Origin of the sequence: Thalassovita mediterranea (assembly GCF_001458435.1) — a bacterium.
GTDB lineage: Bacteria > Pseudomonadota > Alphaproteobacteria > Rhodobacterales > Rhodobacteraceae > Thalassobius > Thalassobius mediterraneus.
Map to the genome: position 1 here is coordinate 115,344 of NZ_CYSF01000003.1, position 45,038 is coordinate 160,381.

General features: G+C 58.5%; 41 protein-coding genes and 1 tRNA gene (1 of these 42 only partly in view). 14 read left to right on the top strand and 28 right to left on the bottom strand.

The features are described 5' to 3' along the window. Both TM5383_RS02715 and TM5383_RS02720 read left to right on the top strand, forming a co-directional pair. A protein-coding gene (locus tag TM5383_RS02715; protein WP_058317520.1) for a cobalamin B12-binding domain-containing protein crosses the window boundary here: on the top strand, positions 1-494 show its 3' portion. 205 nt of this gene lie to the left of the window's left edge; only the last 494 of its 699 coding nucleotides appear in the window; its start codon lies beyond the left edge, outside the window; its stop codon occupies positions 492-494. Positions 495-510: 16 nt separating this feature from the next. Continuing rightward, the gene (locus TM5383_RS02720; RefSeq protein ID WP_058317521.1) at positions 511-1,149 is read left to right on the top strand and encodes a DUF1638 domain-containing protein; all 639 of its coding nucleotides are present in this window, start codon (positions 511-513) and stop codon (positions 1,147-1,149) included. A gap of 38 nt (positions 1,150-1,187) precedes the next feature. Here TM5383_RS02720 and TM5383_RS02725 read toward each other — a convergent pair whose 3' ends face one another. Continuing rightward, positions 1,188-1,817 (bottom strand): glutathione S-transferase family protein, encoded by a 630-nt coding sequence (locus TM5383_RS02725; protein ID WP_058317522.1) that lies wholly within the window; start codon positions 1,815-1,817, stop codon positions 1,188-1,190. A gap of 92 nt (positions 1,818-1,909) precedes the next feature. Here TM5383_RS02725 and TM5383_RS02730 point away from each other — a divergent pair, with 92 nt between their 5' ends. Next, on the top strand, positions 1,910-2,647 hold the full coding sequence (locus TM5383_RS02730) for a helix-turn-helix transcriptional regulator (RefSeq protein WP_058317562.1): 738 nt from the start codon (positions 1,910-1,912) through the stop codon (positions 2,645-2,647). On the opposite strand, the gene TM5383_RS02735 is transcribed toward TM5383_RS02730, so the two are convergent. Next, positions 2,644-3,051, bottom strand: coding sequence for a SufE family protein (locus tag TM5383_RS02735; protein ID WP_058317523.1), 408 nt, complete (start codon positions 3,049-3,051; stop codon positions 2,644-2,646). The genes TM5383_RS02730 and TM5383_RS02735 overlap by 4 nt on opposite strands. A gap of 195 nt (positions 3,052-3,246) precedes the next feature. Between TM5383_RS02735 and TM5383_RS02740 the strand changes: the two genes are divergently transcribed. Further along, a complete protein-coding gene (locus TM5383_RS02740; protein WP_058317524.1) occupies positions 3,247-3,759 on the top strand; it encodes a hypothetical protein in 513 nt (170 codons plus the stop codon). Between the two features lie 72 nt (positions 3,760-3,831). Here TM5383_RS02740 and rnd read toward each other — a convergent pair whose 3' ends face one another. From rnd to purM, 3 genes are all read right to left on the bottom strand, one after another. After that, on the bottom strand, positions 3,832-4,989 hold the full coding sequence (gene rnd, locus TM5383_RS02745; RefSeq protein ID WP_058317525.1) for a ribonuclease D: 1,158 nt from the start codon (positions 4,987-4,989) through the stop codon (positions 3,832-3,834). Between the two features lie 124 nt (positions 4,990-5,113). Further along, positions 5,114-5,707, bottom strand: a complete 594-nt coding sequence (gene purN / locus TM5383_RS02750; RefSeq protein WP_076400232.1) for a phosphoribosylglycinamide formyltransferase — start codon at positions 5,705-5,707, stop codon at positions 5,114-5,116. After that, entirely contained in the window at positions 5,704-6,753 is a 1,050-nt protein-coding gene (gene purM, locus TM5383_RS02755) for a phosphoribosylformylglycinamidine cyclo-ligase (RefSeq protein ID WP_058317526.1), read from the bottom strand. Before purM ends, purN begins: the two co-directional genes overlap by 4 nt. 307 nt (positions 6,754-7,060) lie before the next feature. Between purM and TM5383_RS02760 the strand changes: the two genes are divergently transcribed. After that, positions 7,061-8,782 (top strand): methyl-accepting chemotaxis protein, encoded by a 1,722-nt coding sequence (locus TM5383_RS02760; protein WP_082645369.1) that lies wholly within the window; start codon positions 7,061-7,063, stop codon positions 8,780-8,782. 86 nt (positions 8,783-8,868) lie between these two features. Here the strand turns inward: TM5383_RS02760 and TM5383_RS02765 are convergent, their stop codons facing one another. The 7 genes from TM5383_RS02765 to speA form a co-directional block, all read right to left on the bottom strand. Further along, on the bottom strand, positions 8,869-9,702 hold the full coding sequence (locus TM5383_RS02765; protein WP_058317528.1) for a glycosyltransferase: 834 nt from the start codon (positions 9,700-9,702) through the stop codon (positions 8,869-8,871). A 200-nt stretch (positions 9,703-9,902) separates the two neighbouring features. After that, positions 9,903-12,680 (bottom strand): formate dehydrogenase subunit alpha, encoded by a 2,778-nt coding sequence (gene fdhF / locus TM5383_RS02770; protein WP_058317529.1) that lies wholly within the window; start codon positions 12,678-12,680, stop codon positions 9,903-9,905. Between the two features lie 3 nt (positions 12,681-12,683). After that, positions 12,684-14,366, bottom strand: a complete 1,683-nt coding sequence (locus tag TM5383_RS02775) for an NAD(P)H-dependent oxidoreductase subunit E (protein WP_058317530.1) — start codon at positions 14,364-14,366, stop codon at positions 12,684-12,686. 313 nt (positions 14,367-14,679) lie between these two features. Next, entirely contained in the window at positions 14,680-15,534 is an 855-nt protein-coding gene (speB, locus tag TM5383_RS02780; protein WP_058317531.1) for an agmatinase, read from the bottom strand. A 3-nt stretch (positions 15,535-15,537) separates the two neighbouring features. Further along, entirely contained in the window at positions 15,538-16,707 is a 1,170-nt protein-coding gene (gene nspC, locus TM5383_RS02785; protein WP_058317532.1) for a carboxynorspermidine decarboxylase, read from the bottom strand. A gap of 156 nt (positions 16,708-16,863) precedes the next feature. Next, positions 16,864-18,075 (bottom strand): saccharopine dehydrogenase family protein, encoded by a 1,212-nt coding sequence (locus TM5383_RS02790; protein WP_058317533.1) that lies wholly within the window; start codon positions 18,073-18,075, stop codon positions 16,864-16,866. A 34-nt stretch (positions 18,076-18,109) separates the two neighbouring features. After that, positions 18,110-19,999, bottom strand: a complete 1,890-nt coding sequence (gene speA, locus TM5383_RS02795; protein WP_058317534.1) for a biosynthetic arginine decarboxylase — start codon at positions 19,997-19,999, stop codon at positions 18,110-18,112. Between the two features lie 312 nt (positions 20,000-20,311). Here speA and TM5383_RS02800 point away from each other — a divergent pair, with 312 nt between their 5' ends. Then, positions 20,312-21,688, top strand: coding sequence for an MATE family efflux transporter (locus TM5383_RS02800; RefSeq protein WP_082645373.1), 1,377 nt, complete (start codon positions 20,312-20,314; stop codon positions 21,686-21,688). Positions 21,689-21,716: 28 nt separating this feature from the next. Here TM5383_RS02800 and TM5383_RS02805 read toward each other — a convergent pair whose 3' ends face one another. Next, entirely contained in the window at positions 21,717-22,274 is a 558-nt protein-coding gene (locus TM5383_RS02805) for a TetR/AcrR family transcriptional regulator (protein WP_058317536.1), read from the bottom strand. 274 nt (positions 22,275-22,548) lie between these two features. On the opposite strand from TM5383_RS02805, the gene TM5383_RS16945 reads away from it, so the two are divergent. Together TM5383_RS16945 and TM5383_RS02815 are read left to right on the top strand one after the other, a co-directional pair. Next, complete coding sequence (locus TM5383_RS16945; RefSeq protein ID WP_082645370.1) at positions 22,549-24,150, top strand: alpha/beta fold hydrolase; 1,602 nt, start codon at positions 22,549-22,551, stop codon at positions 24,148-24,150. Between the two features lie 61 nt (positions 24,151-24,211). Beyond that, positions 24,212-25,054, top strand: coding sequence for a PhzF family phenazine biosynthesis protein (locus TM5383_RS02815; RefSeq protein ID WP_058317537.1), 843 nt, complete (start codon positions 24,212-24,214; stop codon positions 25,052-25,054). Between the two features lie 117 nt (positions 25,055-25,171). Here the strand turns inward: TM5383_RS02815 and TM5383_RS02820 are convergent, their stop codons facing one another. Continuing rightward, complete coding sequence (locus TM5383_RS02820) at positions 25,172-25,912, bottom strand: SDR family oxidoreductase (protein WP_058317538.1); 741 nt, start codon at positions 25,910-25,912, stop codon at positions 25,172-25,174. A gap of 42 nt (positions 25,913-25,954) precedes the next feature. After that, positions 25,955-26,950 (bottom strand): quinone oxidoreductase family protein, encoded by a 996-nt coding sequence (locus TM5383_RS02825; protein ID WP_058317539.1) that lies wholly within the window; start codon positions 26,948-26,950, stop codon positions 25,955-25,957. A gap of 90 nt (positions 26,951-27,040) precedes the next feature. On the opposite strand from TM5383_RS02825, the gene TM5383_RS02830 reads away from it, so the two are divergent. Beyond that, positions 27,041-27,877: a LysR family transcriptional regulator gene (locus tag TM5383_RS02830; protein ID WP_058317540.1), complete on the top strand. Its 837-nt coding sequence runs from the start codon at positions 27,041-27,043 to the stop codon at positions 27,875-27,877. A gap of 2 nt (positions 27,878-27,879) precedes the next feature. Here the strand turns inward: TM5383_RS02830 and TM5383_RS02835 are convergent, their stop codons facing one another. The 6 genes from TM5383_RS02835 to TM5383_RS02860 form a co-directional block, all read right to left on the bottom strand. Then, positions 27,880-28,572, bottom strand: coding sequence for an SDR family NAD(P)-dependent oxidoreductase (locus TM5383_RS02835; protein WP_058317541.1), 693 nt, complete (start codon positions 28,570-28,572; stop codon positions 27,880-27,882). Further along, positions 28,569-28,787: a hypothetical protein gene (locus TM5383_RS02840; protein ID WP_058317542.1), complete on the bottom strand. Its 219-nt coding sequence runs from the start codon at positions 28,785-28,787 to the stop codon at positions 28,569-28,571. The genes TM5383_RS02835 and TM5383_RS02840 overlap by 4 nt, the downstream gene beginning before the upstream one ends. A 29-nt stretch (positions 28,788-28,816) precedes the next feature. After that, positions 28,817-29,266 carry a nuclear transport factor 2 family protein gene (locus tag TM5383_RS02845; RefSeq protein WP_076400234.1) on the bottom strand — a complete coding sequence of 150 codons (450 nt, stop codon included), beginning with the start codon at positions 29,264-29,266 and terminating at the stop codon, positions 28,817-28,819. A gap of 114 nt (positions 29,267-29,380) precedes the next feature. Then, entirely contained in the window at positions 29,381-29,818 is a 438-nt protein-coding gene (locus TM5383_RS02850) for a nuclear transport factor 2 family protein (RefSeq protein WP_231725003.1), read from the bottom strand. A gap of 129 nt (positions 29,819-29,947) precedes the next feature. Further along, positions 29,948-30,901, bottom strand: coding sequence for an alpha/beta hydrolase (locus tag TM5383_RS02855; protein ID WP_058317545.1), 954 nt, complete (start codon positions 30,899-30,901; stop codon positions 29,948-29,950). Between the two features lie 112 nt (positions 30,902-31,013). Beyond that, complete coding sequence (locus tag TM5383_RS02860) at positions 31,014-31,718, bottom strand: AraC family transcriptional regulator (protein WP_231725005.1); 705 nt, start codon at positions 31,716-31,718, stop codon at positions 31,014-31,016. A 5-nt stretch (positions 31,719-31,723) separates the two neighbouring features. Between TM5383_RS02860 and TM5383_RS16950 the strand changes: the two genes are divergently transcribed. Next, positions 31,724-32,131 carry a hypothetical protein gene (locus tag TM5383_RS16950; RefSeq protein WP_231725006.1) on the top strand — a complete coding sequence of 136 codons (408 nt, stop codon included), beginning with the start codon at positions 31,724-31,726 and terminating at the stop codon, positions 32,129-32,131. On the opposite strand, the gene TM5383_RS02865 is transcribed toward TM5383_RS16950, so the two are convergent. Beyond that, positions 32,117-32,191 (bottom strand) — tRNA-Asn (locus TM5383_RS02865). The genes TM5383_RS16950 and TM5383_RS02865 overlap by 15 nt on opposite strands. A gap of 120 nt (positions 32,192-32,311) precedes the next feature. Further along, positions 32,312-33,223 (bottom strand): MBL fold metallo-hydrolase, encoded by a 912-nt coding sequence (locus TM5383_RS02870; RefSeq protein ID WP_058317547.1) that lies wholly within the window; start codon positions 33,221-33,223, stop codon positions 32,312-32,314. A gap of 53 nt (positions 33,224-33,276) precedes the next feature. Between TM5383_RS02870 and TM5383_RS02875 the strand changes: the two genes are divergently transcribed. Then, positions 33,277-34,575, top strand: coding sequence for an ATP-binding protein (locus tag TM5383_RS02875; protein WP_058317548.1), 1,299 nt, complete (start codon positions 33,277-33,279; stop codon positions 34,573-34,575). Between the two features lie 246 nt (positions 34,576-34,821). On the opposite strand, the gene TM5383_RS02880 is transcribed toward TM5383_RS02875, so the two are convergent. Further along, positions 34,822-37,581 carry a hybrid sensor histidine kinase/response regulator gene (locus tag TM5383_RS02880; protein ID WP_058317549.1) on the bottom strand — a complete coding sequence of 920 codons (2,760 nt, stop codon included), beginning with the start codon at positions 37,579-37,581 and terminating at the stop codon, positions 34,822-34,824. Between the two features lie 520 nt (positions 37,582-38,101). On the opposite strand from TM5383_RS02880, the gene TM5383_RS02885 reads away from it, so the two are divergent. Continuing rightward, on the top strand, positions 38,102-38,734 hold the full coding sequence (locus tag TM5383_RS02885; protein WP_058317550.1) for a response regulator transcription factor: 633 nt from the start codon (positions 38,102-38,104) through the stop codon (positions 38,732-38,734). Between the two features lie 153 nt (positions 38,735-38,887). On the opposite strand, the gene TM5383_RS02890 is transcribed toward TM5383_RS02885, so the two are convergent. Genes TM5383_RS02890 through flhA form a run of 3 tightly spaced genes read right to left on the bottom strand, consistent with a single transcriptional unit; the run spans position 38,888 to position 43,280 of the window. Further along, on the bottom strand, positions 38,888-39,601 hold the full coding sequence (locus TM5383_RS02890; protein WP_058317551.1) for a sigma-70 family RNA polymerase sigma factor: 714 nt from the start codon (positions 39,599-39,601) through the stop codon (positions 38,888-38,890). A 20-nt stretch (positions 39,602-39,621) separates the two neighbouring features. After that, on the bottom strand, positions 39,622-41,133 hold the full coding sequence (locus TM5383_RS02895) for a hypothetical protein (RefSeq protein WP_058317552.1): 1,512 nt from the start codon (positions 41,131-41,133) through the stop codon (positions 39,622-39,624). An 11-nt stretch (positions 41,134-41,144) separates the two neighbouring features. Continuing rightward, positions 41,145-43,280: a flagellar biosynthesis protein FlhA gene (gene flhA / locus TM5383_RS02900; RefSeq protein ID WP_058317553.1), complete on the bottom strand. Its 2,136-nt coding sequence runs from the start codon at positions 43,278-43,280 to the stop codon at positions 41,145-41,147. A 250-nt stretch (positions 43,281-43,530) separates the two neighbouring features. Here flhA and TM5383_RS02905 point away from each other — a divergent pair, with 250 nt between their 5' ends. Both TM5383_RS02905 and TM5383_RS02910 read left to right on the top strand, forming a co-directional pair. Beyond that, entirely contained in the window at positions 43,531-44,115 is a 585-nt protein-coding gene (locus TM5383_RS02905; RefSeq protein ID WP_058317554.1) for an LPP20 family lipoprotein, read from the top strand. Between the two features lie 41 nt (positions 44,116-44,156). After that, positions 44,157-44,630: a flagellar assembly protein T N-terminal domain-containing protein gene (locus TM5383_RS02910; RefSeq protein ID WP_058317555.1), complete on the top strand. Its 474-nt coding sequence runs from the start codon at positions 44,157-44,159 to the stop codon at positions 44,628-44,630. Between the two features lie 121 nt (positions 44,631-44,751). On the opposite strand, the gene TM5383_RS02915 is transcribed toward TM5383_RS02910, so the two are convergent. After that, on the bottom strand, positions 44,752-45,038 hold a 287-nt coding region (locus TM5383_RS02915), incomplete at its 5' end, for an ATP-binding protein (protein ID WP_197407353.1).

A 45,038-nucleotide genomic window follows, 5' to 3' on the forward strand; every position in this document is an offset into this window, starting at 1 on the left:
GCATCCTGTTCGTGCCTGAGGTACTGCTGGCGGCAAACGCGATGAAGGGCGGCATGGCCATCCTGAAGCCGCTGCTGGCTGAAACCGGTGCACCGCGCATGGGTTCGATGGTCATCGGCACCGTGAAAGGTGACATCCACGACATCGGCAAAAACCTGGTTTCCATGATGATGGAAGGCGCAGGTTTCGAAGTGGTCGACATCGGCATCAACAACCCTGTCGAAAACTACCTGGAAGCTCTGGAAGAGCACAAGCCCGACATCCTGGGCATGTCCGCTCTGCTGACCACCACCATGCCGTACATGAAGGTTGTGATCGACACCATGGTCGAGAACGGCATCCGTGACGACTACACCGTACTGGTTGGTGGCGCACCGCTGAACGAAGAGTTCGGCAAAGCGATCGGCGCAGACGGTTACTGCCGTGACGCGGCTGTTGCCGTGGAAATGGCCAAGGAATTCGTTGCGCGCAAGCACAACCAAGCAAACGCCTAAGAACTGCGTCTAACCTATGACGCAGTTTGATGACAGCACCCTGACCTCTCAAACCCTTCCACCCCTTCAGGGCGAGGGACGGGTGCTGATCATCGCATGTGGCGCTTTGGCGCGGGAAATCCTCGCGCTGAAGGAAATGAACGGCTGGGATCATCTGGATCTGACCTGTCTGCCCGCCATTCTACACAATCACCCAGAAAAAATTGCCGACGCTGCACGGGATGCGATTGCCAAGCATCGCGACGCCTATGGCCAGATCTTCATGGCCTATGCCGACTGCGGCACTGGTGGCGCGTTGGAGGCTGTGTGCCGCGCTGAAGGCGTAGAGATGATTGCAGGCCCACATTGCTACAGCTTCTTTGCCGGGAACGAGGCGTTTGAGGCTGCGGGCGAGGTGACCAGTTTCTTCCTCACCGATTTTCTGGCGCGGCAGTTCGAAACCTTTGTGGTGAAACCGCTGGGGCTGGACCGCCACCCTGATCTGGCGTCGATGTATTTCGGCAATTATGAAAAGCTGATCTATCTGGCCCAGACCGACGATCCTGCCCTGACCGCCAAGGCCGAAGAGGCGGCGGAAACCCTAGGGCTGGCGTTTGAACGCCGGATGACCGGTTACGGCGATCTGGCCACCGCACTCGCCGCGTTGAAGGCGTAAGCGCGGCCCGTTACGGGCCACGCATCTAGATCAACGCCTTACGCAACTTCCTCCGCCGCGATGTGCAGCATCGCCTCTGTCTCAAACGCGGCCAATGCGTCACCGTCCAGTTCTGCGCCCACACGGGCAACCCAGTCTTTGATCACAGCGCTATCGGGCATCAAATGCGGCGCCCATTGGAAGGGCGACGCCAGCAGAATATCCGCCACGCTCAACCCCTGCCCCAAAAGATACGGTGCCGTATGGAGCGCGCGTTCCAATTCCGCCGCCACCTCTGCCATGCCACGGAACGTTTCTGCCAGCGCGGGGTGGTCAAGACCGGAAAAGGCCGCAACCAGCACTGGTTCCAGAACGCCACCGGAATAGGCCATCCAGCTAAGGTAGGCGCCACGGGTCGCCTCGCCCATTTTGGGGCTGAAGGGCTGGCCGAACAGCTCATCCAGATAGATCATGATCGCCGCACTTTCGCGGATACCGACGCCCTCATCGGTGACCAGATAGGGAACCTTACCCTCAGGATGGGGGTTGCGCGGATCGCGACGCCCAGCACCATCATGGCGGGGCACATCGACGATCACCACCTCTACCGCGTCCAGTTTGCCCATCAGCATCAGCTGGGCAATCACACGCGACGAACGGCTGTTGGGGGAATGATAAAGGGTTGGCATGTTTGTACTTTCTGTCTGGGATTGAAGATACCCCCTCTATCGCGCTACCCTCTTGCCAAATTCTGTCAGTAGCGTTGCCGCACCCTACCCCCATGTCCAAAAGCGATCGCCTGTTTCGTCTGTTGCACCTGATCCGCGGCCTCCGTCCGCCGGTGACCGCCGCCCGTCTGGCCAGCGCGATGGAGGTGTCAGAGCGCACGATCTACCGCGACATCGACAGCCTGCGCGCGGCTGGCGCACGGATCGAGGGCGAGGCAGGCGTTGGTTTCACGATGGTCGAGGATCCGGCGCTACCACCACAAACCTTTACCCAGATCGAGATTGAGGCGCTGACATTGGGTCTGTCTGACGTAACCCAACGGGGTGATAGCGATCTGGCGCAGGCGGCTCAGGACGCGCTGGTCAAGATCCTGGCCACCCTGCCCGAACGGCAACAACGACAGGCGGCCCATGCGGCCAATCTGGTGCATCGGTTTAACACGCCGCCAACACCAACCATCGACATGACACTGCTGAGAGAGGCCATGTGGGCCGAAGAGGCGCTGGATATCGGCTACCGCGATCTGAAAAACGCCCGCACCACGCGGCGGATATACCCACTGGCGCTATCCTATCATGATCGCAACGTGATGCTGCTGGCGTGGTGCTGTAAACGTCAGGATTTCCGCAGCTTTCACGTCACCCGCGTCACCGACTACAAAAAAACCGGCGAAAGCTTTCGCCCACGCCGGGTGACGCTGTTGCGCGAATTTGTAGCGCAGCTACAGGAACGTGACCGCGCCTGTGCCGGTGCCGGTGCGGCGGCGAACCAGAACGCGCCAACCTCTTAGGCAGCGGCGGCCACGCTGCGGATGCGTTCGATCATCGCCCGTACACCGTTCGAACGCTGCGCCGACAGGTGTTCGTTCAGACCCAAACGGCCCAGTTCAGCGTGGGCATCCACCTGCCCCACCTCTGCCAAAGTCAGATCGTTGTAAAGCGCGCGCAGCACCGCGATCAGGCCGCGCACGATCATCGCGTCGCTGTCCCCGTCAAAGCGGAACACGCCACCATCGATACTGGGATGCAGCCAAACCTGCGACGCACAGCCGTCCACCTTGGTCGCGGGCACCTGCAGGGCTTCGTCCAGCCCCTCCATCGCCTTGCCCAGTTCGATCACATGGCGGTAGCGATCTTCCCAATCGTCCAGAAATTCAAAGTCTTCGACAATTTCCTCAAATGCGGCGGCTGCCATCGCACTCTCCTGCTTCGGGCTTTCGTGTTACCCGACTGAGTTAGGCTGCACACCGCCAAAGGTCCAGCGGAAACCAGCGCAAATACCAGTGCAAATCAATGGCTGTGACGCCAAAGCGTGCAAGCCACTTTTCAAGTGCGCCGCAATAGGATAACCCAGAAAGAAAGCGATCACAGGCAGCCACTGGTAGACCACATGTATAAATCTCTTTCGGTTCTTCTGATTTCTTCTGTGGTGCTGGCAGGATGTGGGCAGTCGCGTCTGAACCCGCTGAACTGGTTCGGCAGCGCCACCACAGTCGAAGCGCCTGACCCCGCCCGCCCAGAGGTCAACCCGCTGATCCCCGAACGTAGCCGTATCACGGCCCGTGACACCACCTACAAGGGCCTGTTGGTCGCGGACATCAAATCGATGAAGGTAGAGCGTATCCCTGGTGGGGCTGTTGTGCGTGTGACCGGCGTTGCCGCGGCGCAGGGTAGCCATGATGTTCGCCTGGAAGCGCTGAACGATGGTGCGCCCATTGATGGCGTTCTGGTCTATGAACTGCGCGCCGTCACCGAAGAGCAGCGCACCCGCACACCGGGCAAGGTTGGCAATGAACGCACCCGCCTGATCACCGCCGCCAGTTTTGTCAGCGATCAGGCACTGGCGCGTGTGCGCAGCATCGAGGTGCGCGGTCAGAACAACGCATTGGCCAGCCGCCGCTGACCTGCCACCGACAATCCGCGCAATAAAAAAGGGGCCGCATGGCCCCTTTCGTGTTTCTGATTTGTGGCTCAATCAGAGGTTAATCAACTTGATCGATTTGCCCTTGGCGGCCAGTGCCACTTCACCGTTGCATAGGCGCAGGGCGTCGCTGCCGAACACCTCTTTGCGCCACCCCTGCAGGGCAGGCACGTCACGCACGCCAGCGGCGATAGCGTCGAGATCCGATGCGGGTGCAATCAGGCGCGATGCAACGCCCGCGTCTTCGGTCTTGGCCTTCAACAGGACGCGCAGCAGGTCGGCCAGCGCAGGGTTCACCTGCAGCTTGTCACGGCTGGTGTCGGGTTTCGGCAATTGATCGGCGGGGCAGTTCACGCCCGCCTTAACGGCGGCCAGAATACCTTCGGCAATGTCACCTTTGCGGGCCTCACGCAGCAACAGGCGCGAACGCCCCAGATCCTGCATGTTCCCAGGTTTAGTCGAAGCCAGTTCGACCAGCGCGTCATCCTTGAACACGCGCGAACGTGGGATGTTGCGCTGCTGCGCGTAGCCTTCGCGGAACTTGGCCAATTCACGCACAACGGCCAGAAACTTGCCGCTGGTGGTGCGGGTTTTGACCCGTTTCCACGCATCTTCAGGCTGGATGATATAGGTGTCGGGGTTGGTCAGAATGCGCAGCTCTTCACGCACCCAAGCGTCACGGCCAGTCTTTTCCAACTCAGCCGACAGGTATTCGTAGATCATCCGCAGGTGCGTCACATCTGCCAGCGCATACTTCTTTTGCGCATCGGTCAGCGGGCGACGCGACCAGTCGGTGAAACGTGATGTCTTATCAAGGCTTTGCTTGGCGATTTTGCGCACCAGCGTTTCATAGCCCACCTGTTCGCCAAAGCCGCAGACCATCGCCGCAACCTGCGTGTCAAACAGCGGTTCAGGAAACACGCCCGCCTCAACAAAGAAGATCTCAAGATCCTGACGCGCAGCGTGGAACACTTTGACCACATTGGTGTCTTTGAACAGCTCCAAGAGCGGCGCAACCGAAATGCCATCGGCCAGCGGATCCACCAGCACAGCGTTGTCATCAGTTGTGCCGGGCATGGCCAGCTGCACGAGGCACAGTTTGGAATAATAGGTGCGTTCGCGCAGGAATTCGGTGTCGACCGTCACATACGGGTGTTTGCGGGCCTCTTCGCAATATGTGGCCAGCTCTGCGGTCGTGGTAATCGTTTTCATAGAGTGCTTTCGCCTCATTCTGGTGGGTGCGGGCTCATCCCGCAGGAAATGCTTGGGCCTGTTGGCCAAGCTGCGGCAGCCTTACGCCATTCGGTCGCGAATGGAAAGGCGTGCGGTGTAAGGGTCAATCAAGGGTCAGCAGCGTCTGATCTCCGCTGACAAAGCGGCGCAATACGGCAGGGTATAGTTTGTGTTCCTGCACAAGCACCCGTGCGGCCAGCGTATCGGCAGTATCGCCTGCCTGCACCGGAACCCGCGCCTGTCCCAGGATCGGGCCATCGTCCAATTCCGGCGTCACCAGATGCACGGTGCAGCCAGCGACGTCGTCGCCCGCATCCAGCGCGCGTTGGTGGGTGTGCAGCCCCTTGTATTTGGGCAGCAGCGACGGGTGGATGTTCAGCATCCGTCCTTCCCAATTGCGCACAAACCCTTCGGTCAGCACCCGCATGAAGCCCGCCAGACAGATGATATCTGGCTGCGCCTCTTCCAACTGGCGCTGCAGCTCTGCCTCAAACGCGGCACGGTCACCTTTGTAGGGGCGGTGATCAACGGCGAAGGTGGGCACGCCCATCGCAGCCGCCTTTTTCAAACCGCCTGCCTCGGGATCGTTGGACCCAACAAGGACGGCGCGTGCAGGGTGATCGCCCTGCATGCTTTCGACCAGTTTCACCATATTCGAGCCGCCGCCCGAAATCAGCAGCGCGACCCGTTTGCTCACAGCAGCGACCCCTCATAGGCAACGCCCGGCGTGGTGGTGATCGCGCCCAGTTTGGTGACGGTTTCGCCAGCGGCTTCCAGCACTTTGGTCAGCGCCTCTGCCTCTGCCTCATCCACAACAAGGATCATGCCGATGCCGCAGTTGAAGGTTTTGAGGATTTCTGCCTCTTCCATGCCGCCGGTTGCGGCCAGCCATTTGAACACAGGCGGCAGATCCCACGCGCCCAGATCAATGGTCGCACCCAGATCATCAGGCAGAACGCGCGGCAGGTTTTCAGTCAGACCACCGCCAGTGATGTGGGCCAGCGCATGCACGCCGCCTGCGCGGATCGCGTCCAGCACCTGTTTCACATACAGACGGGTCGGCGCCAGCAGCGCGGCGCCCAGCGTTTGGCTGTCATCCCACGGGCAGGTCGCGTCCCAGCCAAGGCCAGACACTTCGACCAGTTTGCGCACCAGCGAATAGCCGTTGGAGTGGACGCCATTGGACCCCAGGCCCAGCAGAACATCGCCCGCTTTCACATCAACAGGCAGATCCGCACCGCGTTCCATTGCACCAACAGCAAAACCGGCAAGGTCAAAGTCACCTTCGCTATACATGCCGGGCATTTCGGCGGTTTCCCCACCAATCAGCGCACAGCCGGATTGTTCGCAGCCAGCAGCGATGCCATTGATGATGCGGGTCGCGCTGTCCAGTTCCAGTTTGCCCGTGGCAAAGTAGTCGAGGAACAACAAGGGCTCTGCGCCCTGACAGACCAGATCATTGACGCACATGGCCACCAGATCGATGCCAATGGTGTCGACGTTGCCAGTGTCAATCGCGATACGCAGCTTGGTGCCCACACCGTCGGTGGCGGCAACCAGAATGGGGTCTTTGTAGCCTGCGTCCTTCAGGTCAAACAGCGCACCGAAGCCCCCCAGACCTGCCATCACACCGGAGCGCGCGGTGCGTTTGGCAGCCGGTTTGATCCGATCGACCAGTGCGTTGCCTGCATCAATATCCACACCTGCGTCTGCGTAGGTCAGACCGTTCTTGCCCTGGCTCATCGTGAGATCCCCTGTGTACCACCGGTAATTTGGCGCCTGCGATAGACCAACGGGCGGCCCATGTCTACGCTTTAAGGCTAATGTACCTTGGCAGAAGGGCGGAAAAACAAATTCCAGCCCCGCAGGCGGCGGTTTTCCTACCCTGCTATCGCCAACATCCCCCTAACGGATGCCTAGGCCATATCTCAAAGGAATAGGTGCCGCGAAAAACCAAACGGCATACCGCCTGAGCGCTAATATCTTCGATAAGCATGCCGTTATCACTTACAGCGCGTCTTTCGCCAAAGTAACCAGTTCAGAAAGATAAATGATGTCCACAGTAGACCCCACCGTGACCGACACCAGCGAACTGTCCAAACAGACAGCTTATGCTGCTTATGAACACCTCAGCAGCCCGATTATGGTCTGCGACAACCAACTGGTCATCCGTTATGCGAATTCCGTCGCGTTCGAAATGTTCAAGCGGTTGGAACTCGATATTCAGAGCGACCTTCCCGATTTTGTAGCCGATGACATCGTCGGCAAAAAAGTCGATGTGTTCCACAAGAACCCTGCTTATCAGCACAAAATCATCGCTGCGATGAGCGATACCCATCTGGGCAAGTTCAAAATCGGCAGCACCCATCTGGCGTTCCATGCCTCCCCCAACCTCAAAGAGGACGGGACGCTGGATGCCGTTGTTGTGGAATGGCAGGACCGCACCGCCGAACGTCAGGTGCGCGAAGATCTGAACAACTTCCTGGCCGAAGTGAAGGCCATGGGCGATGCCCATGAACAGGGAAACACACGCGTCTTTATTGATGCCGCCAGCTACCCCGACAGCCTGAGCGAAGTGTCCGAAGCAGTGAACAAAATGGTCAAGGGCCACATGTACATCCAGCAATGTATGGCAGGCGCCGCCGAAGCCTTTGCTGCGGGTGATTTTGACTTCCAGATCGAACAGTTCCCGGGCGACAAAGCAGCGGTGAACGAAGGCATCGACCACGTGCGTGACAGTTTCCGCACTATCACCAACGAAATCCGCAAAGCATCCGAAGCAATTGTAGCTGGCGATCTGGCTGTCGAAATTCATACCGACGGCCTGCGCGGTGAATTCCTGTCGGTTATGGAAACCTTCGATCACGCCTTTGGCGCGCTAAGCAACATCCTGGGCGAATTGAACACCCAAATTCAGGAGGTGTCGAAATCATCGGAAATGGTATCGACCTCTTCGGGCACCCTATCGACCAGCGCAGAACGGGCCAGCCAAGCGATTGACGAAATTTCGTCGTCCTTTGACGAAACCGAAAGCATGGTGCGCGCCACCTCTGACGCGGCGACCCGCGCCCATGAGGTTGCAAACTCCGCAAGCCAGACAGCGACCGAAGGCAGTGAAACGATGGCCAGCCTTCTCAGCGCGATGGATGGCATCGATTCCAAGGCGCGTTCGATTGCTTCGATCAACAAAGTGATCGACGAAATTGCGTTCCAAACCAACCTCTTGGCTCTCAATGCTGCAGTAGAAGCAGCGCGCGCGGGTCAATATGGTCGTGGCTTTGCCGTGGTCGCCCAAGAGGTGCGCAACCTTGCCGGTCGCTCTGCCAAGGCAGCTCAGGAAACGACGTCGCTGATCGAAGATTCGAGCCAAGCCATCCAAGAAGGCGTCAAAATCGCCAACGAGATGGACACCTCGTTCCAGTCGCTGTCGGATGCGTTTGATGACGTAAAGTCGCTGGTCGGTGAAATCAACGTCGCCACCCGCGAACAGCAATCTGCGGTCAGCCATATTTCCAACTCTGTTGCAGAAATCGCTGGCACGGCTGCGACGACTGACTCGGAATCGTCGTCGCTGGCATCTGGGGCGGAACAACTGTCCTCTTCGACTAACCTGATGCGGGCGCAACTGGGCCGGTTCAAGTTGCGCAGCAACAATGCAGCGATGGCCGAAGCGATGGCAGATTTCGATCTGTCACAGCTGAGCCCCGAAATGGCTGCACAGGTGCAAAAGATGCTCGAAGATGAAAATCTGACGAAATACGCTGCTGAATAAGCAGTGTCTCAAAAAATAGAAAACGCGGTCCTCATTTGGGGCCGCGTTTTTCGTTGGTAATGGGGCCTACCCCCGATGGTCGCGCCCTACTCTGCCGCGATTGGTTGCGCGACCGTCTGGTCGCTGAACGGCAGGCGCCAGTCGTCTCCCAAGTCTTTCAACAGTGGGAAAGTCTTATAAAGGCGCGGCATGTCCTCTTCGCTGACAGAGGTCTTGGGCCGACGGCCCAGACTGTCATTGCTGTTATGAACAGCGCGCAGATAATGCGGCTCCAGCGTGTGGATCACCCGAACAGGACGGCGTTCCAGAACCTTGTGATGGGCCACACGGAACGGGCTACGACGGCTGTCTGTCGGTGCCACCACGGTTAGCCCCTGATTGTTCGCAGGCACATTGCGCGGGATCAGTTTCAGATCGCCGTTCTGAAATTCAGCGGTTACACCACGAGGCCATGATAAGAACACATAGTTCGGTTGGTCCGCCTTACGCAGGGTCAACGCAGCCTGTGCTTCGCCGCGCAAATCCGCGGTAAAATCAACCCCGACAGCATCATCATCATCCAACACGACTTGCGCACTGTAGGTATATCGGTTGAAGGTTTTCTTGCGATAGGCCTCAAACGCGCCGGCAGCGCTTTCGGGATCGCGGAAAATCACATGCGCCCGTGCGCCCAACATATCGTCGCAGATGTCCTTCAGCCGGTCCTGATACTGCTGCGGCATAAGCGTCGATGACAGGATGATGACGTTGAAATCAGGGTCCGTTTGATCCCGCAACGATGCCAAAGAAACCTTGCGCAGAAAATACTCGCGTTCATCCAAACGCTTTGGGTCAAACAATTTTCCTGGATCGCGGCTGGCATCACTTTGCCAACCAGATTGCCCAAAAAACGAATACCGCATCATATAAAGCAAATGCATTGACGATCTTCCCTCATAAAAATGCGACCCCAAAATTGGATCGCAGTAGTAGCGCCACATACTTTCGTCGGCAATTAACTTACTTTTGATACTAAATTGAGGCAAGAAAAAGGAAGCCGCAGCGTCTGAGCGGCCAGCGGACAAAGAAAAGGCCGGGGAAATCCCCGGCCTTTTTGTCATTCACCAAAACTGCGGCTGCGTTATTCAGCGGCGATCTTTTGCACCGCTTCGACCCGCACAGCGGAGAATTTGAACTCCGGGATCTTGCCGTAGGGGTCCAGCGCGGGGTTGGTCAGGATGTTTGCCGCTGCCTCAACATAGGCGAAGGGCACGAACACCATATCCTCTGCCACCGCGCGGTCGGCACGGGCCATGATCTCGATCGAGCCACGGCGCGTGCTGAGGCGCACCATATCCCCCGGCTGCACGCCAAGGCGGCGCAGGGTTTTGGGGTGCAGCGAACAGTTCGCTTCGGGTTCGACCGCGTCCAGAACCTTGGACCGGCGGGTCATCGACCCGGTGTGCCAGTGTTCCAGCTGACGACCGGTGGTCATGATCATCGGGTAATCCGCATCCGGCGCCTCATCCGGTGCGATGACAGCCGCGGGGGTAAAGCGCGCGCGCCCACCTGCACGGGGGAAGCCATCACCGAATACCACAGCCTGACCCGGATCTTCGGGGCTGAGCGACGGGTAGGTCACGGTTTCGGTTTTCAGACGCTCCCAGGTGATGTTGTTCAGCGACTTCATCACCTTCTTCATCTCGCCAAACACCTGCGACACGTCGGTGTAGCCCCAATCGAGGCCCAGACGCTGCGCCAGTTCAACGGTGATCGCCCAATCCTCGCGCGCTTCACCCGGCGGGGTGACGGCAGGACGAACGCGCTGAACCTGACGGTTGGTGTTCGACACCGTGCCGTTCTTCTCATAGAGCGCCGAGGCAGGCAGGATCACATCGGCAAAACACGCGGTTTCGGTCAGGAAGATGTCCTGCACCACCAGATGTTCCAGCTTGGCAAAGGCTTCGCGCGCGTGTTCGGCATCAGGGTCCGACATCGCCGGGTTTTCACCCAGGATATACATCCCCTTCACGTTGCCCGCGTAGGCCTGATCGACAATCTCGGTCACGGTCAGACCGCGTTTGTTCGACCAATCTTCATCCCGGCCCCAGACACCAAAGATGTCTTCGCGGACCGCGTCATCTTCGACCGAACGGTAATCCGGCACAAACATCGGGATCAGGCCCGCGTCAGACGCGCCCTGTACGTTGTTCTGACCACGCAGCGGGTGCAGACCGGTGCCCGGACGACCCACCTGACCAGTCATCAGTGCCAGCGAAATCAGGCAGCGCGAGTTGTCGGTGCCGTGAATGTGCTGGCTGACGCCCATACCCCAGAAGATCATCGCCGATTTTGCACCAGCAAAGGTGCGGGCAACGTCGCGGATGACATCGGGCTTGATGCCGCAGATCTCTTCCATCGCTTCGGGGGTGAAGTCTTTCAGGTGCTCTTTTTCAGCGTCCCAGTTTTCAGTGTAAGCGTCGATGTACTGCTGATCATACAGCCCCTCTTCGACGATCACGTTACAGATCGCGTTCAGCATGCTGACGTCCGCCCCGGGGCGGAATTGCAGCGTCTGATAGGCAAAGCGCTTGAGGCCCTGCGCGCGCGGATCCATCACGATCAACTTGCCGCCGCGTTTGGTGAACTGCTTGAAGTAGGTCGCCGCAACCGGGTGGTTTTCCAGCGGGTTACAGCCAATAACGATCGCCACATCGGCGTTTTCAATCTCGTTAAAGGTCGCGGTTACCGCGCCGGAACCCACGTTTTCGATCAGCGCCGCAACCGAAGATGCGTGGCACAGACGGGTGCAGTGGTCGACGTTGTTGTGCTTGAAGCCCTGACGGATCAGCTTCTGGAACAGATACGCCTCTTCGTTGGTGCACTTGGCCGAGCCAAAGCCCGCAACCGAGGCACCACCGTGCGCCTGACGCAGTTTGGACAGACCGCCCGCAGCCTTTTCCATCGCCTCTTCCCACGTTGCTTCGCGGAAGTGGGTCATCAGGTTGCCGGGATCGACGTTCAGACCCTTGGCCGGTGCGTCGTCGCGACGGATCAGCGGTTTGGTCAGGCGGTGTTCATGGTGGATGTAGTCAAAGCCAAAGCGACCTTTCACACATAGACGGCCTTCGTTTGCGGGGCCGTTGATGCCCTCAACATACTTGACCTTGCCGTCTTTCACCTTAAGCGAGACCTTACAGCCCACACCACAGAAGGGGCAGACACTTTCGGTTTCGCTGTCGAAATCGGCGCTGTCGCCCTGCTGGTTTTCGTCCACAACCGACGACGGCATCAACGCGCCGGTGGGGCAGGCCTGAACACATTCGCCACAGGCCACACAGGAACTGTCGCCCATCGGGTCAGCGAAGTCGAAGGTGGGATAGGCGTCATGGCCACGGCCAGACATGCCGATCACGTCGTTCACCTGAACCTCACGGCATGCGCGGACACACAGACCACACTGGATGCAGGCATCAAGGTTGACGCTCATCGCAACGTGGCTGTCATCCAGCAGCGGAATGCGGCCGTCTTCCAGTTTGGGGAAGCGGCTGGTGTCGATGCCGGTGGCATCCGCCATGTCCCACAGGTGCGAGGATTTATCGTGCGCTTCTTCACGCGTGGGCTGGTCGGTGACCAGCATCTCTACCACCATTTTACGGGCGGTTTCGGCGCGATTTGAATTGGTGGTGACAACCATGCCTTCGGCAGGTTCACGGATACAAGAGGCCGCCAGCGTGCGCTCGCCCTCAATCTCGACCATACAGGCGCGGCAGTTGCCGTCGGGGCGATAGCCCGGCTGCGGCTTGTGGCACAGGTGCGGGATTTTCAGCCCACGGCCATTAGCCACTTCCCAAATGGTCATACCGCGATCTGCGGTGACTTCTTCCCCGTCGAGGGTGAATGTGATTTGGTCGCTCATCCCTCAGACCTCATCTGCAAAGTGTTTCATGGTCAAACGGATCGGGTTCGGCGCGGCCTGACCCAGACCACAGATCGACGCGTCGCCCATGGTGGTGCACAGCTCTTCCAGCAGGGATTGATCCCAGCGGTCGGCCTGCATCAGCTTCACTGCTTTTTCACAGCCAACGCGGCAGGGCGTGCACTGACCGCAGCTTTCATCCTCGAAGAAGCGCAGCATGTTCAACGCCGCTTCACGGGCGCTGTCTGCCTCAGAGAGGACAACAACAGCAGCGGAACCGATAAAGGTGCCATGCGGTTGCAGCGTGTCAAAGTCCAGCGGAATATCATTCATGCTGGCTGGCAACAGACCGGAGGACGGGCCACCCGGCTGATAGGCCTTGAACACATGACCGTCTGCCATGCCACCGCAGGCCGCGATCAAGTCGTCGATGGTGGAGCCCGCAGGCAGCAGATGCACGCCGGGGTTCTTCACGCGGCCAGAGACGGAGTAAGAGCGCAGGCCCTTACGACCGTTTTTCTCCACGCTGTTCATCACCTCTGGGCCTTCGCGGCAGATTTTGGCCACCCAGTAGAGGGTTTCAACGTTATGCACCAAGGTCGGCGCGCCAAAGATACCCACCTGCGCCACAAACGGCGGGCGGTGACGCGGGATGCCGCGCTTGCCCTCGATGCTTTCAATCATCGCGCTTTCTTCGCCGCAGATGTAGGCCCCTGCCCCGCGACGCAGGTCGATGTAGCCCGGTTCCACGATGCCAGCGGTTTCCAGTTCTGCAATTTCACGACGCAGGATTTCCAGCACGGCAGGATATTCATCACGCATGTAGATGAAGGCTTTCTCTGCCTCAACCGCCCAAGCGGCGATCAGCATGCCCTCAAGGAACAGATGCGGCGTGCGCTCAAGGTAGTAGCGATCCTTGAAGGTGCCCGGTTCGCCTTCGTCCCCGTTGACGGCCAGATAACGCGGACCTTCGTTGGCACGCACAAAGCCCCATTTGCGACCCGACGGGAAGCCAGCGCCGCCCAGACCACGCAGGCCGGACGACAATACAGTTTCCTGCACCTCTTCCCAATTGCCGGTTTCGCGCAGCTGCTTCAGCGTGGCGTAGCCGCCATCCGCCTGATAGGCCGCCATGTCCTGATAATCGGGAATATCCGCATGGGTATGGTTCGCCGCAATCGCCGCCTGCACCTTTTCAGGGGTGGCGTTGTCGATGTGGTGGTGACCCAGCTCCAGAACCGGCGCGGTGTCGCAACGGCCCATGCAGGGCGCGCGCAGAACGCGGACTTCGGACGGGTCCAGACCGTCTTCCAGTGCTTGTTTCAGTTGCTGGGCACCGGCCATTTCACACGACAGGCTGTCGCACACACGGATGGTCAGCGCGGGCGGCGGAGTTTCGCCCTCTTTCACCACGTCGAAATGCGCGTAGAAGGTTGCAACCTCATAGATCTCGGACATGGCGAGGCGCATTTCCTCTGCCAGCGCACGCATATGCGCCGCGCTCAGATGGCCGTATTCGTCCTGGATGAGGTGCAGAAACTCGATCAGCAGATCGCGATTGCGGGGGCGGTCCCCCAAAAGGGCGAGAACCTCGCCATGGGCTTTATCATCCAACTGGCGGCCTTTGGTCGTGTGACGACCTTTGCCTTTGCCGGATTTCCAGATGCCCGCGTCATCCAACGACATGTTGTGACCTCCCGTCCGCACTTGCGTGTGTGTATTTTGCTGGTTGCAACGTAGATATTTGCATTAGCCTACCATACCCGACGCAGGGTCAGATTACGGTTTACGCCATTCTGCTGCCTAAATGCGCCACCCACGCGCCCTTGCACCGCTCAGTCACGACCCAAAGACGCCGGATTACGGCGCGTAGCCAAATTGGCAAAATCCTCCCAATTTATCCGACAAAAACAGATGGTTATCTATTTTCGGCACAGCATTATGCGCAAACAAAAAGGCGACCCAAAGGGCCGCCTTCGAAATGCTGCTATAGGATGATTTAGGCGCCGCAGGCCGCCATCAAACGGTAGGTGATCTGTGCCGCGGTAAAGTCCCAGGCTGCATCGCCATTGGGCGCCAGTTCCACCACATCCAGACCAACACAACGGCGCCCTTTCAGAGCATTTTCAACAAGATGCAGCGCCTGATAGAACTGCAAGCCACCGGGCACAGGCGTGCCGGTCGCGGGCATCTGGCTAGGGTCCAGGCCATCTACGTCAAAGCTAACGTAAACGAGTTCGGGGAAATCCTCTGGCAGATCGACAGCGTGGATGTTGCCTGTCACCAGTTCCTCAGCATCGACGAAGAAAACATTGTTTTGAACACGGCTCTCTGCCTCTTGCGGGCACAGGGCACGCACGCCGAACTGCGCCAGACGCACGCCCTCTTCGGCCAACAGATGCATCACAGAGGCATGCGAATGCTTTTCGCCCTGATAGGCAATGCGCAGATCTGCGTGGGCGTCGATTTGCACAATCCCAATCGGCTGGCCCAGCGCACGGGCCACGCCCATCACCGCCCCGTAGCTGAGCGAATGTTCCCCACCCAGCGTGACCGGCAGCTTGCCTGCCTTCACCACGCCCTCGGTGGTGGCAGCGATACGCTCCATCACCTCTGGCAGTGGGCCGTCGCAATCCACAGACGGCAGCGTATGGATGCCCTGCGCACAGGGTTCCCAGCCCGCACACAGGCGTTCCAATTCGTCAGATGCCTCAAGGATCGCGGCGGGCCCACCCACGGTGCCAGAACCATACGATACCGTACGTTCCAGTGGCACCGGGATCACATGAAACCGCGCATCCGCGCCGCGTTCATCGCCACTCAACTCACTGTCGAGGAAGGTAGAGGTGCTCATCGCTTAGGACAGCCTTTCCTTAAAGTCGTCATAGGTAAATTCACGGATCATTTTCAGATCATCGGTGTCGCTGTTCCACAAGGCTATGGCAGGTAACGGTACACCGTTGAAGGTGTTGGTTTTCACCATCGAGTAATGCGCCTGATCAAGAAAGGCGAAGCGTTGCCCGACCTGCGGGGCGTCGGCCCAAACGTAGTCACCGATCACATCCCCCGCCAGACAGGACTGCCCGCCAAAACGATAGCGCGCGCCCTCTGCCGCCTCATTCAGCATGGCGGGACGATAGGGTGCCTCGATCACATCGGGCATGTGGCAGGTGGCCGAAATGTCAGTGATCGCCAGGTTCATGCTGTTGTGGTGCAGGTCCAGAACCTCACCCACCAGAATGCCCGCATCCAGCGCCACTGCTTCACCGGGTTCCAAATAGACATCAACACCATAGGTCGCGCGAATATCCTGAATGAAATGTACCAGCCCGTCACGATCATAGTCACCACGGGTGATATGGTGTCCACCGCCGAAGTTGATCCATTTGATCTGTCCCAGATAGGGGCGCAGCTGTTCTTCAACTGCAGACCACGTGCGTTCCAGCGGCTCAAACCCCTGTTCGCACAGGGTGTGCATGTGAATGCCATGCACACCTTCCAGCGCTTCTGGCGTCAGCTGCGACACGGGCGTGCCCAGACGCGATCCCGGCGCGCAGGGATCATATTTGGCAATCTCGCCCTCGGAATGTTCAGGATTGACCCGCAAACCGATTTGCACACCTGCCGCCTGTGCGTCCGCCAGAAAGCGATCTTTCTGTGCGGGCGTGTTGAAGATCACATGGTCGGACAGATCAAGGATGTCCGCCATATCCTGCGCTTTGTAGGCGGCGCAGTAGCTGGTGACCTCTCCGCCGTATTCTTCGCGGCCAAGGCGTGCTTCGAACAGGCCACTGGCACAGGTGCCCGACAGATAGCGCGACACCAAAGGCGCCAGAGAGAACATGGAAAACGCCTTCAATGCCAACAGGATACGCGCACCCGAGCGGTGGGAAACATCCTGAAGGACACGCAAATTGCGTTCAATCGCCGCTTCATCCACGACAAAACACGGGGTTGGCACCCGGTTTAGGTCAAATCGTTGAAACGCACCGGCATCGCCGGCTTGGGTGGTCATGATTTCGGTCATTGTCAAAGGTCCGAAAAGGCGCCGGCGCACCGGCAGCAGGTGAGTGTTAGGGGAAGACGCGCCGACATCACCAGATTGGCGATGCAGGGGGGACGGCGGTCTGTTCCGCCCACAAAAACACGTGGGCGAAACGATGGTTAATTGGGGCGACCCAAGTCAGAAGTCAACAGGCCCATCCAGTTCATGCACCTGCCACGGCAGGCCATGTTCGTTGAGCATATCCATGAAGTTGTCGGGATCGAGCTGCTCCATGTTCCACACGCCCGGCTGGACCCAATTGCCCTTCAACACCTGCGCCGCACCGATCATTGCGGGCACGCCGGTGGTGTAGGACACGGCCTGCGATCCAACCTCGGCATAGCACTCTTCGTGGTCGCAGATGTTGTAGATGTAATAGGTCTTTTCACCCGAACCATCTTTGGCCTGACCTGTAGCGATATCGCCGATGCAGGCCTTGCCCTTAGTTTCCGCACCCAGATCACCGGGATCGGGCAGCAGGGTTTTCAGGAACTGGATCGGGATGATTTCCTGACCATCATGCACCACCGGATCAATGCGGGTCATGCCGACGTTTTCCAGCACTTTGGCGTGCATGATGTAGGCATCACCAAAGGTCATCCAGAAACGGGCGCGCTCAATCTCGGGGAAGTGGGTCGACAGGCTCTCCAGTTCCTCGTGATACATCAGGTACATGTTCTTGTTGCCGATGGCGGGGAAGTCGAACTCGACCTTGGTGGTCATCGCCGGGCTGGTTTTCCATTCGCCGCCTTCCCAATGACGCACCTCTGCCAGCACTTCGCGCAGGTTGATCTCTGGGTTGAAGTTGGTGGCAAATTCCTGATCATTCGACCCGCCGTTGGCGTCCAGAATGTCGATCTGGCGAATGGTGTCCAGCTTGTGCTTTTTCAGCCAAGTCGCAAACACCGAGGTCACACCCGGATCAAAGCCAGAGCCGAGGATCGCGGTCAGGCCGGCCTCTTTGAACTTGTCCTGATAGGCCCACTGCCAGTGGTATTCAAACTTGGCCACATCCTCGGGCTCATAGTTTGCGGTGTCGAGGTAGTGGCACCCCGCCTCAAGGCAGGCATCCATCAGCACGAGGTCTTGATAGGGCAGCGCCAGGTTCACCAGAATTTCGGCGCCGGTTTCCTTGATCAGCGCAACAGTGTCGGCAACCTTATAGGCGTCGAGCGCGGCGGTCTTGATCTCTACGCCGGTGCGTTCCTTGACGCTGGCGGCGATGGCATCGCATTTGGATTTGGTGCGGCTGGCCAGCGTGATATCGGTAAAAATATCCGCATTCATTGCCATTTTGTGCACGGCTGCATGGCTTACGCCGCCGGCCCCTACAACAAGTGTTTTGCCCATCAGTCTCTCCTCGAGCGTTTGCCCTCACAGGGGGTCATTCAAAATAGGTATAGCCATTCATCGAGTCGCGATAGGCCCCGATCAATGTCTTGCGGTCGCTGGCCTTCAGGCCACCGGCGGAAATCGCCTCATCCACCATCTTGCGGAAGGCAGCGAGGCAGTCGGCGGGATCGTATTCCACGTAGGAAAGCACCTCGGCGATGGTGTCGCCCTCTTGTTCGTGCAAGAGGTCAAAACCGCCATCCGGGCGCAGGTCGATGGTCACCACGTTGGTGTCTCCAAAGAGGTTGTGCAAATCGCCCAGCGTTTCCTGATAGGCGCCAACGAAGAAGACACCAAGGTAATAGGGCCGATCCTCTGGCAAGGAATGCACCGGCAGCGACGGCGCGATTTCACCGTCCAGAATGAACTGATCCAGTTTGCCATCACTGTCGCAGGTGATGTCCGACAGAACCGCGCGACGGTCCGGTTCCTGACCCAGCATTTGCAGCGGCACAATCGGGTGCAGTTGGTCAATCGCCCAAACATCCGGCAGTGACTGAAAGACGGAGAAGTTGCAGTGATACACATCTGCGATCTTCTGCAGTTCTTTGTCCAGCTCGCTGTTCGCTTCGGCGGTGCGGGCAATATCCTTGATACGCGCCATTAGGTTCAGATAGATGCGCTCCGCCCGCGCCATCTGGCGCAGGTCCACATAGCCACGGCGGAACAGCGCGCGCAGCTCATCGCGGTAAAACCGCGCGTCGTTCCAACATTCCTGCACACGGTCCGCGACCAGATAGCCCGACACCGCTGCCAGATCGGCCAGCAGGTGGTGATCATCGGGCTGCACATCCGGCGCATCGGGCGCATCGTAGAGCGTGCTTTCCAGAACGTCGAAAATCAGCATCGACGAGGTGGCCGATACAGCACGCCCGCTTTCGGTGACCAACACAGGGTGGTCTACCTCTGCCTCATCCATCGCGTAGGCGACGGTTTCGACCACGGCGGTGGCATATTCGGCCATCGAATAGTTGATGGAGTTTTCGCTAGCGCGTTTTTCGCCGGTGTAATCCACCCCCAGACCGCCGCCCAGATCCAGATGGGTCAGCGGCACGCCCTCGCCCGTCAGTTCGGTAAAGTACCGACACGCCTCTGTCGCGGCGCGGCGCACGTCGTTCACGTCCGGCACCTGCGACCCAAGGTGAGAGTGTTGCAGTTTCAGGCAATGCAGCAGACCCTCGTCCCGCAAACGGTCCACCACCCGCATCAGCTGGTCGGTGTTCATCCCAAAGGCAGAGCGGTCGCCGGAACTGCTCTCCCACTTGCCGCTGATCTGGTTGGTCAGTTTAACCCGCACACCCAGCAGCGGGTCCATGCCCAATTCGCGCGCGACCTCAATGACGATCTCGGCCTCTTTGGGGCTTTCCAGTACGATAACCGTATTGAACCCCAGACGGCGCGACAGGATCGCCAGACGGATGAACTCAGCATCCTTGACCCCATTACAAACGATCAGCGCATCGCGGGACAGACGGTGCGCCAGCGCGATCACAAGTTCCGGTTTCGATCCTGCTTCCAGCCCGTAATCGTATTGGCGGCCAAATTCGACAATGCGGTCCACCACCTGCGCCTGCTGGTTCACCTTGATCGGGAACACACCGCGATAGGGCGCGCGGTAGCCGGTGCGCTGGATCGCCTCGGCAAAGCCCTCGTTCAGGGTGCGGATCTCAGCCTCGAGGAAACTTTTGACGCGCAGAACCAGCGGGCTGGCGATGCCGCGTTGCTGCAGATCCTGCATAATCTCTGGCAGGCTGATCGGCGGCGCGTCAGGGTGCGCCGGATCACACAGGGCCACGTCACCATTTGGCAACGCGGACAAGAGGCCTTTGCCCCAACGGTCAAGACCGTAAAGATTGGCGGAAAGGGGCTGTTCATGGGTCATGAGAACACACCTTTACAGATTATATGGAAGTTTAGGAGAGAGAGCGCACGGCCGCAAAGCCGCGTTAGACTACGCGGGTTCGATCTGTCCGGCGTTGTGAAGATGAAGCCATTTCATCTGTCGGTCTCTCCAAATGCGCGCACCATATGCACGGCGTTTCGCGGCGCATAATTTCGCCGCTGCGCCAAGTCAACAAAATTCTGCACCGAACGGCTGCGACACCTTGGGCAATGTGCCCAGCGCAGCGCACCTGCGCCCTTCCCTACCTGATCAAACGCTGGACATTACCATGGGGCAGTGTACATGCAGACCATGCGCGATATTGATCTGACCACAGGGCCGATTTCAGGCCACTTCCGTACCCTTGCCGTTCCTGCGGCCATGGGGATGTTGTTTTCTACGCTCTATAACGTGGTGGACGTCTACTTTGCCGGTCAGATCTCGACCGATGCACAGGCCGGGATGGCCATCGGGTTTCAGGCGTTTTTCATTCTGATGTCGGTCGGGTTCGGTATCGGATCCGCCATGGGCGCGCTGGTGGGCAATGCGCGTGGTCAAAAAGACGATGCAGAGGCGCGTCGTTTCATCATGCAGGGGCTGTCCTTTGCCGTCACCACCACCGTTTTGCTGATTATCATAGGTGCATTGATCGGCCCTGCGTTGATCACGTTGGTATCAGAACCCGGGGCCTACCGCGATGCTGGCACGGGCTATTTCTACTGGCTGTTGGCCGCCCTGCCCGGGTTCCTGCTGGCCTTTGCAGGCAATGGCATTCTACAGGCCCACGGCGACAGCGTGACGATGCAGCGCGCGATGATTGGTGCCTTTGTCGCCAATATCGGCCTGAACCCGTTGTTCATCTATGGCCTGCCCGGTCTGATCCCCGCCATGGGGTTTAACGGCATCGCGCTGGCAACGATCCTGTCGCAAACCGGCGTCATGCTGTTTGTGCTGCGCGCAGTCCTGAAGGTGCGTGTGGCGCAAAACGTCGTTCTGGCTGAATTGCGAATGAACCTAGCGACATACCGCAACATTCTCAGCCAGATGGCCCCCACATCGCTGTCATTTACGGTTCTGTTCATTTCGGGTTTCGTGGTGCAATTCGCGCTCAGCCAGTTTGGTGGCCACGCTATTGCCGCCTATGGGATTGCGCTGCGGATCGAACAAATCCTGCTGCTGCCTGTTCTGGGTATGACCGGCGCGCTGCTACCAATTGCAGCGCAAAACTTCGGCGCGGGAGACGCGGATCGCGTGCGCGAAGCGGTTTGGTATTGTTGGAAGCTGGGCATCATCATGACCGTCGGCGCCGCCCCCATCCTGTGGTTCGGTGGCGGCCTGGCAATGTCGCTGTTCACCAACGACCCGCAGGTCATCGCGGTCGGCCACAGCTACCTGAAGGTCGATAGCTTCCTGTTCACCGTCTACATGATGCTTTTTTCCATCAACTCGTTCCTGCAGGCGATGAAACGCCCGATCTGGACCCTATGGATTTCGATCTATCGGCAGGGGTTCGGGGTCGCCTTCTTTGTTTGGCTGCTGATCAGCGTCTTTGACATGGAGGTCTGGGGCGTCTGGCTGGGCATCGGGATCGCGGTCAGCACCGGCTGGATGATCGCAATGGCGATCACTGTCCGCGTGGCCAAACAGGAAATCGGCGGTTTATCGACAAAGGGATCGGCGCAGGGCTAAGCCCCTCACGAACGCAATGATCGCAAGGTCAATCGACCCGCAACAACAGCTGCGCCATCGCTTTGGCTTGCTGCGCGGCGGCCTTGTCATGGGACATGGCCGATAGCACAATAGCGCCCTCCTTCAGGATCAGCAGTTGGCGGGCAATGGCACGCGGGGTGGCATACCCTGCGGCATCGGCCAGTTGGGTCAGGTGATCTTCAATCAACAGCTTGTGCGCATAGGACTGACGGTTGATCGCGTTATCAGCATCCTGAAACTCAGCACTGGCTTTGACAAACATACAGCCCTGATAGCCGTCCTCGGCAAACCACTCCTCCAGCGCATCAAACAGCGCCAGTAGCTGCCCAGCAGGTGCCGCTGACAGCTCTTCCATTCGGCGGAACAGCCAATCGCGGAAGTTTTCATCCCGAAGGCGCAGGACCGCCAGGATCAGCTCATCCTTGGTGCGGAAATGGTTGTAGATCGAGGTTTTTGAAACCCCCGACTCCTTGGCCACCAGATCCATCCCAGTGGCATTAAACCCGTTCCGATAGAAGATTTTCAGCGCGTTTCGAATCAACTCTTCGCGTTTGTTCCGACTCATTTCAGGCCTCACATTGACTGATCGGTACATATTTTTCGCGCCGCAAAACGTCAAGAAACGCCTTCGTGATCTTTGTTTTTCAAGGCCTTTTTAGATGCAACTCAGCGATGTGATGAGGGTCATCACAAAATTGAAATGGCCAACATTAACCGATCAGTTCACCCTACATGCACCGATCAGTTAACCTTGGAGTTTCCCATGACCACCCCCCACAGCCAGCGGCAGGCCATGCCGCGCACCGGCGTCAATCGCCGCCCAGTGAAGGAGATGCGCTATGGCCCTCGCCTTTGCTGATATCGCCTTCACCCCTGCAGTGCGGGCCCGTCAGGATCGCCTCGGATCTGGCAGATACGCATCCTTTTTGGCGCCAGAACGCAGCGGCGGTGATCGTCTCGGCGCCGAAGAACGGACCTTTATCGAGGCGCGCGATGGCTTCTATCAGGCGACCGTGTCCGAAACCGGTTGGCCTTATGTCCAGTTTCGCGGTGGCCGTCCCGGATTTCTGAAGGTGCTAGACGAACGCACCATCGCCTACGCCGATCTGCGCGGGAACCGGCAATATCTGTCGGTGGGCAATCTGGATGGCAACGACCGGATTTCACTGATCCTGATGGATTACCCCAACGCCCGTCGGCTGAAGATCTGGGGCCGCGCCACCACGCAAGAGGCCGAAGGCGGCCCCACCGCCGAGCTGCTGCTAGACGGCACCCCCGCAGAACGGGCGGTGGTGATCCACATTGAGGCGATCGACTGGAACTGCCCCCGCCACATCCCGCGCCGCTACACGGTCGATGAAGCCCATGAAGAAATGACCGCCCTCACCCAAGAGAACACGGCGCTACGCACCGAAATCCGCGCCCTGCGCCACGCGTTGAATACCAAAAATCCAAAATTAACCCAAAGGACCAAAACCATGAAAAACCTTATTCTTTCCGCTTCGACCATGGCTGTTATGGCTGGCACCCTGTTGCTGCCTGTGACCCTGCCGCAATCTGCCACGGCCGCGCCGAACACCTTTGCCGTTGAAATGAACACGATGGAAATCGACGGGCTGGACATCGCCTACCGCGAGGCGGGCAACCCTGAAAACCCGACCGTTCTGCTGCTGCACGGTTTCCCAACCTCATCACATATGTTCCGTGAGTTGATCCCAGCACTGGCCGAAGACTACCACGTCATTGCACCGGATTATCCGGGCTACGGCGCATCCTCCATGCCGTCGGCGGCAGAGTATGACTATAGTTTCGCCAATGCGGCGGATGTGGTGACGCAGCTGATCGACGCCAAAGGGGTTGAGGACTATTCCGTCTACCTGATGGATTACGGCGCGCCCATCGGTTACCGGATGTTTGCAGACCACCCCGAACGCGTTACCGGCTTCATCATCCAGAACGGCAACGCCTATGATGAGGGGCTGCGCGAATTTTGGGATCCGATTAAGGCTTATTGGGCAGATCCCAGTGTGGCCAATGGCGATGCCCTGCGTGCCTTTCTGACGTTGGATGCGACCAAGTGGCAGTTCACCCATGGCGTGGGAGATGTCAGCACCGTCAGCCCAGATAACTACTGGCATGTGCAATATCTGCTGGACCGCCCCGGCAACCAAGAGGTGCAGCTGGAGATGTTCCTGGATTACGGCACCAATGTTGTAGAATACCCCAAATGGCAGGCGCTGTTTCGTGAACATCAGCCGCCAGCGCTGATCGTTTGGGGCAAGAATGACTATATCTTCCCAGCCGAGGGTGCCCATCCCTACCGCAACGATCTGACCGATGTGGAGTTTCACCTACTGGATACCGGCCACTTCGCCCTTGAGGAATATGGTGCAGAAATCGCGGGCGAGATGCAGGATTTTCTGTCCCGCATCAACAAGTAACCACGCCAAACGCGCGCAGGGCCACCTATCCCCCCTGCGCGCCCTATACGGAGAATGATCTATGACCAATCAAGACATCCACCGGATCGCCGCCTTTGCTGATGGATCCAAGGGGGGCAACCCCGCAGGCGTGATGATCACCGACACCCTGCCCAGCGCACCCGAAATGCAAGAAATCGCCGCCAAGGTCGGCTATTCCGAAACCGTGTTCGCCGCGCCCTTTGAGGATGGCTGGCGGGTGCGCTATTTTTCGCCCGAGGTCGAGGTCGCCTTTTGTGGCCATGCTACCGTCGCCCTTGGTGCGGTGCTGGCGGAACGCGAAGGTGCAGGCCGTTTCCCACTACAGCTGAACGATGGCCCGATCACGGTAGAGGCATCAGGTCAGGGCGATGAACTGCGCTCCACCGTGACCTCACCGCCAACACATAGCGCCGCTGCCGATCCGGCACTGGTGCAAGAGGCGCTAACGCTCTTCGGCCTGACGACAGACGATCTGGACCCCGCCCTGCCCGCTGGACTGGCCCATGCAGGCAATGACCACCTGATCCTATTACTCCGCTCGCGCGAGGTGTTGGCGCAAATGACCTATGACCTCGATGCAGGTGCAGCGTTGATGACCCGCTACGGCTTGGCGACGATCAACCTGCTGTGGGCCGAAACCCCGCGCCTGTTTCACAGCCGCAACGCCTTTGCCATTGGTGGCGTTCTGGAAGATCCCGCCACCGGCGCCGCCGCCGCCGCCCTATCGGGCTACCTGCGCGATTTGAACTGGCCACATGACGGGATGATCGACATCATTCAGGGCCAAGACATGGGCGCGCGATCGCTGCTGCGGGCAGAGATTGTCGCCACCTTCGGCGAAGGGATACGCGTATCTGGACGCACACGGGTGATCGCAACCTGATCCTACACAGGGCCTCGGACGGTACAGCCCCAAAACCAGAAGCCCGCATCACAGGTAGCGGCCGCCCCCGATAGGGCGGCCGCTTGCCCCTGGCGGATAGCCGCAGGTGGTGCGCGGCTACGCCCGCACCAGATGCCCACCATCCACATCCAGAACCGCGCCTGTCAGATAGCCATTGGTCATCGCCATCACCACCGCCTGAGCGATTTCCGCGCTATGACCGATGCGCCCGACAGGCAAACTGGCACCAACCTGTTCATACATCGCGGCGCGCGCCTCGCTTGTCATGGATGCATAGGCTTCGGTGTCGACCATACCCGGGCTGATGCAGTTGACCCGTACGCGGCCAGCAAGTTCCAGTGCCAACCCTTTGGACAATGCCTCAACCGCGGCATTCACCGCAGCGAGTCCCGTTGCCCCCACCGCAGGGCGGCGACTCAGCACACCAGAGAAAAACGTGATCGACCCGCCCGCCTGAAGATACGGCAAGACCTCGCGCGCAGTGACATAAGGGCCGGTGAATTTAGCTTCGAACATAGAACGCAAATCATCCGTCGGCAGGTCAGCGAACGCCCCATGTGCCGCGCTAGATGCCGAAATCACCAGATGATCTACTGGACCAAGGGCCGCAGCCCATGCCTTTACGGTCTGTTCGTTTGTGGTGTCGAGCGGCGACACACGCACCCCGTCGCCGATTTCACTCGCAGCCGATGCGAGCTTTTCAAGATTACGGCTGGCGATGGTGACCGTCGCCCCCAGCGATTGCGCCATTTTAGCAGTTGCTTTGCCCATGCCGCTGCTACCGCCAACGATGACGACATGTTTGCCCGCAAGGACCGCTTCGTGACCAATATTCATATCATTCACTCCATTATTCATTTTTGTGGGGGGGGGGGGGATTTACCCGATGTTCAGCACGAGCTTGCCCGTGGTTTTGCCCGCCTCTAGCAGGCGGTGTGCTTTGGCAGCGTCGGCAATGGGCAGCGTCGTGATCTGCGGACGCAGAACCCCCTGCTTCAGCAGATCAAACACCGTCGCCATATCCCCGCCGAAGGCGTCTGGCTGATGGGCGAAATACGTGTAAATATCGCTGACCCGCACCGCGACCGATTTCTGGAAATGCTGAACCAGGTCTACCGCGAAATCCCCCGCAGGCGGACCAGCAAGAAAGCCGAACAAAACCGCCGTTCCCAAAGGTGCCAAAACGGCAAGATCAGATTTCAACGTCTGACCGGAAATTGGATTCAACGTCAGATCTACGCCGCGCCCTTCGGTCAGCGCATGGACCTGTGATGTGACGTCCTGTTGACGATAGTCGATCACGTGATCGGCGCCCTGAGTGGTTGCATAAGCGATTTTGTCGCTGCTCACCGATGCGATCACCGTCAGGCCTAGATGTTTGGCGATCTGCACCGCCATTGTGCCCACGCCGCCAGCGGCAGCATGGATCAGCACAGTTTGCCCCGCCTGAGCCGCGCCGAGATTGACCAGCATGTGATAGGCCGTCATCGCGTTCACAGGGAGAGCGGCAGCTAAATCAAAACTGATATCACCCGCGATCGGCGTCACATATGGGGCTGCGACACGCGAATGCGCAGCATAGCCGCCCGCACCAATAGGCCCCATCCATGCCACCCGATCACCTGCACGGATTGACGACACTCCTGCGCCAACGGCTTCGACCACCCCCGCCCCTTCAACGCCGGGGATATGAGGAAGATCAGGCATCATGCCCGCAGGCATTTCACCGCGACGGATGATCGTATCAATAAAATTGACCGCAGCTGCGCGATTGCGGACCAAGACCTCACCCTCTGCGGGTTTGGGAACCGGCATATCTGATCTACGCAGAACCTCTGGGCCGCCGGTCTGGGTAATATTGATTGCAAAAGACATCTCATTCTCCTTCTGTCGAGGAGAAAATAGGCGCCGCATCTATTGAAGATAATATTTGATAATGAAACACATTATTCCAATAATAGAATAATGATCTACAACGACCTTGCCCTGTTCACCGCTGTCGCGACACAGCTCAGTTTCTCTGCTGCTGCAGAGCAGTTGAACATCCCGTTAAGCCGCGTCAGCCGTAGGATTTCCGACCTTGAGGACAGGCTCGGGGTCAAATTGTTTGAGCGCACAACCCGACGCGTCCGCCTCACTGAGGAGGGGCGCCGTCTGCTGGACCGCTGTCAGGATCCGATCGAAGCATTACAACAGGTTGCGGGGTTTTCCGACGATGGCCGCCGCCACATCATCCGTCTGACAGCGCCGCCATTGGCCGCACGCAAGACCGTTGGGCCAAAGCTACTGGATTTTGCCGAACAGCACCCAGATGTAGAATTTGACCTGACAACGACGAACCTGTTTCTGGACTTCTTTCGCGACAACATCGATCTGGCTTTCCGGGTGGGGCCATTGTCGGATTCAAACTTAATCGCCAAACGTTTATGGTCCATTGACTACTGTTTCTGCGCCAGCGCAGCTTTTGTGGCGGATCGGGATCTGGACCGCATGCTGTCGCGGGCCGAATTCCTCTCCCTGCCCGCGTTGGTGGCTGGTCAAGCGTGGACGCTCGACACGGGTGAAACACTTCACCCCAAAGAGATCGCCCACAGTTTCGGGGATCTGGATGTGATCAAACAGGCCGTACGCCGTAATCTAGGTGTTGCGATGCTACCGCGCGACATGGTCGACGGCGACATACAGCCATTGACGGTAGACAACGCCACCCCACTGGCCCGCGATATGTTCGCCGTCTATCCCAGTCGCCGCTTGCTGCCCGTTAGGATCAGGAAGCTGATCGACCATATGGCCTCAGGCTGACCTCACCAGTCGAGCGGCACACCATCGCGGAAAAAGCCACCTGTTGGCCCCTGATCCGGCAGCATTGCCGCCCAAACAACCCCCTTGGCCCCATGGGGTACAGGACGACCGCCGCCGCCCATGTCCGTGGCAACCCAGCCCGGGCAGACCGCATTCACAAGGATGCCCTTAGGCTGCAACTCTGCCGCGGTTTTGATTGTTAAGGCGTTCAAGGCCGCCTTTGCGATCCCGTAACCCGGCGTCCCCGCCGACATATCATGGATCGCCCCTGCCCCTGAGGACACATTTACAATCCGCCCTGATCGCGCCTGCTGCAACAATGGCACTGCCGCGATGGTCGTGGCCCACGCCCCAAACAGATTGGTGCCAAAGGCGCGCTGCACACGGTCAAGATCCGCGCTAAAGGCGCGCTGGTCTGTGTCATAGTCGACACCTGCATTGTTCACGAGGACATCCAAACGGCCATAATCCGCAGTGATCTGGGCAAACGCCGCAGAGACTGAAGCACGATCAGACACATCCAGTTGCAACGCCACAGCGCCCTGCCCAATTTCACGCGCGGCTGCGTGCCCTTTGGCCAAGTCACGCGCGCCAACCAGAACCTTGAGGCCATGCACCTGCGCCAACTGGCGCGCCACCTCTTTTCCGATGCCGCGATTGGCACCGGTCACAAGAGCAATCGGTTGATACGTCATGCCACCTCTCCTTTCTGCTGGTCAGTCAGCATATTGCAGCGACATCTTGCTGATTTTGCCATCATCACTGCATTTTTGGCAAAACAGTCCAGATACCCGTCTAAGTCCTGCGCATTTGTCGCGGTTTGATAGCATTTGATCGCGGTCGGCAGATCCGCAGCCTCAACCGGTGCGGCCTGACACAGCAAGCCAATCAGCAAGGGGCTACGAACCATCACACCGCTCCTTTCCCGAATAGGTACGGTTACTGCGCAGCGGCAGCACGTTCGGCCGCCTGCCCCACAAGGGCACGGTCACCAGTTTCCCAAAGCGGTGTCATGGTCATTGCGGTGACTCGCCACCCTGTCCTATCCACCGTCAGTTCATAGCTGTACCGCCCGCCCAACACCCACAGCGCATCTGCGATCCGATGCGTCGCGGTAAAGTCGGCTTCGGCCTTGGCCGTTGTGGCTGTCAAATCGGTGACCGTGTGATTGCTGACCATGTGGTGTGTACTGTCAAACCCTGGCAAGAAGGCGGCCCAGCCTGCCACCAATTCATCAGCCGCTTGGCTCACCGGATCGCCACCCCACAGACCAGTGTAATCCGTGGTGACATTGTCGGCAAAGGCCGCGCGCACACGGGGCCAATCATGACGATCTGCGCCAGCGGCAATATCGGTGAGGGTCTGAGTTATTTGAGCGGAATCGGCCATTGCCGCACCTCCGAGTAAAGTAGCTGTTGCGAGGGATGCGAAAAACAAACGGATCATTCTAGTGTCCTTTCATCAAATGAAACGAGATCGGCCACGCGCGGCGGCCGGCGCGGCTTAATCTTGCGCCAGACGATCGGGGACAGGCGCCAACTGGTATTGCGACCAGAAAAAGGTGTTCGCTGCGTCCTGATCCGCACTCAGATTGGTGGCGTCGATAATTTTGCCACCTTCAATCCGGTAGACCAGCGCCCAGATCGTATCGACATTCGGTTTGGCTTCGACATTTGACCAGCCACGGTGGATATCCACCACATGCGTATCATCGGCCCCGAAATAGATCGGATCGGCCTGAAAACCGGCCACGCCAAGCTGTTCAAAGAACGCCAACACTTCTTCTCGGCCGGTTTTGGTGCCACTCAGCGGGTGACGGCCAGGAATATGCCAGCGCACATTTTCGTCCATGACAGCCGCGATCCCGTCGAGGTCATTTGCACCGTAAGCTGCAAAGAAATCCTGGACAATTTTCATGTTGTTTTCGGGTGTGTCAGCCATAGCCATACCTCCTATCAGGGTCGCAGTTGCGAGGGATGCAAGGAATCTGTGGGTCATGTGATATCCTTCGGAAGAAAGGTGCCGGGCCAAGTGGTCAGCGCCAAATGGACCGGCAGAGATCGGAACAGATCAGCCATCAAGACCGAGGCGGAAGTGTTCAGCGACAGTATCCGCCGCACGTGTCACATCTGCGGGATTGTCGTAGAAATCGAACTGGGTGACATCCTCCAGCCACTGTGCAGTCGCGTCGCCAGCGAACCCCGCAAGGAAGGTCTGCACACCCTGCGGGATTGCCGCGCTTTCGGAATGTACGATGGCCAGAGGTTTATCCAAACGCCGCGGGTTATCCGCGGGATGATAGGTCAACCACCCTTCCCAGCCGGCATTGTTCCACTTGTCGTCATATTCCGGAATGGCGCCGCGATCGGCTTCGTAGTAGTAGCCGCCAATCGGCATCAACACGCCCTCTGCCCCTTCAGGGCCAGCGGCAGGAATGATATCCCCACCCTGTGCCTCGGCAGCTTGGGAAATACCAATCAGACCCGCTACACCGTCTTTGCCGCCATAAACGGTTTCGACGATGTCTTGGTTCTGCAACCATGGGGCCACCAACCCAACGCGCTGTACCAGCGGGTTGCCTGCGACCGCGTCGACCATATAGCCTGCCGACGCACAGATCCCCAAACCGTTCACATGATCTGCGTCCACTTCGGGCAGTGTCGCCACAAATTCGAACGCTGCCTGAATATCGGATGTTTTGGCGGCAGGACTTTCGACAAAGCGCACATCCCCCGGCAAATCGCCCGATTTACCCCACCCCCGAAAGTCAAAGGTAAAGGCCGCAAAGCCACGTTCGGCCATTTCACGGGCATAGTTGGCTGGCATCTGTTCCTGAACAGAGGTCCAAGCGCCAGTGACCACAACAGCCGGCAGTGGCGCATCGCCGCGGTTTTCGGGCAAATACAAAGTGCCAGACAATGTGGCACCTTCGTTTTGGAAGGTTACAGTACGGGTTTCAACCTGCGCAAGCGCGGCAGTGGATGCCATCAGCGCAGCAGCAGTGGTCAGGGAAAGGGATTTCATAGCGGTATCTCCGTTCGCGTGGTCAATGGGGCACAAGCCCGATGACCAAAGAGATACGCGCGTCACGTCAGGTTTAATTGCACCGGACTGCTGCGTTTTTGAAAGATCCTGCTCAGCCGGGGTTTGCGACCCGGTAAGCGCGCGGGGTCTGGCCCATCACCTGCTTAAAACTGCGGGTAAAATGGGCCTGATCTGCAAACCCACAGGCCAGTGCAATATCCCCCAGCGGACGTGTGGCATCCTCCATCATCTTGATCGCCTGTTCGATCCGATACGCCATGACATACTGCATCGGTGTTGAGCCCAATGTTTCCTTGAACACCCGCGCAAAATGCGACGGGCTCATCCCTGCTTCGGCAGCCAATTGATCCACAGTGATCGTTTGATCCAGACGATTTTGCACATAGCCTAGCACCTGCTGATAGTGGCGCGAGGTGAAGCGCGCGGACAATTCCACCTCTTCCACACGACGTTTTCCATACCGCTGCAGCAATTTTACCAGAAACACTCGGCTCATTGCCTCAAACATCACCGCCGAGGGCATGTCATCGGTTTTCAATGCATCGCGCAGGATGACGCCCGCAGCACAGAGGTCGGGATCGGTAAACTGTGGTAAATCCCGCAACTGCTGAGGATCCAGCAACATGCCCAACTCAGTCTGGGCAAACTGTGCGACCTTGGCGGGTTCCAACGTGATCACGATCACATCTGATCTATCATGCCACCGCCATCCCGACCGCATTCCTGCAGGTGTGACGACAATTTCATCTTGCCGAAAAATGAAATCACGCACCTCGCCATCGCGCCAATTTTGCAAGCGGTGTGGTATTGGATTCAAATTCAACAGCAGATGATGTTCTTGGAACACCTCATCAGGCATCTGATCCGGCTCAGCTTGAAAATACCTCACCGACATCAAACCAGCTGCCGACGGACGCGCTGTGGCATCGCTGTTCAACAACGGTTCAGAGGGATAAATGTCAGAATACTTCAACGACACAGTTCCGGTCCGGATTGAGACGGCGTCTTTCAACAGGTTCGATGCAGGTTGGCAAAGCCACTACAATTGAGCAAGCCCAGCCGCATCAAATGCCCGTCAACACCGACAACAATCAAGTTCCAAAAACCGCGCAACACGCGCAAAGCACCACGCGCCAAACCGGGAATGGCAAAAACAAAAAAGCCCTCAAGTCTGTGCGACTTAAGGGCTTTTTATGGCTCCGGCGGTAGGGATCGAACCTACGACCAATTGATTAACAGTCAACTGCTCTACCGCTGAGCTACGCCGGAACACTGTGTCGATGCTGTTCAGCATCTCGTGTGAGGGGGTGTATAGCTACAGGCATTTCGGGCCGCAAGAGGGATTTATCACATTTTTCCAAAAAAGTTTGCGGCCCCTAGTTTTGCTGATTAGCGCAGGGTGAATTGCGCCTTAAAAGACAGGGGTTCGGCGATTTTCACCACGTTTTTCCCATAGAGATCAACCAGATGCGCAAACACGTTGCGTTCAGCTGCAGGCAACAGCGCAGGCGGAGTTTCGGTGTAGATGCGCGCCGCCAAGGTGGCTGCGGTCGCTCCTGCGGTGCTTAGCGCGTCGAGAATCTGTGACTCGCGACCGCGGCGGTGATTGAGCAGCCACTCCAATCGTTCCTGCGGGTTTTCAACCGGAGCTCCGTGGCCTGCATGAAAGCGTCGGGCCGGTAAATCTGCCAGTCGTTCACAGGACCGCATGAAGTCTGTCAGATCCCCATCAGGGGGCGACACCAGCGATGAAGCCCAACTCATCACCAGATCACCGGTCAGAATCACATCGCCAAAGGTAAAGCTGAGGTGATTGCCGAAATGCCCAGGCGTCCACAGCGCCTGCACCTGCCAACCATCGCCGCGGATCACCTCACCATCAGCAATGCATTGGTCGGGATTGAACAAGGCATCTACCCCCTCCCCACCGCCAGCCAAACCACTGGCGGCAAGCTCGGCCATCACCGCGGATTGTCCAGAGCGGTAATCGCCGTAGGCCAGAACCGGCGCATCTGTCACCTGTGACAGACGCCGCGCCAACGGTGAATGATCCAGATGGGCGTGGGTCACCAGAATATGGGAAATACGCTGACCGGGGCGCAGCGCCTCTAGGATTGCTTGCAGGTGTGCTTCGCTATCAGGGCCTGGGTCAACCACGGCAAGATCACGATCACCCAGCAGGTAGGTATTGGTGCCACGATAGGTCATCGGCGACGGGTTAGGCGCCAAAATCCGGCGCAGACCTTCATCCAGCTCTTCGGTGACGCCGACGGGGGCGTTAAAATCATCCGGTGCCTGCATCTGGCTTGTCTGCCTCTCTTCCTTATGGGCGCGCAGACCGTTAGGGTCTGGCTATGATTTTTCAGTGGATGAAACGCTACGTGCCGCGCGGGCTCTATTCAAGGGCTGCGCTGATTTTGACACTTCCGGTGGTGACACTGCTGTTGGTGGTGTCGGTTCTGTTTGTGCAACGCCATTTTGCAGGTGTCACAGAACAGATGACCACCCTGACGGCGCGTGAACTGGGGGTGCTACATGCCCTTCCCCCGGCAGAACGTGACGGCCTGGCCCGGCGACTGGAATTCACCGTGACACCGGTAGACCGCGATGCGGCACATCAACAAGGGCGCAGGCGCTGGTATGACCTGACCGGGCTGGTCGTGATCGCCACATTGAATGAACGGCTGCCAGCGGCAACCAGCATTGATCTGCCCGATGATCACAATGTGATGCTCACATTGCCCACGCCAACGGGGGGGCTGCGTTACACCTTTGATAGAGACCGCGTTTCCCCGCCAAACGCCCACCAGCTATTTGTGAATATGGTGTTTTTTGGCGGCGTGATGACGGTGATTTCCTTTATCTATCTGCGCAACCAATTGCGCCCAATCACCAGACTGGCCAAAGCGGCAGAGGCCTTTGGTCGTGGACGTTCCATCCCGTACACCCCTGGCGGCGCCCTGGAAGTACGCGCCGCTGGGCATGCATTTTTGGATATGCGGGCACGGATCGAACGCCATATCCAACAGCGCACGATGATGTTGTCGGGGGTCAGTCATGACCTACGCACCCCGCTGACCCGCCTGAAGCTGGAACTGGCCATGCTGGAGGAAGACGACCGCAAGATGATGGAGCGGGACGTTGATGAAATGCAGAAGATGCTGGATGGGTTTCTGTCGTTCAGTCAGGGTACAGGGGATGCCCCGATGGAGCCCGTTGCGCCCGCAGAATTGTTGGCGGAAATCGTCGAAGACGCGCAGCGTGCGCACAAACCGGTCACCTTGGGTGATATTGAGGGTGACAGCAGCCTGACCGCCCCGATGCGCGCGATGGCGATGAAACGCGCGGTGACGAATCTGGTGGAAAATGCAACCCGCTATGGCAACCAAGCTGAGGTGTCCCTGCGCATCAGCGAGAAATCGCTGCGGATCCGCATCGAGGACGACGGCCCGGGCATTCCGGCCGAACAACGCGAAGATGCACTGAAACCCTTTGCCCGCCTTGATGCCGCGCGCAACCAGAACCTTGGCGGTGGCGTTGGTTTGGGTCTGGCAATTGCCAACGATACCGCCCGCGCCCACGGCGGTGTGCTGCGTCTGTCCCAGAGTGCGAAACTAGGCGGGTTGTGCGCCGACATCGTCATCGGGTTCTGATCCGGCAGCCGCCAGCGCAAAAGAAACCGGCCAAAGTGAACGCGATTGCGATCTCTTTGGCCGGCTCTACGTGAGTGGCGGTTTTTCTTTTGGTGATCCGCTATGCAGCATGAGAGACAATCACTGGCTGCACATCACCTACAACGAGACTACCAAAAGAAGCGTTTCCGCAATATTAATCACAAGATCAGTTTTAATGATCTTTGGTATAGTCGGTGCCCAACCGGTCACAAATCAGCGGCAGTTTTAGCCGATGACCGCCTTCATCTGGGTCATGGTCTGGCGTGTCAGATCCAGCAGAGTCGCCGACAGCGCAGCCGATTTGGCTGCATCCCCATCATCGGCGGAGTGGGTCATGCTTTGCAGGACCTCATGCACGCGCCCTGCCCCGATGACAGCCGCGCCGCCAGCGCAACGGTGAGCTTCGGCACGGGCGGTGGCGAAATCCGCTGCGGCGATCGCTGCATCATATTTGGGCAACATATCGACCGCATCATTTTCAAACTGCGCCAGATATCCGACAACAGATTCGCCCCCTAGCATGTCGATCAGACCGTCAAACACTTCTTTGTCTATCAGCTGTTCTGTCATGGTCGCTTCTTCCATTCCGCTTTCTACTTCGGGGTCTTCAATCTGGGTTGGCTCTACCGCAGGGGCGGCTTTATCCGCCAGTGCTGTATCACCTGAATTCATCTGTTCATCTGTTTCGCATGGCGTCTTTTCGATCTGCAAGACGTCCGGTGCGGTCTCTGCCGTGGGGCAATCGCGCGACTGGCCTGTCAGCTCTTCAAACAGTTTGTCCAGAACGGCCATACGTAGGGGTTTCGTCAACACGCGATCCATACCTGCGGCCAAAAATTCGCGAATATGTTCGGGTTGCGAGTGCGCAGTCACCGCCACGATCGGGCTTGCGCTGCTTTTGCCCATATGGCGCAACATGCGTGTAGCACCGACGCCATCCAACTTGGGCATCGAAATATCCATCAAGATCAGATCAAAGGCGGTATCGCGCCCTGCTGCGACACCTTCCAGGCCATCTACCGCCTCAACAACGGTGTGACCTTTGGCCTTCAGCATATCTACCAGCATCTGACGGTTGATGTCGTTGTCTTCCACCACCAGCACATTCATTTCACCCGGTTTCAGCGACGCAGTGCGCGTATCTGCACCTGCCCCACTGGTCGCCGCGACCTTGCGCCAACGCACCACCAAGGCAAAGCTGCTGCCCTGCCCGGGCAGACTGCTCACCTCGATCTTGCCGTTCAACAAATCCGCCGAGTGTTTGGCAATCGACAGGCCCAGACCAGTGCCCGAGCTGAAATGAGAGTAAGAGTCACGAATGGTTTCAAAGTTGCGGAAAATCCGATCCAGATCGCCGGGTTCGATACCAATACCGGTATCTTCGATCACTGCGGTGAACTCCAACTCATCTCCCAGATCAACAGCACTGAGTCGCGCGTTAATCTCGCCGTCATTGGTGAATTTCACCGCATTCGAAACGAAATTGTGCATGATCTGACGGAACAGAATGGCAGAGCCGATCACCTCGACCCCGTCGTCTATGCTGCTGTCAAATGTCAGTTTGTTGTTTTGTTGTGCAGCGCGGGTCTGGTTTGCCGCCACAATATCACGCAACTGGCCAGACGGCGAAAATGGCGCGACTGCAATCACGGTATCGGCCAATGCGTCCAACCGCGTCAGTTCCAGTACGTTTTCAACCTGTTCCAACGCATCGTCGCCGCTGCGTTCGATGATCCGCGCCAGTTCTGCCTGACGTTCATCCAGCTTGGTGGTTTCGCGCATTAGATCAAGCGAAGCCAGAACGCCATTTAAGGGCGTGCGCATTTCATGGCTCATCGCGGCCAGGAACCGCGACTTGGCCCGTTCAGCCTGCAATGCTTCATTACGCGCCTGCATCAGGCTAAGTTCCCGTTCGACCTGTTCGGTCATATCGGCCACTGAAATTACATAGGCGATTGCACCTTCGGGGTTCTTTACTGCGGAAAAACGCGCGTTTGCTGGGAATGTCGTGCCATCGCGGCGCCGACCGTTCAATTCGATGCGCAGATCCTCTGCCACGCCTGCATCAACGCCACTTTCGCGTAACGCGGATACGAAGCTGTCAAACTCGTTCCGGTCACTTGCGAACATATCAAACAAAGACCGGCCCAGCACCTCATCCGCATCATATCCGAACAGGGTCTCTCCGTTACGTCCCATGCGAACAATGGACATGTCACGCGCAACCAGAAACACCGCGTCACGCGATGCCTGCAAAATGGTTTCCGAATTGGCGGCGGCCAGCTGAAGCGCAGCGCGCTGGCGGCGCAACAATACCAGCATCAACAGGCTGACAAGGATCACCCCACTGACACCAATACCCAGCCCCCAACTGCTGCGGCGCAGCTCTGCACTCAGCGCGGTCAGACCAGATTGCAGTTGGGTTTCTCGGCCCAGTTCCACCTGACCGACCCCGACCACAAAGGCACCGCGCAAAGCATCCATTGCCCGAATGTCCTGCGACAGCTGCTGAATGGCTGCCGGGTCAGAAAGCAGGGCAAGGCCGCTGGTATTTTCACCGTAACTGGTGACAAATTCGCGCTGCGCAGCAATAAGAGGCGCCGCCTCCGGGTAGATTGCCAGCAATTCAGACAGATCAGGCGCATCGATCACTGAATGGATTTCGGCAATCAACTCGGTCAGCAACCCGGTGACGATCGCAATCGTTGCCCGTTGCACACGCTCATCAATCTGGCGATCGGCATCCGACTGTTCAAGCAATTGAAGCGAGGCTTGCAACCCCGTCAGATCCAATTCCAGTTGGCGAACCGCCAGTTCCTTTTCACCCAGGTTCAGAGGATCCTGCCCCACCAGACCATTTAGGCGATCAAGATTTTGAAAAACAAAAACAAAAGAAACAACGGCAGCCAGCGCCAGACCAGACCAAACACCCCAAAGAAGTCTTTGGCGCGGGATATCCAAACCGTCGTTGGTGCTTGTCTGCATTAAGGCCTACCGCCACTCATCAATTCGTTACGCCCCCGTCCCCGAATGGCGACGAGGGTAAAGCTCATGGCGCCCCGGACTTCCCAGAGCGAAACTCAAGCCGCGCCACGAAGCAATATCATAGCATCCTTGGACGAAATGCGACCTTAATCCAAGTAAAATCAAGAAATTTACTGATCAATTCACTAGCACCAAAGACGGAAAGACACCGCCCCACACGATACATCAACCAGCAAACATCAGGATTTACAGCCTTCGATCACAGATACAGCTTTGATCGGGGTCGCGATATGTCCAGCGTTGTGCCCTTAAGCTTTGAGGTAACGCTCAAGCGGTCACCTCACAATCCGCCATTCCGTCTAGGCCTACCAACTAAAGTATGGGTTTTCTGCGCTTGTTGCTTGTCCTAGGCGCGCCTTGTTGTTCTAATCGAAATTAAGGCTTAAGAAATATCTCCTTTGGTCGTCTTAAAAGCTGAGTAACCAGTAAATAGACATCCGAAGGTAAAAGAGGGACCAACATGACCGACACCAGCGGCAAGATCCGCGTTCTGATCGCGGATGACCACGGCATGATCTTGGACGTACTGTCCATGTTCTTGGGCACGCAGCCCGATATGCACGTCACCACAACCACAGATCTAGACGGTGCGCTGTCGGCGATTACTAGCAATGGTGGTTATGACGTCGTTCTGCTTGACTACAACATGCCCGGCATGAACGGCACGCAGGGCCTGACCCGCGCCATTCAGCTGAACAAAAAGAACCCGGTCGCGATCCTGACCGGCACCCCCACGAAACGCATTCTGGATGAATCGCTGGCCAAAGGCGCCGCAGGCCTGGTGCCCAAAACCATGCCTGCCAAGAGCCTCGCCATCGCGATTCGCTTTATGCATGTAGGCGAAACCTATGTTCCCCTGGATCTGATGCGCGAAGAAGCGGCAGAGGCAGGCGAAGGCGTCGGCAAGCTGAGCGCGCGTGAGAAAACCGTTCTGGAATGTCTTGGTGAAGGCAAACAGAACGAAGAAATCGCCAACTCGCTGCAGCTGTCCGAGGCGACAATCAAAATGCACGTCAAATCTATCTGTAAGAAGCTGGGCGCAAACAACCGGACCCATGCAGTGATCACCGCCCGCGATCAGGGCCTGCTGTAAGCCCCCTCCTTTATCAACGGATTTCTAAAGGCCGCGTTTCCATAGGAGCGCGGCCTTTTTACGTGCATGAGTTCTGCGTGTGAGCGCATCGCCCCTCTCACAAAGAAAACGGCCCCCGAAGGGACCGCGCACTCATTACCAAAAACCTGTCGATCAGAAGGATCCCTTCATCCGGTCGCGCAACCGACCGATCGCGGCCTTCTTGATCTGCGACACCCGCCCTGTAGTCACACCGATAATGGCGGCGACCTCGTAGATGTTCATCTCTTCCACGTAATACAGCTGCAGCACCAAGGCCTCACGCTCGGGCAATTCTGACACTGCCTGACGCATGATCGCGCGGATCTGCTGGTGTTGGGTCGCATCTTCGGGGCTGACAGTATTGTCCTCAAACAGCGAAGAGTGATCGGAATAGACCTCATCCAGTGATTGCGTTTTGTTGGCCTGAAACCGCGCCACCCAGGATTGGTAATCCTCCAGCGTCATGTCCAGTTCGGCGGCCATCTCTTCGGGCGTTGGATCACGTTGCAGACGTTGGGCCAGTTCGCGCTCTGCGGCGCGCGCCTTTTGCTGCATCGAAATGGTGCTACGGCACAGATTCGAATTGCGCCTGAGCAGGTCGACAATCGCCCCCCGCACACGGATCGCGGCATAGGCCGAAAAGCTGACGCCCTCCTGCGGTGTATAGCGACGCGCCGCATCAATCAGGCCCAGATAGCCCGCCTGAAGGAGGTCGTCGATTTCAGCAAATTGTCCGACCCGCCCCATGAAGTGCCAGGCCAGCTTGCGAACGAGCGGCATATGCTCTTTCACCAGCGTGTCCGGGTCCTTCTTGGTCTGGGCGGCGTAACCCTTTTGCGCAATCATTACCGTTCCTCACTCAACTCTTACTGCACCGGCAGCGCAGCGCTGCCGTGCATTTCTGCTGCTTTGGCTGCAAAGGCAGCTTCTGCAGGGGTGACGGGTTCTGCCTCCATCTGGTCGCGCACCCAAGCACGCATCCAGTCAGACACAATCACCTCATCCGCCTGTGTCAGGTTGTCGAGGACATCCTCGCCATCACTGGTCCAGGCCACTTGCTTATTAAATTGCAAAAGACATGCCAGCAGTGGGGCAGACACCGGGGCATATGCATTCGCCGCCATGAAAATCTGCACGTCACAACCAGCCCAAGGCGTCAGCATGTTGGCCGCCAGATCGCGACTGAATACGCTGGGCAACACGAAAAGGCCGTCGCCACCTTCGGCAATAAATTCATCTGCATAGCCACGCGCGATCTCTGGATTGTCCGGCAGGATCACGATCTGCGCGCCCTCGCCCGGCTCTGGCAGCAGGCGACCGACTTTTTCGTCCACCAACATCACGTTAAGGCCCAGCAATTCCGCCTTGGAGGCCAGAAAGGCCGCATCGGCGCGGGCCTCTTGGCCCATCACATAAAAGGACGGCTTTGCCTCGCCAGCATCGAGTTTGCGGATCGCAACGCGCATGGCGACCAGCGCCTTCTGGCGCATATCAGGACCAGCCACAAAGAACCGGCTTACGCCCAGCGGATCAGTGGCACGTTCCGGCAGCAGACTGGACACAATCGCCTGCGTCAGGCCGATCAAATGGCCCGAGCGATCAAAATGGCGCAGATCTTCACACAGGGCGCTGACAACATTTTGCGGCAGCACAGGCGTCGGGATGTCAAAACCGCCCAACCCCACAACGCGTGGTGCATATTCCAGACCGTCATCAGGCACAGGCGCGGCCGAAACCGGTTTAGCTTTTGTCGCCTCGGCGGCAACGACCCCAGACAGACGAGGCTGCACAGCAGCTTTGCTGTGTTGCGCGGTTGTTTTAGGGGCCACTTCCTCAGCGGCTTTCGGGGCAGGTTTGACCCCAGCCTTGGCGCTGTATTTTGCCGCGCTCTTCTGGGCGGCTTCATCCTTGGCCTTTTCCAGACGCTCGGCAGCGCTGGCGGCTTTCTTGGCGGCGGCGCGTTCGGTGATCGCCTTTACTGCGGCGGCATCGGGCGACAGTTCGGCGGCAACACCGTCTTCTTCCAGACGGCGTTTCAGCAACGCCTCAAACGTCGCCGAGGAGGTCATCCCAACGGGAGAGTTTGCCGCAACATCCGCGGGTTTCTGCACCGGCGCGGCGGCCTCTTTTTCTTCAACAGGTGCGGTCCCTTGCGACACAGCGAAAGGCGACGCTTTCAGCGCCTTTTTCAGGCGGTCTGCCAGCGCGGGCTTATCTGCATCTGCGGTGTCCCGCTCGCCCTCGATCATGGCGACAATTTCGAACTGACCGTCTTTGCGCGACGACGACAGGATCAGCGCATCTGGACCCAACCGGCGGGCAACTTCATCCATGGCTTGGGCACTGTCTGCGGCGCGAATGGTGATGGATTTGCTCATGCGATCTACTCCTACTGATCCATGTTCGGTACGGCGTCATGGCCACCAATGGTGCTGACAACCTCGATGCGGCGGCCCTCGGGCAGCTCGTCCAGACCCAGCACAACAGTGTCGAGCCCGTGCATACGGATGAAACCTGCCAGGGCACGGCGCAGGCCCGTGGCGACGATGATGATGGGGTGGCGACCTTCGCCGGTCAGCTGTTCGCCGATCTCGGTCAGGCCGTTCACGATTTTCTCTGCCAGCGCGTTGTCCAGCATCAAGGCGGTGCCGCCCTGCGGGATCGAGCGCACCAGCATCTGTTCCAGATCCGGGCTGAGCGTGATCAGCGGCAGCGGCTGGCTGAGCGGCACAATCTGTTGCAGCATCTGCGGCACCAGCGACGGACGCAGGCGTTCGGCCATATCCATCGGCGCCAGACCAAGGGCAGAGATATCGGCCATACCTTCCAGAATGCGGCGCAGATCGCCCACCGGAATACGTTCCATCAGCAGGAAGCGCAGGACCGAGGTCAGCACATGCAGCGGCACCAGTTTCGGCACCACGGTGTCCACCAAGGTCGGGCTGGTCTGCTCCAGAATGTTCAGCAGGGTCTGCACATCATCCGGGCCGATCAGCTTATCCGCGTGGGAATACAGCAACTGGCTAAGGTGGGTGGCGATCACCGCTTCGGGTTCGACCACGACGTAATCATCCGCCTCTGCCTCGGCCTGCTGATGGGGCTGGATCCAGACCGCATCCATGCCAAAGCTGGGATCGGTGCATTCAATGCCCTTCAACTTGCGGCGCGACATGCCGCCGGGCAGCGCCAGTTTGCGGTCAGGATAAACCGCATCCTCACCCACAATCGCCTGACCAATGCGCAAACGGTATTGGTTTGCCTCTAGGTTCAGGTCATCACGAATACGCACACCCGGCACCACAAAGCCCATGGCCCGCGACGCATCACGGCGCACACCAGTGACGGAGGAGACCAGCGGGCTGGCCTCACCGCCATCAATCAGCGGGATCAGGCCGTAGCCGATCTGGATCGACACCGGCGCATAGTCGGTGATGTCATCAGCGGTGATGGTGGCCGAGGGTTTATCCGCCTCTTCCTTCTGCTTCTGCTGGGCTTGCTGCTCTTCAACTTCGGCGGTTTCCGCCTGACGCTCATCGCGCACCTTGGAGAAGTATGCCGCCCCAGCCGCCGCAGCCGCTGCCAGCAGGAAAATCAGGTTCGGCATGCCCGGCACCAGACCAAGGATCGCCATCACAGCCGCCACAGGGATCCAGGCGCGGCTGATGTTCATCTGTTCGCCAATATGGGCGGCCATGTCTTGGGTCGAGCTGACGCGGGTCACGATAATCGCGGTCGCGATGGACAACAGCAGCGACGGGATCTGTGCAACCAGACCGTCACCGATGGACAAGAGCACATAGGCCTCAGTCGCGGCGCCAACGGCCATGCCGTATTGCGCAACGCCAATGACGATACCGCCCAAAATGTTGGCCGCCAGAATAAGGATACCAGCAACCGCGTCGCCTTTTACGAATTTCGACGCACCATCCATGGCACCGTAAAAATCCGCCTCGGACGCCACTTCGGCGCGGCGGTCGCGGGCTTCATCGTTTGTTAGGATACCAGCGTTAAGGTCAGCGTCGATCGCCATTTGTTTACCGGGCAATGCGTCCAGTGTGAAACGCGCCGAAACCTCAGATACACGGCCTGCACCTTTGGTGATCACCACAAGGTTGATGATCATCAGGATCGCAAACACCACGATACCAACGGCGAAGTTGCCGCCGATCACGAAATTGCCGAACGCCTCGATCACCTTACCGGCGGCACCCGCGCCATTGTGGCCTTCGGTCAATACGATACGGGTAGAGGCCACGTTCAACGCCAACCGCAGCACGGTGGCGATCAGCAACACACTCGGGAAGGAGGAGAAATCCATCGGACGGTAGCTGTGCAGCGATACCATCAGAACCAACAGCGCCAGCAGGATGTTGAACACAAAGAAGATGTCCAGCAGCGCCACCGGCAGTGGCAACACCATCATCGCCACCACAGCCAGAATGCCGAACGGCAGGGTCATACCCCCCAACTGCCCCAGCATTTGCTGGGCGCCACCAGTACCGGAATTGGCGTTTGTTACTGCCATATTATCGCGCCACCTTGATCTGCACTCTGCTGTCTGCCCGCTGGATATGACGGGCCCATTCGGGGAAAAATGTGCAAACGCCGTGCCATAATGCGCGAGTGCGTCAGGTTTATTTTGGCGCTGCGATCACGCGCGTGGAGCGGGGCGCGCGGAACGGTGTGCTGCCGTCGCAGCGCAGGTTTGGCACAGGCTTTGCACAGTTCAGGGCAAAACAACGATGTTTTCTCAGATGCTGAACGGAGATCCCGCTATGACGCGCCCATCCAAGCCCCTGCCCCCTTTGGGGAAAGTTCTGACGCTCAGCGTGATGTCGCTGGGTATGGCTCTGTCTGCCTGTGTTAAAATGCCAATGCGCGCGGTGCAGGCCCTGCCGTCCAATCCCGCGCCAGAAACCGCCGCTTTGGCGGTGACCAAGGACAATCTTGATGCACTGTCGACAGGCAAACAGCCCTCGATGGCCAGTATGGCGGCACAAAAGGCGCTAGGTCAGGCGGTGCCGGAACCGGTGCAGATCACTGGCGTCGGCTATAGCCAGATCGGCGCGCAGCCAGGCAAAACGCTGAACGAACGCCGCCTGATGGCCATGCGTGCCGCCCGGATGGAGGCGATGCGCGACCTGACCGAGCAGGTCCACGGGCTACAACTCACCAGCGACACCACCCTGCGCGACAACGTGATCCGCTCGGACAATCTGCGTGGTGTGGTGGCCGGCGAAATCCGCGGCGCCAAGACCCTGCGCATCGTGCCCAAAGGCAACGACAGTTATCAGGTCATTCTGGCGCTGGATCCGTCGACCGTCGCCTACATCCTGCGCGCAGCGCGCGGACAAGTGTGATCACACCGCTCCTTTGACACCCTTCGCACCCGAGGTCCAACATGTCCCGATCGCCCACCCTGCGCCCTACCCTGACGGCCGCGCTGACCGCGTTGAGCCTGCTGGCCCTACCAATGGCTGCGCCCGCACCTGCCGTTGCTGCGGGTCAGGCGGCGATGGAACAGGACGCGCTGTGGGTTGATGTGATCGGTCATGCGGTGGCCAAAAACAGCAAAGACAAACCCGCTGCACGTCGGCGCGCGCTTGCCGATGCGTTGATCGCCGCCGGCATGGCTGGTGGGGTGCAAATGAAGAGCCACACCGTTATGGACAAAGGCCGCATCATGCGGGATTTCACCATGATGCGGGCGGCTGGCAGCGTGCTGCGCTACGATCGCGCTGGCGAACACTGGAACGGCAACACGGTAGAAGTTCACCTGCGCGCCTTGGTTGCGCCGCTGCATGGCACCGCCTGCGGCAGCCGTCGCAACATTGTGCTGGTGGCAATGGCGCCGGAGATGTCAACGGCGGAGTAAAATTCGGCCATTGTGGCGGAGCAAAAGTCGGCCATTTTGGGGCGAGCGCCTTGGAGCGTGCGGCCCTCATATAGCAAGCCCGGTCCAAGGCGCATTGGCCGTCAGGCCAATTCTGTGAGGTTCATTTGTTAGCGGCGGCGAGGCGGGCGCGGCTTTGATTGAGGCGGTAGCTTTCGCCGTTCATCTCGAGGATGTTGACGTGGTGTGTCAGCCGGTCCAGCAGCGCGCCGGTCAGGCGTTCGGTGCCGAAGGTTTCGGTCCACTCCTCGAAGGGCAGGTTGCTTGTGATCAGGGTCGACCCTCGCTCGTAGCGCTGTGAGATCAGCTCGAACAGAAGCTCGGCGCCGGTTTTGCTCAAGGGGACGAATCCCAGCTCGTCGATGGTCAGCAGTTTGACCTTGGCGAGGT

Bases quoted from the DNA above. Each gene is read 5' to 3' on its own strand.
- TM5383_RS02820 (WP_058317538.1), bottom strand. From the start codon at position 25,912: ATGAATATTGGTCACGAAGCGGTCCTTGCGGGCAAACATGTCGTCATC.
- TM5383_RS02790 (WP_058317533.1), bottom strand. From the start codon at position 18,075: ATGGGCAAAACACTTGTTGTAGGGGCCGGCGGCGTAAGCCATGCAGCC.
- TM5383_RS02800 (WP_082645373.1), top strand. From the start codon at position 20,312: ATGCGCGATATTGATCTGACCACAGGGCCGATTTCAGGCCACTTCCGT.
- TM5383_RS02850 (WP_231725003.1), bottom strand. From the start codon at position 29,818: ATGGCTGACACACCCGAAAACAACATGAAAATTGTCCAGGATTTCTTT.
- TM5383_RS02730 (WP_058317562.1), top strand. From the start codon at position 1,910: ATGTCCAAAAGCGATCGCCTGTTTCGTCTGTTGCACCTGATCCGCGGC.
- TM5383_RS02830 (WP_058317540.1), top strand. From the start codon at position 27,041: ATGATCTACAACGACCTTGCCCTGTTCACCGCTGTCGCGACACAGCTC.
- TM5383_RS02840 (WP_058317542.1), bottom strand. From the start codon at position 28,787: ATGGTTCGTAGCCCCTTGCTGATTGGCTTGCTGTGTCAGGCCGCACCG.
- TM5383_RS02845 (WP_076400234.1), bottom strand. From the start codon at position 29,266: ATGGCCGATTCCGCTCAAATAACTCAGACCCTCACCGATATTGCCGCT.
- TM5383_RS02905 (WP_058317554.1), top strand. From the start codon at position 43,531: ATGACGCGCCCATCCAAGCCCCTGCCCCCTTTGGGGAAAGTTCTGACG.
- purM (WP_058317526.1), bottom strand. From the start codon at position 6,753: ATGAGCCAGGGCAAGAACGGTCTGACCTACGCAGACGCAGGTGTGGAT.
- TM5383_RS02910 (WP_058317555.1), top strand. From the start codon at position 44,157: ATGTCCCGATCGCCCACCCTGCGCCCTACCCTGACGGCCGCGCTGACC.
- TM5383_RS02895 (WP_058317552.1), bottom strand. From the start codon at position 41,133: ATGAGCAAATCCATCACCATTCGCGCCGCAGACAGTGCCCAAGCCATG.
- TM5383_RS02735 (WP_058317523.1), bottom strand. From the start codon at position 3,051: ATGGCAGCCGCCGCATTTGAGGAAATTGTCGAAGACTTTGAATTTCTG.
- TM5383_RS02855 (WP_058317545.1), bottom strand. From the start codon at position 30,901: ATGAAATCCCTTTCCCTGACCACTGCTGCTGCGCTGATGGCATCCACT.
- TM5383_RS02875 (WP_058317548.1), top strand. From the start codon at position 33,277: ATGATTTTTCAGTGGATGAAACGCTACGTGCCGCGCGGGCTCTATTCA.
- TM5383_RS02880 (WP_058317549.1), bottom strand. From the start codon at position 37,581: ATGCAGACAAGCACCAACGACGGTTTGGATATCCCGCGCCAAAGACTT.
- nspC (WP_058317532.1), bottom strand. From the start codon at position 16,707: ATGACCGAAATCATGACCACCCAAGCCGGCGATGCCGGTGCGTTTCAA.
- flhA (WP_058317553.1), bottom strand. From the start codon at position 43,280: ATGGCAGTAACAAACGCCAATTCCGGTACTGGTGGCGCCCAGCAAATG.
- rnd (WP_058317525.1), bottom strand. From the start codon at position 4,989: ATGAAAACGATTACCACGACCGCAGAGCTGGCCACATATTGCGAAGAG.
- TM5383_RS02890 (WP_058317551.1), bottom strand. From the start codon at position 39,601: ATGATTGCGCAAAAGGGTTACGCCGCCCAGACCAAGAAGGACCCGGAC.
- fdhF (WP_058317529.1), bottom strand. From the start codon at position 12,680: ATGAGCGACCAAATCACATTCACCCTCGACGGGGAAGAAGTCACCGCA.
- TM5383_RS02885 (WP_058317550.1), top strand. From the start codon at position 38,102: ATGACCGACACCAGCGGCAAGATCCGCGTTCTGATCGCGGATGACCAC.
- TM5383_RS02805 (WP_058317536.1), bottom strand. From the start codon at position 22,274: ATGAGTCGGAACAAACGCGAAGAGTTGATTCGAAACGCGCTGAAAATC.
- TM5383_RS02775 (WP_058317530.1), bottom strand. From the start codon at position 14,366: ATGTCGTTGGATGACGCGGGCATCTGGAAATCCGGCAAAGGCAAAGGT.
- TM5383_RS02870 (WP_058317547.1), bottom strand. From the start codon at position 33,223: ATGCAGGCACCGGATGATTTTAACGCCCCCGTCGGCGTCACCGAAGAG.
- speA (WP_058317534.1), bottom strand. From the start codon at position 19,999: ATGACCCATGAACAGCCCCTTTCCGCCAATCTTTACGGTCTTGACCGT.
- TM5383_RS02725 (WP_058317522.1), bottom strand. From the start codon at position 1,817: ATGCCAACCCTTTATCATTCCCCCAACAGCCGTTCGTCGCGTGTGATT.
- TM5383_RS02815 (WP_058317537.1), top strand. From the start codon at position 24,212: ATGACCAATCAAGACATCCACCGGATCGCCGCCTTTGCTGATGGATCC.
- TM5383_RS02835 (WP_058317541.1), bottom strand. From the start codon at position 28,572: ATGACGTATCAACCGATTGCTCTTGTGACCGGTGCCAATCGCGGCATC.
- TM5383_RS02740 (WP_058317524.1), top strand. From the start codon at position 3,247: ATGTATAAATCTCTTTCGGTTCTTCTGATTTCTTCTGTGGTGCTGGCA.
- speB (WP_058317531.1), bottom strand. From the start codon at position 15,534: ATGAGCACCTCTACCTTCCTCGACAGTGAGTTGAGTGGCGATGAACGC.
- TM5383_RS02760 (WP_082645369.1), top strand. From the start codon at position 7,061: ATGATGTCCACAGTAGACCCCACCGTGACCGACACCAGCGAACTGTCC.
- TM5383_RS02825 (WP_058317539.1), bottom strand. From the start codon at position 26,950: ATGTCTTTTGCAATCAATATTACCCAGACCGGCGGCCCAGAGGTTCTG.
- TM5383_RS02765 (WP_058317528.1), bottom strand. From the start codon at position 9,702: ATGCATTTGCTTTATATGATGCGGTATTCGTTTTTTGGGCAATCTGGT.
- TM5383_RS02720 (WP_058317521.1), top strand. From the start codon at position 511: ATGACGCAGTTTGATGACAGCACCCTGACCTCTCAAACCCTTCCACCC.
- TM5383_RS16945 (WP_082645370.1), top strand. From the start codon at position 22,549: ATGGCCCTCGCCTTTGCTGATATCGCCTTCACCCCTGCAGTGCGGGCC.